The organism is Ramlibacter aurantiacus (assembly GCF_016722895.1).
Taxonomy (GTDB): domain Bacteria; phylum Pseudomonadota; class Gammaproteobacteria; order Burkholderiales; family Burkholderiaceae_C; genus Ramlibacter; species Ramlibacter aurantiacus.
In genome coordinates, this window is the sequence record NZ_JAEQNA010000008.1 from 167,326 (window position 1) to 223,738 (window position 56,413).

Here is a 56,413-nt window from a genome sequence, read left to right on the forward strand (position 1 = left end):
TCCTCCGCCACGATGACCACAGTGCGCTTGCCGGTGTAGATCAGAGCTTCACTCGGCACGAGCACGGCCTTTTCCCGGCGCGGATCCGAAAACTTCATGGACACGAACATGCCGGGAACCAGCTGCCCCCGCGGGTTCGGCAACTCCACGCGTGCCCTGATCGTGCGCGTGGCCGCGTCCACGCTGGGCAGCAGCGTCTGTACCCGCCCTTCGAAATCCGAGCCCGGTGCAGCCGGGGTCTGGGCGACCACGCGCGTGCCGGGCCGCACCAACGCGGCCTGGCTCTCCGGGACCTCGGCGTTCGCCCACACGGAGCCGAACCCGTTGATCCTGAACAGGGTGGTGCCCGCCATGACGGCCATGCCCTCACGCAGACCGATTTCCGTCACCAGGCCGCTGATCGGAGCAGTCACCGCAATCCGCGCGTCCGGGCGGCCCGTCTCATCGACCCGGCGAATCTGCTCTTCGCTCATTCCCGCCTGGCGCATCCTCGCGCGGGCGCCATCCAGCAGCCCGGCGAGATCTGTCCCTTGCATCCGGCGCACCGCGAGGAACTCCTCCTGAACGGCCACCCAGTCGGGGACGTACAGCTCCGCCAGCTTCTGCCCCTTGGCGACGCGGTCGAGCGTGGCGCGGACGTGAAGCCGCTCGACGAAGCCTGCAGCGCGGGACTGGACCACCGCCTGGTCGCGTTCGTTGAAAGCGATGTTCCCGACGGCGGTCACCTCCGCCGCGGCATGACCTTCGGTGACCTGGGCGATGCGGATGCCCAGGTTCTGCTGGATGCGCGAGCTCACCGTCACCTTGCCCTGGTCCGTGTCGCCATCGGCATAGACCGGCACCAGCATCATGTCCATGAAAGGGGATTTGCCGGGCTTGTCGAACTTGTTCCCCGGCACCATCGGGTCGTGGTAGTACAGGACCTTGCGGCCGGTGCCGGGGTCCACGTCCCCGGCCTTGATTCCCGCCGCAACGTGGCGGCGGGTGGCTTCCTCGCCTTCGGCGATCGTCTGGGGGACTGCTTGCGGTGCAGGGCTCTGGGTGGGCGGCCCGGCAGCCTGCCGTGCCGCCTGAGACAGCTCGGCGGCTGGCGCTGCAGCGGCCGACCGGGCGGCTCCCTCGCGTTCGCCGAGCCAATAAAGGCCGTAGCCACCGGCGCCCAGCGCGACGGCAAATGCTGCCGTGAAGATGATGTGCTTGCTGTTCATGCAGACGTGTCCTTCAGCGCGAAGCCAGGGTCGGGTCGGGAGCGAGGTATCGAAGCTGGGCCCAGACACGGGAGGCTTCCGCTTCCAGCGAGAGGATTTGCATGCGGGCATCCAGCTCGTCGCGGCGGGCGCCCAGCACGGCTTCCAGGCTGCCCCGGCCCGCGCGGTACGTCGCGAGGGCGGCTTCGGTGCGGTTGCGCGTTTGCGGCAGCAGGTCGATCGTGAGCCTTTCGACCCGCAGCCTGCCGTTGGTCCACTCGTTGAGCCATTGGCGCGCAACGGCCTCCTCTGCTCTGAGGGCCTCTTCGTACGCGGCCTCGGCCTGGCGCAGCAGCGCCTGCTTGGCCGCAATCTCCCGGTTCTGCCGATTTGCCCGGTCAAGCTGGAGCGGGATGGAGACGCCGACGGAGACCATGTCCGAATAGCGCGAGCCGCGCTGGCTGTACATGAGCTCCACGCTCCAGTCGGCACGGGTATTGGCCTGTGCCTGACGAACTTCGATCTCGGCGGCCTGCACTTGCGCATCGAGCAGGCGCAAGCGCGGCTGGCCTCGCCAACGCTGCGCCGAAAGAACCTGTTCGACCACAGCGTCGCGCCAGTCGAGCACCGGCGTCGCTGCGGCTCGGGCGGCAGCCTCAGGACCGATCCAGCGGGCCAGCGAAACGTTCGCGTTCTGGCGCAGGCGCTCGGCGCGGCGCACCGTGTCCTGCAGGTCGACTATGGCGGCTCGTGCCGTGAATACGTCCGCCTGATTGCCGCGCCCAGCTCGGAACGCGACCTCCGCCCCCTGCACCTGCAACTGGGCTTCATCCAGCTGTGCCCGAAGCAGATCCAGCGTCTGGTCGGTATACCCGCGTTCGATCCAGGCCAAAGCCGTCTCGCGCTGGATGTCCGCAACGGACATCAGCCGCTCGGCCTGAATGCGCGCGCCTTCCCGCAGAACGCGCTCGGCCCGGAGCTTGCGCTTGTCGGAGCGCGTGAGCTCCTGCATCACCCCTATGCGACGCATCGTCATGAAGTCCCTGGAGAGGCTGAACCGCTCCGGGCCGCTGAGGGGCACGTTGTCGACCCCGGCTCGCAGCACGGGGTCTGGCAATTGGGCGGCAGTTACTGCCATCTCGCGGGTCGCCTCCGCGGCAGCGTCATGTGCCGCTAGTGACTGCGAGCGCGATAGAGCAATCTGCTGCGCCTCGGGCAGGGTGAGTTGCTGTGCCCCAGCATGAGCCGCCACCATCAAGGCGAGTGCGGCTGCGCCCAAGCCGCGGAAAAAGAAAAACATGAGAGACCTCCGGGACCGGAAAGGACGCCGGGCAGAGCCGAAGGGGCCCTTGCACGGCAGCTAGGGTCGCCAGGAGATCAGGTTCGCAGGCAGCAGTGCTGAAGGGCGATCGAAGGCGCCGAGGATCGCCGCAAAAGATTTGGCTGAGGCCCGCTCCGCTCAGTCCGCTCTGCGGGAGCCAGCTCGACCGTCAGGGCGTCAGACAACTCCCGCACATCCTGGGGCGCGGCTGGCTGGTAGCTGTCTGCCGTCTGCGAGCCCGACTGGCAGTGGGCGTGGCACAACTCGCGGTCCTGCTCGTCGCTCGAGCTCATCGTGACCGTGCAGTCAGTGGCAGTGGCAGTGGCAGTGGCAGCTGAAGCATCGACCGAGGTCGCGGCTTGCTGGCAGAAATAGCCAGCGAGCACGCCCTGGGCGAACAGCAGCATGCACAGCGAGAAAATCACTGTGAAGATGCGGTATCGGCGGCCTGGCTTCATGGCGGCGCGATTGTAGGGTATCCAAGATTCGGGCCCGCCGAGGTGCGAGCACCCATTGGCGTAGGTCGGGTTCCGGAACTTGCATCGGGCAGCGCCAGTGGACACTGCGTTGTGGCAATGTCTGGCCTCGCGCCCCGCGCAAGCAACCCTGCAACCGGGGCGATTGGCGAAAGAGATTGACCTTGCCATCGTGGGAAGGTGGACGCTATGCGATGACATTCCATCGTCGAGTTGAGAGAAGTGCCATGGAAACTACTTTGCTTGCCACACCTGAATCGGACACGATCGTCGACTGGACCCTCCCGATCGAAGGCATGACCTGTGCCTCGTGCGTGGCTCGGGTCGAGAAATCGCTCTCCGCCGTTCCCGGCGTCGAGGATGTCGCCGTGAACCTCGCCACGGAGGTTGCGACCGTACGCGCCGAGCGCAGCATCTCCGTCGAGACGCTGCGCTCGGCTGTCGAGCGTGCCGGCTACACGGTCACGGAAGAGGCCTTCAGCTTCGGCATCGAGGGAATGACGTGCGCATCGTGCGTGTCCCGAGTCGAAAAGGCACTGAAGAAGGTTCCTGGCGTGCTCTCCGCTGAGGTCAACCTGGCTACAGAAAGAGCCGACCTGAAGCTGGCCCCCGGAGCCGACCGTACGGCACTTGCCGCGGCTGTGGAGAAGGCGGGCTACACGACGCGCTCCCAACTGGCGCCAGGAGAGGATGTCCGGGTGCCGCACGGGTCGATGAACGATTGGTGGCCCGTCGCTGTGTCCGCCGTGCTCTCGCTGCCTCTGGTGATTCCCATGGGCGGTGGACTGTTTGGTCTGGATTGGGCACTGCCTGCCTGGTGGCAGCTCATCCTGGCTACGCCGGTCCAGTTCTGGCTGGGTGCTCGCTTCTACCGCTCCGCATGGAAGGCCATCAAAGCTCGGGCCGGCAACATGGACCTGCTGGTCGCCATTGGCACCAGCGCCGCCTACGGGCTGAGTCTGTACCTGATGTACCGGGGCGGCGCCCATGCGGCGCAGCACCTGTACTTCGAAGCGTCGGCCATCATCATCACCCTGGTGCTCCTCGGAAAATGGCTCGAGACCCGGGCCAAGCGGCAGACCACCGAGGCGATCCGTGCCCTCAACGCGCTGCGGCCGGAGACTGCACGCGTGCGCAGGAATGGGCAAGAGCAGGAGGTTCCTGCAAGCCAGGTGGCCAAGGGAGATCTGGTGGTTGTGCGACCAGGTGAACGGATGCCGGTCGATGGCATCGTCGTGGAGGGCGCCAGCCAGGTGGATGAGTCGCTGATCACCGGGGAGAGCCTGCCCGTGGCGAAATACGAAGGCGACAAGGTGACTGGCGGCTCCGTGAACGCAGAGGGCCTGCTCGTGGTTCGCACCACAGCAGTCGGCACCGAATCCACGCTGGCACGGATCGTAAGACTGGTGGAGTCGGCGCAGGCGAAAAAGGCCCCGATCCAGCGGCTCGTGGACAAGGTCAGCGAGGTCTTTGTCCCCATCGTGATCGTCATTGCGCTGGTTACCGTGGTTGGGTGGGGACTTGCCACTGGCAACTGGGAAGCAGCGATCCTCAACGCGGTGGCCGTGCTCGTGATTGCGTGCCCCTGCGCGCTTGGCCTCGCCACGCCCACCGCGATCATGGCGGGAACGGGCGTTGCCGCCCGGCACGGCATCCTGATCAAGGATGCGGAGGCCTTGGAGGTAGCCCACAAGGTACGAGCGGTGGCCTTCGACAAAACCGGCACGCTCACCGAGGGCAAGCCTGAGCTTGTCGCAGCCGAGGCCTTGGACGGCGACCGTGCTGGCTTCCTAACGGCTGCCGCCGCTATCCAGCGCGGCAGCGAGCACCCGCTCGCGCGGGCGGTCGTCGATGCGGCTGCGCGGGAGGGCGTCCCCGAAGCCGGCGCTTCTCAGGTACGTGCCGCAGCGGGGCGCGGAATGGCTGCCCTCGTGGAAGGGCGCGAGCTCAGGCTGGGTAGTGGCCGCTGGATGCAGGAGCTCGGCGTGGACGTCGCGGCCATGGCGCAGCGGGCCCGTGAACTCGAGTCGGCCGGCAAGACCGTGTCCTGGCTTGCAGACGTCACCGACGGACCGACGCTTCAAGGGCTGCTGGCTTTCGGGGATACGGTCAAGGCGACCGCAGCGCTCGCTATCCGCAGCCTGCATGCGCAGGGTGTCGCATCAGTTCTGGTGACGGGCGACAACCGCGGCAGTGCGCAGGCTGTTGCGGGGGAACTCGGCATCGACGAAATCAGGGCGGAAGTTCTGCCTGAAGACAAGGCGCGGATCATCGGCGAACTGAAGCAGGACGGCAGGACCGTGGCGATGGTGGGTGACGGCATCAACGATGCTCCCGCCCTGGCCGCCGCCGACGTGGGCATCGCTATGGCGACGGGCACCGAAGTGGCGATGCACGCGGCAGGGGTGACCCTCATGCGCGGCAACCCCGCGCTGGTCGCGGACGCGATCGACATCTCGCGGCGCACCTACAGTAAGATTCGCCAGAACCTCTTTTGGGCCTTCATCTACAACGTGGTGGGGATTCCGCTCGCGGCATTCGGCTTTCTCAGTCCCATGCTTGCCGGTGCTGCGATGGCCTTCAGCAGCGTGAGCGTGGTGGCCAACGCACTGACCCTGCGGCGCTGGAAGGGAACGAACACGTGAGGAACACAACCGGGTCGCGGCACCTGTGGCTGGCCGCGCTCGCCGCGCTCCTGGCGTTGGCAGCCGCCCGGCGTATCCGGCTCCGCGGCAACACGCGCAGCGACCCACCCTCGCCTCCTGCGTATTCTTCCCATGACCTGATGAGCGAAGATGTAGCGCCGGACGGCACAGCTCTGGAGCGGTATGCCGGGTAGCCTCCAGCAGTGAGCAGATCTAGCCCTCCAGCTTGTTCCGCCTCCAGCGCCGTTTCCTCACGAACCCCTGCAGTACTCACCATGACCAACGAAGCACCGCAATCTCGCGCCGTGGGTGTAGATCTGAACACCGCGAGCGAACAGGTACTGTCGAGTGCGCTGGGGCTTGACTCCGACATGATCCAGCAGCTCGTGCACGCTCGTCCGCTGCGAAGCTGGGATGATGTGGCGCGCCTGGCTGGCTTCACTGCGCCGAAGCTACGAGACCTGCAGCACGCCGGCGCGCGCATCGGCGGACCGGACGGGGGAGGCGATCGGCCTGGTCGGGAACACGCCTAGCGTGCCTGACCAGCTGCCCTGCAGCGCCGTCATCATCTGCCGCGCTCCAAGACCGCGCCCTTCTGCCGACGCTCGGCGGGCCCCGGTGCCTGCCCCAGGTTGCGTGCGCTGTCTGCGAGTGCCAGATGGCTGAACGCTTGCGGAAAGTTGCCCAGCTGGCGCTTGGCTACCGGGTCGTACTCCTCGGCCAGAAGACCAACGTCATTGCGCAGCGACAGCAGATGCTCGAACAGCTCGCGCGCTTGTGCTTGTCTGCCCTGCAGGACGAGGTTGTCAACGAACCAGAAGCTGCACGCCAGAAAGGCGCCTTCGCCTGGTGGTAGCCCATCGCTCGCCTCGGCGGAGTCGTAGCGCAGCACGAGGCCGTCCCGCAGCAGCCGGTGTTCAATGGCTGCGACCGTTCCCTGTATGCGGGGATCCGATGCCGGCAGGAAGCCCACCACCGGCAACAGCAGCAGGCTGGCGTCCAGATGCGACGAGCCATAGGACTGGGTAAAGCTGCCCAGCCGGGCGTCGAAGGCCTTTTCACAAATGTCTCGGTGGATACGATCGCGCAAGGAAGTCCACTCACTCGCGGGTCCGGGAAGCCCGAATTGCTGTGCGCTGCGTACCGCACGATCGAGAGCCACCCAAGCCATGACCTTGGAGAAGGTGAAGTGCCGCCTTTCGCCGCGGGTCTCCCAGATCCCCTCGTCCGGCTGGTCCCAAACGGTCGTGAGGTGTCGCACCAGAGCTTGCTCCAGATCCCAGCCCACCTGCGGATCGCCGCCAAGATGTGCGCATCGAGCCTGATAGAGAGCATCGAGCACTTCGCCGAACACGTCCACCTGAAGCTGGCTATAGGCTGCGTTTCCGACCCGCACCGGCCGCGCACCTTGGTACCCCGGCAGCCAGGGCACTTCCCACTCGGTCAAGCGCCGCTCGCCCGCAAGGCCGTACATGATCTGCGCCTTCGCAGGGTTCCCCGCAACCGCACGAAGCAGCCACTGCCGCCATGCAAACGCTTCGTCCCTGTAGCCAGAATCCATCAAGGACAGCAGCGTGAACGTTGCATCTCGCAGCCAGCAATAGCGGTAGTCCCAATTACGCGTCCCGCCGTGCCGCTCGGGCAGCGAGGTTGTCGCGGCCGCAACAATGCCGCCGGTTGGCGCATAGGTCAGCGCCTTCAGGGTGATGTGTGAACGTAGTACAGCCTCGTGCCAGTTTCCCGTGTGGGTGCATCGGGCCGACCAGTCGCGCCAGAACTGGCGGGTCTCGCAGAGCGCCTGGGCAGCGTCAGCTCCGCGGGGCTCCTCCTGGTGCGAGGGGACGTACGACAGCGCAAAAGAGAAGTGGTCTCCCGCATGCACCGTAAACTCCGCGCGCGTGCGGGAGTCTTCCCCGCGCAGTGCGACCGGTGAGCGCAGCACGACCATGTCAGGTCCGGCAACTGCGCGGATGCCATCCCCCTGCTCCAAACGCGTAACCCAGGGAATGACGCTCCCATAGTCGAAGCGAAACGCCAGGTCCATCGTCATCGGAACATCCCCGGCCAAACCGCGCACAGTTCGGATGAGGTGCGGCGACGAATCGCGTACCGGCATGAAGTCCGTGACGAGCACCCTGCCATGCGCCGTCTCCCAATCGGTTTGGAGCACGACCGAGCCGTCCTCATAGCGTCGACGAGAGCGGGCCTGCGGATCGGCCGGGGCCAGCAGCCAACGACCATGCTCTGGACTTCCGAGCAGCGCTGCGAAACACGCTGCCGAATCGAAACGTGGCCAGCACAGCCAATCGATGGATCCGTTCTTTCCGACGAGGGCCGCACTCTCGCAATCACCAATGAGCGCGTAGTCTTCGATTTTCAAACTCATGGTCAGCCGTTATCCTTAATGCTAAGACCGCTCCCACCGGTCACTCAACGCTGTTTGCCCTTGCAAGTGGAGATATCCGCGAGGCGACACGGCTGCTCCCGGTCAGATTACAAATCGGTCCCAGCTGGCGTAGTGCTCCTTGCTGCGGCGCCCGCGGGGAAGGCTTAGACTGATGACGGCAAGACCCAGCACGACACTGGCCAGCTTTCCGCTGCTGGAAGCACCGTCCATCAGCCAAGGCGACAAGAGCAGCCAGCCGCCGAGTAAAACGTTCACAAACCGCAGCGCCCGAGCAACCTCAGCTGTTGCGATGATGGCCACTGTGATGACAAGCGCTCCGACGACATGATCGCTGTTGGCCATCGCGCCCTCGTTGCCGAACAGCACCCGGGTCAACATCAGCACGGCGCCAAGGGCGACCACGACCGCCAGTGTCCACGGGAGCGTGACCCCTCGCGCCAAGTCGCGCCAGGCAGCGCCGGGCTGACCCAGCCAGTCCTCGTTGTCCTCCCGCCCGCCCTCCACGGCGCCTCCTTTGAAGAAGATCCTGAGCAAAGGCTTTCCGCGGCAGCGCGCCCAGTACAGGTACTGCCCCATCGCAATGACCTCGTCGATCGCGAATGGGATCATGACGAGCATCGCGAGCCCGGCGATCAAGGCTGGCGTGCTCCATGTGCCGATCACAATAGGCTGAATGATGATGAAGTAAACGCTGATCACACCCAGCGGGATCACCAAGATGCCGAAGAAGGTGACCATCCAGGGCATGGTGCGCCAGCGATTACGCGTTCCCATGACGGCCATCAAGATCTCCAACATGTAGCTCACCGCTCCAAGGCCGGCATCCGGGATGGGCCAGGCACGCGAGACTTCGGACGTGATGATCTCCTCGGTGCCGTTGCGTGGGTCCTGCAGGCTGCCTGCGAAGAACGGCTCCCACGCTTGATCGATGTGGCCCAGCTGATAAGCGGTAAGCATGCGCGAGATGAGCAGCCCGATGAGCCCCATGACGGCGATGGGAAGCCGTTGCGCGCCGGTCGATGGACAGTAGCTCCAGCCTGGGGGAACCGCCTTCGGGTCCATCATGCCCTCCATGCTCATGCCGGGCATCATCGGCACCAGAACGGAGAAGGCGATCACCAGCGAGCCGACGAGCAGGTCGTTCTGGTATTGCGCGGCACTCGGGCTCCAGAAAAAAAGTGGCGCGAACAGCAGCCAGATACCAATGAACGCGACGGCCCACTGAGCAAACCAGGCGTGTCGCCTGGAGAGAGAAAGCGCGCCGAAGACCGCGATCAAAAGACCACTGAGGATGTCGCTCACCGCGAGGGCTTGGGCACGCCATTCAGGGGCGGGCAGCTGCCGCTCGGCGGTGATCGCAAGTATCTGTTCAGAAGCGCTGACGTTCGCTGTGTCGTACACGAAGGGACTGGCCGCCAGCCATAAGCCCAGTCCAATGTTCGCAAAGTGCGCCCAACGGGTACGGGCAGCATCGACGCTCATCATCTGCATGTGATCGTGTCCGGAATGCTGGCCACCCCCGGTGTCGCCACCAGGCCTGTGATGCTCATGCCCTTCGTGACCCGTGAGCTCTGCTTCACTCTGCTCATGTCCATGTCCACGCCCTTTCCCGTGGCCATCGCTCTCGTTCGAATCAGGCTTGCGGCGCTGCCCATACCATGCGACCAGCGACGGGTTCAGCTTGTTTGCCTTGTACCAGGCCGACGGGTCTGCCCTGAGCGCTGCAATCATCTTGGGCAGCGTTTCCCTAAGCGAGCGCTCCGGCTCCCAGCCGAGCAGCTGCCGTGCTCTCGAAATATCGAGCACGTAGTGGTCGTTGGCTTCGTCGACCATCCAGGGCTTGATCGCACTGTCGCTGCCAACGACTTCGTTCTGCAGCCAGCTACCGGCCCGGGCGAGCGGCTGAGGGATCCGCAGCGTTCGCCAGCCCTCGCCGTGGAGGGCCTCCCCGACGATGTCCTGTATTTCTGCATAGCCGAGGGCTTCGGGCTCACCAACCAGCAACGCGGACTCGGCCGGCAAGGATCTGCGGCGCTCGATCAGGCGGACAACGGCTGCGGCGAGGTCATCGACATGAAGAAATGACTGCCCGGCGCACAGCATTCCAGGATAAAAGTGGGAGATGAGTCGGTGCTCGTAGATGCGCGCAATCTGCTCTGCGATGAATGGCGAGTGCCCAATATCGTCATAGACTCCCGCGATCCGCAGCAGCACCAGCGGCACCCGGCCGTGCCGTTGCCGAGCCACCTCTTCCGCACTTGCCTTCGACTCCGGATATGCCCAAGCTGGTTCGATAGCGGAAGACTCATTGATCCGGATCTCGGGCCGGTCGCTCGGCTTATGTACGAGCATCGTGCTGGCATAGATGAACTGCTCAACTTCGAGCGCCTGCAGTTGATCGATGAGCCTTTGGGTCCCCTCCACGTTGACCTTGTCGTACAAGGGGTTGGGCTCGCCGGAGGTGTCGTAGTACGCAGCCAGGTGAACGACCGCTGCGATGCGCCTACCGAAGCGCTGAGAAACCTGAGTAACCGCCGAGTGAACGGCCTCGTCGGACACCAGATCAAACGCAACGGCGTGAGCGGGCTCAGGAGGATCTGGTGGCCCTGGTCGGTCAAATGCCACGACGGTGTACGCGCTCGCAAGTTTCTGCACCAATGCTGCGCCTATGAACCCGGTTGCCCCCGTAAGGATGACGATGGGTTTCTTTTCTTCTTGATCCATGATCACTCACTTCGGTGTGGGTACTCGAGGGCCCGCAGTCGGTGCGCGGCAGGCAGGTGCCTTATGCACCAACAACCCATCGCCTGCGGGTTGCTGCTACGCCATGGCGGCCATCTTCCGGCACTCGTCGGCGCACCGCCGGCAAGCCTGTGCACAGGCTTGGCAGTGATCCATGCTGTGCTTGGCGCACTCATCTCCGCAGACTTGGCAAATCTCGGCACAGGCACTGCACACAGTCTTCGAGTTTTCGCTCGCGCGACTCATCACGGCAGCGGCGAGCTCGCAAATTTGCGCGCAGTCGATGTCAAGCGCGACGCAGCGCGCCATCATCCTCACATCTTGCTCTTGCAAGCAGGAGGCCGCACAGTGGTTGCACGCTTCCGCGCAGTCATAGCAGGCAGCTATACAGCTGGTGAAGTTCTGGTGTGGCATGAGATTGCTAAATCAAAGTTCGTTTCGAACGCCTTGCGGCAACGTGTTCTCCTCCAACGGCGCAAATCTGCACCGCTCCCTGCGGGGTACGGCGGCATCGATGCCCTCCCCTTCCTTTTTTTTTGCAAGCCTTCCATCTGGTTCGCGTGGTGATTGACAGAATCGGCAAACTGCGAGAGTGAGAGCACCGGCGGGTCGTCGGCAACCTTCAGTCATCGCCACGCTCCGCGCAGGAGAGTCACAGAATCAATTTAGGGGGACGAAGTGGACTGGGACGTAGGACACCACTGATTCAGGTTTTCGTTACGCCGCCAGCCGTGCGGCCGCTGCCTCGATGCCCGCGATCCCACCGCCACTCAGTACTCACTTGAAGCGGGCTAACTAATGGCCGAGGAGACACGCCGAGGATCGTCGAGGCCGATTCTTCCTGAGTGAAGTTTTCGGAACTCAAATGGACACGAACGCGAGAGGCAGACCAAATGCGTTTTGCTATCAAATTTGTAATCTGAATGCAATGAAGGTGACGCAGCCTGGATGATATTTGGAGTGGCAGAACCCTACTCCAACCCGTGTTGATAGCCGACCCCGGGCGCTGTTAGACGCTGACTCCGAACTCGGTGGTGTTTCCATAATCTTTTGGCTTCCGGATCGCAGCACACCCCGCGTCCGGCAACTTGAACGTTAAGGAACCCGAACATGAAAACTCCGCTTTACACCAAACACCTTCTAGCGGTGGCCGCGGCCTTTGCCTTCGTGGGAACTGTCAGTGCTCAAGGCGTACCGGCTCGCCCGGCCGCCAATCCCGCCTTGGGAGTCGGGCAAGAGAGCGTGCAGCACACACCAATGGGCGAAACTGGAACCCCCCACGGGCACCCTGAAGCAGCGCAGGTCGGCTCCCCTGCACAGCGCGGCGAGGCAGCGTACGACCGAACCACCCGTAGCCAACAGAGCAACGTGATGGGCAGCCAACGCGGAACCGCCAACTCCGGCTCAAACGTTGGGCAGGAGAGCCCCCATCACACACCCATGGGCGAAACGGGAACGCCCCACGGGCACAGCAAGTAACATCCGACTGAAAAGCGGCAGGCGCACTGCGTCTGCCGCTTCAAATGCTCAGCACAGGTGCGCGCGCGCGTGTACTCGGCGCCTCAACACCGTTCCCCACACTTCTTCCAGGCGCTGTGTGCCGAAGAAGTTCGCAGTGCACACCGCTACGAAACGCCATCCCGGGCCCCGTCAACAACGGCCGCCACACCGTCGCAACCACCCTGCAACTACCTGACCCACTCGTCGGGTAAGTCCTCCCTGTGACAGGCCGCCTTCGCCCTTTCCGCATACTCCAGCCCTTCGACTGAGACTTGTCCACTCCACGGCGCTTGTCGCGCCAGATCATGAACAAAACCCCGACGCCAAGCGCCGCCCCTCCGGCCACCCAGGCCATCAAAAGGTTGAGCGTGTGCTCGGAAGCAGTGGATAGCTCGAACAGCGGGTGTATCACGCGCAGCCGCGTGCTTACTTCACCGGTTGCAGATCGGTGAGCGTGAACTTGCCACTCTCGTTCGCTGCTGTAAAGCGCACCTTGTCGCCAGTTTGTACCTTGTCCAGCAGGGATGAATCGCTGACGGTGAACACCATGGTCATAGGCGGCATGTCCAAGTTCTTGATGGCGCCGTGCTTGAGGGTGATCTTCTTGTTTTCCCTGTCAATCTTGCGCACCTCGCCTTCCGTCATCTCCGCAGCCGCAGCCGCAGCCGGGCCCGGCGACGAGCCGGGTTGCGCACCGGTGGGCGACTGCGACTGGGCGTGCGCGCCCAGGGACAGAGCACCGGCGGCCGCAAGTGCGACGGTGACGAGGACGTGCTTAACTGCTTTCATGACTATTTCCTTTGTATGGCTGGTGAATTGTGGCGTGCCGTCCCTGGACAGCAGCATCACGCTGAAGGATCCTTGCGCCCTTTGTACAGAGCGCCATCTATGCCCGGAGATCCAACGGGCGTTCCCGGCACACTGCTAGGCCGAGTGTCTGCGGTCGCTCTTTGAGCAGGCGCACGATTTCGCGAGCTGACACATGGCCTTCGACGGCATAGCCGCCGATCAACGCCGTGTGGCACGAGCCGAACTTCTGGGCCACATTCAAGCTGGAAACCGTTCGCTTCCAGGTACTTGACCCACTCCGTGCAGCAGCCGCAGCTCGGATCCTTCCAAACCTCGGCCCCGCCACCGGCGCCTGCAATCACGGCTGCGGGTGCTGCAACGAGGAGCGCAAACCCAGCCGCTAGCACCAACTGCCCGGCCGCGCCAGGCGTCAGTGCTTGTGGCCTGTACCATGGCTGCTGCTCTTCGCGGCCTGGGCCACCACATTGATCTTGCCCACCATCCCGGCCTGGTAGTGGCCAGCGATCAGGCAGGCAAAGTCGAACTCGCCGGGCCGGTTGAAGTTCCAGACCAGCTCTCCGACTTTGCCGGGCGCCACATGGGCCATGTACGGCTCGTCGTGCTCCATCCCAGGATGTTTTGCCATCATCGCGGCGTGCTCGTCCAGCTCCTTCTTGGTGCCGATCACCATCTCGTGCATGATCTTCCCGGCGTTCTTGAGGACGAACTGGACCGTCTCCCCCTGCTTGACTTCGATGCGATCCGGACTAAACCGCATGTTATCGGTCATGGAAATTTCGATCGTGCGGTTCGCCGCCTTTGCGTCGCCAGCAATGCCCCAGGCCTTCTGTTCCTTCTTTGCCGCGGCAGCCGCATCCTTCTTGCCGTGGGTCTCGCCTTCGTGCGCATAGGCGCCAAGGGAAGCGCCGATCAGCGCAGCCGCTACGGTGGCGTTAAGTTTTTTCATGTCCGAGTCCTTTCATGGGTGGTTGAGGGTGAACTGATCGCTTTCAGTGCCCGGCGTGCCCGGCCGAAGGTTTGCGCACCTTGACTTGCACGTCCTGCGTCCGCTTGGCCTGCCGAGGCATCGAGTTCTGGCCGGCATCCGCTGCGCGCGCAGCGGCCGGCAGCTGCCCTGTGAACTCGTAAGCCACAGTCCCCTGCGGGTGCTTGAACCAGCCCGGGTTCCCGTAGTCGCCCGGCTGCTGGTCGGCGCGCACCTTCACGACGGTAAACATACCGCCCATCTCAACGGAGCCGAACGGACCCTCTCCCGCCATCATCGGGATGGTGTTGTCAGGCAGCGGCATTTCCATCTCAGTCATGTCGGCCATGCCTCGCTCCCCCATCACCATGTAATCTGGCACCACATCGGTGATCTGCTTGGCGATCCCTCGGTGATCCACGCCGATCATGGTCGGCACATCGTGGCCCATCGCATTCATGGTGTGATGGCTCTTGTGGCAATGAAAGGCCCAGTCGCCTTCCTCATCGGCGAGAAACTCAATCTGTCGCATCTGGCCCACCGCCACATCCGTGGTCACCTCATGCCATCGCGTACTCTTGGATGTGGGGCCGCCATCGGTGCCCGTGACAATGAACTCATGCCCATGCAAGTGAATGGGATGGTTGGTCATTGTCAGATTGCCAAAGCGGATGCGGACCTTGTCGTCCTTGCGCACGTTCATCGAGTCGATGCCGGGGAAGATGCGGCTGTTGAACGTCCACAGATTGAAATCCAGCATCGTCATGATCTTGGGCGTGTACGCGCCCGGATCAATGTCATAGGCGTTCAACAGGAACACGAAGTCCCGGTCGACAGGATCGATGAGCGGATGGCGATCTTTCGGGTGCGTGATCCAGAATCCCATCATTCCCATGGCCATCTGCACCATCTCGTCGGCATGCGGGTGGTACATGAAGGTTCCAGGCCGTCGGGCCTCGAACTCATAGACAAACGTCTTGCCCGAAGGAATCGCTGGCTGGGTCAGACCTGCCACACCGTCCATTCCGTTGGGCAGACGCTGGCCGTGCCAGTGGATGCTGGTGTGCTCGGGCAATTTGTTCGTCACGAAGATGCGCACCCGATCGCCCTCGACCACCTCAATGGTCGGGCCGGGCGACTGGCCGTTGTACCCCCACAGGTGCGCCTTGAACCCTGGGGCCATCTCGCGCACCACAGGTTCAGCCACGAGGTGAAACTCCTTCACCCCGTTGTTCATGCGCCATGGAAGCGTCCAGCCGTTAAGCGTGACGACAGGGTTGTAGGGGCGGCCCGTGTTCGGTGTCAGCGGCGCCATCGTGTCCGGCCGGGTCTGAATGACCGGCTCGGGTACCGCGGCCATGGCCACCTTGCTGACCGAAGCAGCGGCGACAGCACCCGTGATGGCGCCGGCGCTGGTCAGGAAATTACGTCTGCTCGTCATGATCTGTTCTGTCCTTGCTCGTGTACGTTCAGAGTTGGCTCAATGGCCTGCTTCAGCGCCTCCGGCTGGTGCGCCGGCCGAGACAGCTGTGGCTCCCACTGCGAGGGGTTTGCCGATGAGAGAGGATGCAAGTCCAGCGTCCGCCAGCCAGAACTGCTGCTGCGCATTGATCGCCTGCATGACGCTGGTCACCTGCTCGCGCGTGTCAGCCAGCAGCTCAAACACTCCGATGAACATGCCGTTGTAGCGAAGTACGTTTTCGTCAGAGATCGTCTTGCGCAGCGGCACGATCTCGTCGCGGTAGTGCCGCGCCACGTCATAGGCAGTTCGATACGCTGAGTAAGACTCGCGTAGCTGCGACGAGGCCGAGCGCGCCACGGCCTCATATCGGTTTGCGGCCGCCAGGGACTGCGCGTTCATCGCGGCGCGCTGTGCACCGCCCCAATCAAAAAGCGGCAGGCGGATCGCTAACTCAAAGCCACTCGCATTGGCACGCTCATCACCGTCAAAGACGGTGTCGCGGCGCACTCCAGCCTCCGTATCGAAAAGGCTGTTGACCAGATTTAATCCTTGCGCCCTCCCGGCCACCTCCAGTTGTTGGCGGGCCAGCTGCACGTCCAGGCGCTGCTGCGTGGCCGCAGCAGTGACGTCTACTGTGGCCCGCGCTTGCTTGGGGAGGTCCGGAAGGCGCTCCGGCAGCTTGAGCTGCGCGGCTTGGCCGGCGTCAAGCCCGAGCAGGCGCACCAGTTCCTCGCGCGCTGCCGTGGCCGCGTGATTGGCTGCGGCAAGCTGGGCAACGGCATCGGCATAGAACGCCTGCTGCCTCGCCCGCTGCAGGCGGGTGAAATTCCCCACCTGCTGCAGCCGCCGAGCCAACTCGGCGCCGGCCTCCGCTGACTTGTTGACCTGTTGGGCGTAGGTAAGCTGCTGCTGGGCGGCGACGGCCCGAACCCAGCCTTGCCGGACTTGGCTTACCTGATCAACAACGGCAGCACTCAACTGCGTCTTGGCCTGGGCCGTCTGGCTACGAGAAATCACCTGGCGCTGTGGAAGGGTAATCAGGTCCAACAGGCCAAACGACAGCAATCGCCCGATCTCCAGCTCGCTGCCAAGGCGCACGCGCTCGAACGTAAAGACCGGGTTAGCAATCCGGCCGAACTGGTTCGCCGCGGCCAAATCTGCCCAGCTTTGAGCAATCAATGCTTGCATCGCGGGACTGTTTGCCAAGGCAAGCTGAACCGCTTCGTCCACACCTAAAGGTGTTGCCAGCAGCTGCTCGCTCAGGCGTTGGCGCGACTGGCGCTGTTCGTCGGTGCGGCTGAGCTCGAGCTTGCCTTGCGTAAAGGTCGGAACTGCTTGGTTCGTCTCCTGGACGGCCTGCTCAATGTTCAGGGATGCGCAGCCCGCCAGGACAAAAGCTGCCGCAGCCACGGCTGTGAGTCGGAAAATTCTTGTTTTCATCGTCAGTTCGTCTTCTCGTCTTTATTGCTTGCCGTGGCCGGCGTGCGGGTTCGCAGCGCCGGAAGCCCCCCGGCTGCCTTCCGGCTGTGCAGGTGACTGACGTCCGTCCTGGCGCGGCGCAGCGCCCTGGCTTTGTTGACCATCTGCTTGCTGCGCCTCCTTTGCATAGGCGCGCCAGCCGCCGATCTGGCCGACGGTGTCATTGGCGTCCTTCCAGTTCACGATCTTCTCGTCCGTGAAAGGCTGGTAGCCCTCCAGAGCGGACCGGTACGTCAGCGCGCCCGAGGAGCTGGTGCCCGCCGCCGCAGCTTCGCTGGTCGCGTGGTGAGGAGAAGGTGCGGGTTGTGAAGGTGCGGGTTGTGCTAGTGCAGCCAAGCTCGCCGTAGCGGCTAACGCTGCGACGTGGCTGCGGAGGAAGAAAGGAACAGGCATAAGGTTCTCGCAAAGAATCGAACAGATATCCCCGCCGGAGCACTCGCCTCGTGGCCGAGGAGCGGACCGGCGCGCGCAGTGGCAGCAGTTCAGTCGCGAGGGGGCTTGTCCGGAACTTGGACGGGAACTCCGTTGATGCGGACGACGGGCTCGGCTGCGGGCAGAGTCAGCTGTGCTCCCGCCAAAGCCAGAGCTTCCGTCAGGCTAAGCCCCACAGCGTGACCGCAGGCGACACACGCGCCACACTCGTGGGCTGCACCGGTCAGATGAGCAGTCAGCCCGATCGACTGGGGCTCCTCGCCGCCCATAGCAGCGGCGCCATGGTCGTGATGAGCGTGTTTATGCCCGTCGATTCCGAAACAGCCCGGCGCGCCACCGCTTGAAAAGACTGCAGCTTTCGCTGGCCCGGCCAGCCCCAGCGAGGGGATGGCAGCAATCAGTAAGCAAGCTAGCAAGAGGCGAAGGCGCACCATGGCTGATTTAGTTATTTATGCGAGGTGGACCGAGTAGCTGTCGGGGCTAATGATGAATTTACTGCTGGGCAGTTTACGTGGACGGTGCGTTCAGAAGGACTACAACCAGATTACGATTTTGTAATCTGGTTGGCGCTGCGGCAGTCTTGTCTGATGCTTAGTTGATGTACTGCTCGCGCATCGCTCGCCGCTCGGACTCACTCAGCGCGGGCGAAGCACCCATCGTGCTCGGCGCAGTGGCATTGAAGGCATCGTTATGGACGCGCCGCCCGTCTCGACGAACATACTCGTGCTGGTGTGGCACATAGCCTGCGTCTCCGCCCACCACACGGCCGCCATCGACCGTTATCGGATTGGCACGAAATTCCTGCAGTTGGGCTTGCACTTGTGCACGCGTTCGGCTGCTTTGGACCGGGTGCGTTTCAAACCCGACTTCACCACCAACCCATGTGGCGCCACTGTTGGCGAAAGCAATGGGCGATGCCAGCGCGGCGAAAGCGATCACGACGGCAGATTTGCGGATGGACATGTTTAACTCCTCTGATGTTGGCAGTGGGCCCATGCAGACCCCTGCACGGGCGTGATGCATTCGCTGCAACACGGAGGCCAATGTAGGCTCGCGGTGGGGTCCGCGAACTGACATGAGGGTTACCAATACGCAAGGAAGGGGGCTGCAGGGAAAAGCATTGGACGTGTGAAATGCGACGCCAGGCTGAAAAGAGCCGATGAACATGGGCCTGTCCAGGAGCAGCGGCTCCTCACCACCGCTCACCCGCTGCTGTGGGCAGTTCCTGCGGCAGCAGTCATCAGACTTCGCCTGTAGCAGTTCCACGAACATGCTGCGCGCGCGTGTCACTTCTTGCAGGAAACGTCAGTTCAAACGTTGTTGTACGCGTGCTGGAGTCGCTGCGCGCGCGTACATTGCCGCCGTGCGCCTCCATGATGGAACGCACGATTGCGAGGCCAAGTCCGGTACCACCGGACAGTCGTGCGCGCGACGAATCGATGCGGTAAAAGCGATCGAAAATGCGCTCCAGGTGATCAATCGCGATGTGGCCACCGACGTTGGAAACTCTCAAATTGCTGCTGCGCGGGCCCCCTTCCACTGCAACATGAATAGTAGTTCCGGGGTCGGCGTGCCGCACTGCGTTCGAGAGCACGTTGGTGATCGCGCGCTGCACGAGCATTAAGTCCGCGTGAACGGCGCCGTGCCCGTCCACATCTACCTTCACGCCCTTTTCTTCTGCGACCACGGAAAGATATTCGGCAATATGGGTGGCTTCATGATGCAAGTCCACATGCTGGCACTGCAGCACGCCTTCCCCCTGCTCCGCTTGCGCAATGAGCAGCATGTCCGAAATCAGCCTGGACAGCCGCTCCAGTTCTTCGATATCCCCCTCCAAAACTTCCCTGAGCTGCGCCGGTGATCGCTCCCGCGACAACGCCACTTGGTTTCGTCCCAGAAGGGTAGCGATGGGGGTGCGCAACTCATGCGCGAGGTCCGCTGAAAACTCCTGGAGCCGACGGTAGCCGCCGTCGATGCGCTCCAGCATTCCATTAAATTCTCGAGCCAGCGCACTCAGCTCTCCCGGAAGCCCTGATTCAGAAACGCGTCGGTTAAGCGACCTAGCTCCTATCGATGCTGCCATGCGTTGGAACCGCCGCAGTGGTGCTAGCGCCGTCCTGGCGATGATCCAGGCGCCAAGCGCGACAACCGCGAGCAGCAAAGGCGCACCCAGCAGGCTCGCACGGAGAAAGCCGGCGAGAAGCCGTGTATCGTGCCGCCGATCAAGGGAAATGTAGTAGCGGACGCGACTACCATCGGCAAGTTGAAAAGTCCCGCGCAGTGACTCGAGGGCCTGTCCGGAACCACTGCGCCAGGCGTGAGACGCGTCGTCCGTGCTCGCGGAGTCAAGCTCCGAAATCGACTCTGAAGCTGCAGGCGAAAAGGTTCCGAGGAGCGCTCCTGTCGCATCGTCTACCAGCGCGAGGTGGAGGTCGTCGTGCCCGATCAGGACATCGTTGAAGCGATGCTTGCTGGCTGGAAGATCCGCTGCGGAACCAGTCTCGGACAGCAGGTGGACGACCAACTCTCGCTTTCCTGCAAGTTCAACAGCTGATCGCGCATCGAGCTGCCTTCCAAGAGCCCAGTACCCCACGACCATCCCAACACCCGTGATAAGTAGCCCAAACAGGGCGCTCGCCACCGCGATACGGGTGGCGAGCGAAGCACGGGGCAGCTCCGCTCGATTCAAACGCGTCGCTCCAACACATAGCCGACGCCGCGAACTGTGTGGATCAGCTTCTCAGGAAAGGGATCATCAATTTTTGCCCTCAGCCTGCGAACCGCGACCTCGACCACGTTAGTGTCCGAGTCAAAGTGAATATCCCACACAAGCGATGCGATCTGTGTTCTCGAAAGCACCTGGCCGGTCTTCTGAGCGAGAAGCGAAAGCAGCGCAAACTCCTTCGCTGAAAGGTCTATCCGCTGCCCTCCTCGGGTGGCGCGGTGCCGGACGGGGTCGATTTCGAGTTCGCCCACACGTACGACGGGATCGCCGGGAACCGCTTGATTGCGTTTGAGCAGTGCTCGAACACGTGCAAGAAGCTCAGGAAACTGAAAGGGCTTCACGAGGTAGTCGTCCGCCCCCAGTTCGAAGCCGCGTACCTTGTCGTCGATCCGGTCTCTGGCGGTCAGCATGAGGACGGGGACCTGCTTGCCAGTGCGCAGCGCTGACAGAACGGCGAACCCATCTATGCCCGGGAGCATCACGTCTAGAACAACCAGATCATGGTCACCGCTGGCCGCGGCGTGCAAGCCATCGACGCCATTGGCCGCCACCTCAACGAGATACCCGCTTTCGGCAAGACCCTGCCGCAGGTATTCGGCTGCTTTTGGCTCGTCCTCGATGACCAGAATCTTCACTTGCGCTCCTCCATTGCTCGGCCAGACGGACCGGCTAAGCGATGCTAGCGCGCGACGGATAACAGAACGGTAATCCGCGGGTCGAGGTAGGGCTTGCGGGTTGGCTCCACTTGGTGCCGCCCATGCGAAGCGATTGGCAAGGTCGAACGCCACAGACGATACGGGTTGTTCTCCGGCTCACCCCAGCGCTTCGCTGACCCTAAGATGAAGCGATTGCGGCTCCGTCTGGGATCCAGCTGAAGCATGACAGACCCTGATCAAAATCCAGAGGTAACGACCGGTTTTGTGCTGGACATTGCCTGCATCAGAAAATACCCGAAAAGCGATCTAGTGCAACGCGGAAGGGAGCACAGCGTAGCCTGCGCACTGATGGGGCACTGTGTCGAAAGCGGTTATGCCCTGGTTCAACCCGACGGATCGATCACGCTTCTCGATTCCGCGGCCACGCCGCTCGTAGTCAAAGCTCTGGTGAACGCCCCACACGGCTCAGGGGTTCTTTTGGAGGTCTCTCGCGAGCGCGATGGTGAAGACATGAAGACGGTGAGCGTCACCGTGGTGGGAGGCCCGCAGTAGAAGTGCAGCGCACCGAGCGCCTGGCAGAAGCCGGCATCGCACCGCCTGTGGGCAGCAGGGGCAACTCCTATGACAACGCCTTGGCCGAGACCACCAATGGCCGCTACAAGGCCGAATTGATCCGCCGCCGTGCGCCGTAGAAAACAAAGGAATCGGTGGAGCAGGCGACCCCCGCCGCGCGCGGGCAAGAGCACAGCAACACAGTCGCAACGGCGTATCCGATGCGGCGGTTCAGATAATGAGCGCTGCTTCGGCTTTTCGCCTGGTGACTAGACCAGGCAAGACCTTTCCGCCACCGTAAATCCATCGGCTGAGCTCCTGCGCTGACGCACCCCAGTCTCTTTGGTTGATCCGTCGGCGCAGAGTCGAGGTCTGAAGCCGGCCCGCGCCAAGGTTAAAAGTGAAGTCCACGATGGCTGCGAGCCGCCCTGACGACTCGCTCGCCAGCACAGGACAGTACCGCAGGGTCGCGTTGAGCGCCGTCAGCAGGTCCGTGGCCAAGTACCGCTCGGCTTCATCTTTGGAGATTGGGGGATGCTGCGGGTCACACAGTCGACCGTAGCCAATCGTCCAGTAGCCGGCCGGGCAGATGTACGGGTGCGCCCGGGTCGCATCGTGCTTCGGCACGCGGTGGAAGCCCTCGAAGCGCTTGGCCAGATCGACGGCGGCAGGGGGGACGGCTATCACGGCCGCACCCGATCAAACACTCGTCCAAGGAACCAGAAGTTCAGCACCCCGGCCCACAATGCCTGATCAGCGTCAGTCCAAGCGTGCAGAACTGCTGCTCCCCAGCCAGCGCCAGCTGCCATCGCTGCAGCAAACGCCGCCATCTTGGCCGCGCAGTACAATGCCATGAACCAGTAGGTGATCACCGGGCGGACACTGATGGACAGCGCATCGGCCCAACGCACTCGGGACGACTGGCCCTGAGCCGCGACCGCCTCCCGCAGCGTCTCAATGGCACCTACGTTCCACGCCGCATCGGCACCAGCTCCCATCTCCGACATGCGCTGGGCGCCGCGCAGCTTCTCGAACTCCAGCGCCTTGTCCTGCATGGCGAGTTCGTGCCCGCGTTCGCCCTTGCGATCCAGCCACTTAAGGAGTTCGGGCGCCAAGCGGAAGGCTCCGCCCAGAAGGCCCCCCAGGAGGGTTTCGATCATTGACCACCTCCCAGCAGCTTGAGCTTGATGGCGGCGCCTACCAGGAGGGCGGCCAAGACCCCGGTGGTGATGACCTTGACGGTCGTTTGCCAAGCGGTGCGGCGCGCATCGCGCCAGGCATCGAGCAAGTCGCGCAGCTCGCGGATGTCGCGCGCCGCATGGCCGTTTTCCAGCCCGAGATGTGCGAGGACACGCTCGGCGCCACGGGCGGCAGCGCGGTCGAGCAGTTCGTCGAAGTCCTCCTTGCGCAGCAGGAGCATGTTCTCCACGAGCGCAGGCTTGTGATCAGATTCAGTCATGGGTGGTCTCCAGAAATGCGAAACCCGCCCGATGCGTGAGCAAGGGGCGGGTCTCAAGGGGTAAATGGTGGAATCAGGCAACGCTTCAGATTTCGATCAGCTCCACGGTCAGGGCAGGCGCCACGCCTTCAATGGTCTCGTTCCGTACGAAAACGGTCTGGCCGAGGACAGCATTACCCCGCGCCCTGATGCGGCCGCCGCCTGGCAACTGCACGGTGACCATGCCGGCTCCGACTTCGAGCACGGTCCCCGCCTGCAGCGGCGGGTTCGGAATCAACTGGCGGAACTGCTGGTAAAGGTTATGCATGGCCTTGCACTCCCAGGGTCTGCCAGACCTCCGGCATCCCGGCCTCGACCTGGGTCGAGCGCACAAGTCCGCGGCGCGTCACGCTTCCATCCAGATACTCAACGAAGGCGCCGGGCTCGATGATTCCGGTCTCATCCAGCACCGGCAGCCGCAGGCTCACTTCGAACTGAGGCCCCGTGTCAGCCAGCACGGCCAGGCCACGCTGCCGCGCGGCGGCCGCCTCGGTGATAAGAGCATCGACCACCATCGGCGCCAGGACGTCACCGGCGGTGCCTGCGCGCGTCACCTGCCCCAGCACGCCCACATCCTGTCCGGAGACGAAGACGCGGTTGTAGGTGGGTTTTTCGATCCAGCGCAGCGACTCACGGGCGACGGCGTCGACCGGCAGCACGTAGTCGGGAGTGACGGTATTCCACTGCCAGGGCGCAGTCGGGTATCGGTGACGCACTCGAAGCTCCTTGGCCGATGCATGGGGCAGGAGGTAGCCACCGGCGGCTCCCGCAATACTCGCCAGAGCTTCGATCCAGGTGCCCTGCCGCGAGAAGGCGCCTGCAGGGACATTCCAGTCGATGAGGCCCCAATCGACTGTCCAGCCGAGCGGGATGCCATTGAGCGTCAGCACGTCGTCCATCAACTGGCGCGCGGTGCGGCCCTGCGCGTTCGAGAAGGTCATGACCGGGGCATAGGGCGCAGCCAGGACGGCGTTATGCCCCCGGCCAGAGATTCGGATGCTGGCTTCACCAAAAGTGCGCTCCCTGCTGATGTTCTCGGCGAGCACCCGGAACTCGGTGCCGTTGACCAGCGCCCGAAGTTCCACCGGACCGTTCACGGGCTCCACCAGCGCCTGCGCGGCGGCCGGCAGCGATGCGTTGAAGCCCCAGGTCCAGCTGTCTGCATCGAGGCTCAGAGACAAGTTAAGTGCGGGTACCGGCGCGTCGTCGGGCACGCGGTAGAGCCGGATGATGTTGACCACGATGTAGACCCTCCGGACAGAGATGACGGCCGGTACCTTCTCCGGGTTTGCGGAGTCGTACAGGTCGCCAAAGAGGATGTTTGTGCCGCGAAACCCGAAGGGGAACTGGAAGAGGAGATTGGCCGGCCCGATGAAGACAGGCGGCTCGATGGGCGTGGGCTTGCCGATGACCGGCCCCGGCGTGGAGCCAATCGGAGGCGGCGCCGCGCCTTGAAACTGGCCCTGCCAGCCCTTGGGCAGCGGCATCGCCGGCTGGAAATCGGTGCCATAGATCTTCCGCAGACTCTGTGCCACCTGGTGGCGTGCGTCGCGCCGGGCAAACTTCTGGCGATCACCGTCCTGATGGCGGAACTCGCCGCCAGACCCCCCGTTCGTGCCGGTCTGAAACGACGCGGTACGGTCCTTCCACATGCGGGTGCTGACGTGGTGGCTGGTCGCGCGGTTCAGGTGTGCGCGCGAGGCACCCTTGAAGCGCCCGACACGCTCGACTGGGGTGCGGTCCATCGTATTCGGCATGCGCACCGCCGTGCCCACCGTGCGGTCATTGGCCTGGTCCCACCCGGCCGCCCAGCCGGCCGGCAGCGAGTCCGTGTCCTGCTCGAGTTGGGTAATGCCCGCACCTGCGGCCATAGTCACGTGCCATTCGTGCGTGGTCTCGCCCACGGTCGGCCGCTGCGTGTTCGTGAGGTACTGCACCTCGGCCAGCATCTGCAGGCCAGGCATCCTGCCCACGACGCGTACGTTGATGACTTCGGCGATCTCAGCTTGAAGCGTGAGCGCCGGCATCTTGCCGGTGATGGCGAGGTCGAAGGTGCCGCTGTCTGGGCCCGTGCCTTCCCCAAAGAGCAGATTCGCGTTGTTCGCCTGCCTCGTGTCAAAGACGAGTTCACCCGGCGCGAGCGCGGAGCCCGGTGCGGCATCAGCAGTCGGCGCGCCGAAAGTGAGGCTCGGATCCCGCTTCTGCGGATCCTGGAACAGGATGTCGCTCACGGCGACTCCTTAGCCGAGGATGGCCGAGACGATACGTGCTTGGCCACCTGCGTACAGTTGCGCCTTCGCAAGCTGCACCTCCCACGGCCCTTCGCCCTCCCCGGCATCCGCGTCGAAGCACGTCTCGCCATTGCCATCCACGAAGCGCGCCCACGTTGCAACACCCGTGTTGGCGATCAGGCCGTTAACCTCTTGCGTGAGGGTGAGTAGCCCGTTCGCGACGACACCTGCCGGCTTCGTGAGGGGAATCTCCACCAGCATTGCGCTCGTCGGAACGCCGCTCGCCTGTGCCGGCCGCTCGCCACCGTACACGCGGACAGCCGGATTGCCGGTACCTCGGTTCAGATCGTCAAGCGAACCCTGCAGGCGTGCTTCGTTGTGCCGCTGCGTAATGGTGATCATGGGTAGGGAGTCGGCTTGAGGCTGTCGGCGATCACGGCGCGGTAGGCACCCGTGTGGTCGTAGCTGACGACGGTGTATAGCCGCTCGGGGTTGACTTGGTCGAAGACATAGTTGCCCGCCCCGTCGCTCCAGGCGGTGCGTAGCACGCGCTGGCTCGCCTGATCGATGAGCACCACCTTCCGCACGACAGGCGCGTTCACCGGCGACGCCTTCTCCTTGACCGTGCCGGTGATGCGGCCGCCTTGCTTCAGGGTGCTTTCGGGGTCGTCGCCCAGCTTTCGCTCCAGCCCACGGACGGTGGCGAATCCCGTGCGCTCGATGCCGGGGTGCAGCAGCATCAGTGGATCCGAATCGTGAATGCCGATGTTGACGGTGGGCAGGTCGCTGCCCAGGCCTCCCTTGACGCCGTGGATGCGCAGCACGCACCCATAGCCGAAGATCCCGGGCCGAAAGCTCGCGCCATCCCAGCGCCACTCCTCCATCACAGAAACGTCGTCCGCGCTGATTCGTACGTGCGCGAGCCGCACCGGGTCCGCGAACGCGGCGTGCCGCTTCACATCGATACGGAGTCGCTTGCGAACACCGACGCCCACCCAGTCAGCCGGGAACTCCTTGCCGTGGATGCTGTTGTACTCGCTCCCGCCGCCGCTCCAGGTGGAGCGTTGCCAAAAGTGCCAGCCGTCTCGCTTGTTGACCGCGTACCGGTAGCCCTCGTAGCCGCTCCCCGTCTTCAGCCAAAAGCCAAAGTGCCACGCGTCAGTCGACTTGGAAATCAGCTCGACCTCGTACTCAAACCAGAAGTCGGTTGACATCTCGGCTTGCAGCATCTCCCAGTAACTCTGGGTTGTATTGAACGTGAGGTCGACCGCCTCGGCCGAGGCGTTGTGCGTGATGGACGAAATGCTCCCCCCGCCGGCAGCTTGGGCGAAGCCGGTGGGAATGCCCGCCACGAACGATTCGTCAATCGGGTAGGCCATCGCTTACCGCGCCCACGGTCCCGTGATGTCGATCGCGAAGCCGCCTGTGCTGCCGGGCTCGCTTCCGTGCTGCATCGTCAGGTACACGAACTTCTTGCCCGCGTTGCCGGTCACGCTGTCGATGATTTGCCGGTGCGTGTACGGCCGGTAGGCGTGCGCCCAGAACAGGCCCGGCATGAAGCCGCGCAGGTTGCTGCCGAACTCCTCCTTCATGTAGCACGGATGGAGCACCAGCGACGCGTCCGGCCCATTCGGGAAGGGGATGTCACCACTGGCGCCCGAATACTGGTACCCGTTGTTCACGTTCAGCGGGCAGAAGCCGAACTTGGTGTAGTTGCCGATGCCGGTCCAGTTGCGCATGATGCCCTTGCCCTGAAAGTCGAGGCTGTAGTTAGGCCGCGCAAAGTCGTTCATGTAGCTGTGGCTGGACCCTGCGGTGTGCCACCAGTCATGCGCGATGATGAAACCATTGAACGGGTCGCCCGCCTTGAAACTGGTGAACTCGCCGGCCGCGTAGAACGTCGAGTAGTCCCCCCAGGCATGGTTGATGCGGATGAAAAAGCCCCGGTCATCCCCGACGAGGTCCCACGAACGATTGCCGCTGCCGCCCTGTGTCTCGCCACTGCCGAGCCAGTTGTAGCGCCACTTCCACCAGCCGTGCACACCGCCCGAGCCGCCGACTTTGTTCCCAAGCTCGTTCTGGTCGGGGACGTTCGGGTCATAGGGGGCGATGGCCGCGCCGGGCGCATAGGTGTCGATGTCCGTCATTCCGGACGCGATTGAGACGCGCGCGAACTTTGCCCAACTGGTGTCGTAGGCGTTCGGCGGCAGGCTGTCGTTGATGCGGATGAAAGGGCGCGATCCCGCAAGGTTCGGGCTGCGGTAGGCGCGCTTGTTCATGCCGGTGAAGCCGATTTCAAACCCGAGCGGCGCGGCCTTGCAGGTAATCGCGGCTCCGGTCGCAGGTGTGGCCGGAGTGCCAGTGACCTTGAACCTGGCGCTGTTCGTGTCCGTCCAGATGACGCGGTGCTGGCCGTTGTAGTCGGCCTGGTCGCAGCCAGCCACCTGGATGATCTGCTCGGGAACGAACCCATGGGCGGTGGCGAAGTTCACCGTCACCGTGTCGCCATCGCGCGTGACGCCCGCCACTGACTTCAAATTGAATCCGTTCACCAACACTGCATCGAGCAAGTCGGTGAGAGCGCCCCAGCTGTTGCCGAGGGTGGGCGCGCCGGTCATGGCGCTGTGCAGGTATTTGACTGTGGTCATGGCGTGTCAACGTCTCCGCGGACAAGAAGGGTGAATTGGTCGTCAGGCACCGTCTCGGGCCCCTGCTGGACGGTACGGACCACCCAGACGGGGAACATGGCGCCGACGGTGTTGAAGCGCAGCACGTTGCCGACCGCCCAGCCCGCCCCCCAGCCGAGCGGATCGACGCTGAAGTACGGCACGCCCGTGGCCGGATTGATCGGCGCGCAAACGGTCGTGGTGTTGCCGCTGGCAATCACGCCGACGTTCTCGCCGATGACATCGAAAGCCGTGGTGCCCGTGAAGCGGATCGCCCAGCGTTCGGTGATGGCGCCTCGGTTGCTCACGGCGATGGGGTACTGCGCCAGGTTGTAGGTCGCGGTAGCCGCGCCGCCCTTGATCGAGTCCTGCCAGGAGCCGTCCCAGCTTGCCTGGTCGAACGTCGTGCTGTTGCGCGCGAAGAGGTCACCCGTGATCAGCGCGCTCGACACAAAGCTGCCGGCTGGATACTGGTGGGTCAGGGCGCGCGTGAAAGCGATCTCTCCGTTGATCAAGGCCTCGCGCACAACCGCCATATCCTCGATGCGGTGCTCGATGGTGACAGGCTGGGCGTAGCCGCTGACGTTGCTGAAAGTGACCGTACCGGCCTCCAGGTCCGCCGTGTAGCCGGTGTTGATCACGGCGCCATCGCTGCCTACCACGCGGACACGCGACAGGCGCACCCGCGCGCAGTCAATCGTCTGGCCGTTAGCGACTGTGGCGGTGATCTTGCCCGTGTGGCCGACGACCGCGAACCCGCCCGCCCGGAAGATCGGCACCCGGCCGTCGGAAGGCAGGCGCACCGGATCAATCCCCAATAGGTCGGCATCCAGCGGGAGGTAGCTGAAGCTCACGGCGTTGTAGCGCAGCGAGTTCAGCATCACCAAATCGCTCGGGATGGTGGTCAGACCCGTGATCCCGAGGTGGCTCAGGTCGAGATTGCGCTCGGCCGGGCCATCGGGGTTCACGAAGTAGATCTCGACCAGACCGTACTCGTAGTCGATGCGTCCCTTCACCCGGGTGCCGTTGATCTTGCCGTCCACGCCGGCCGTCACGTTAAACGTGGTGCCATCCAGCATGATCCCCAGCACGGAAAAGCTGCCGGGCCGCAGCGGCGACGCAGCCGTGCGCAGAATCGACGTGCTGGCAGTGAACGGGGCTTCGACGCCCTGAGAAGGCGGCGAGATGACGCCGCGCCAGTCGCCGATGACCGGGGACTGGCCAGCGTTCCAGACGGACAGTTGCACCACGCCGAGCGCCGCCAAGACACTGCCAGCCGGCGTTCCGCCGCCAGTCGCAGGGCTGGGGCTATGCACCACCGTGTTGTCGGGCAGTTGCAGGTAACGCCAGTCTCCGACGGTGAACATGGCGCCCTTGAGCGTGTAGTTCGGCACCATGGCCGTGCGCAGGAAGTAGTTGTTGACCTGCACGCTGATGGAGTCGGTGCCGGCCTGTGTCGTCGAGAAGTAGGCGAACGCCGCCGTGTTGGCCGGGATGCAGGTGCGAAGGCGACTTCCGAGCTTGTTCCAGGACGTGACCCAGTACCCGGCGAGCGAACCGCCAACGGCCGGCTGGGCCGTGATGACGTAGCTGGGGCCGGCAATGTCCTCGGACAGGACTGTCAGGACCGAGTCGACGTTGATGATGCCGCTCGCGTAGTCCACGCTGCCGCAGTTCACCGCGTAGTTGTTGCCGGGGTCCTTGAACGACAGCACGCCCTGCCCGTTGTCCTTCACATGGACGGAGGTGCTCCGCGCGCTGAAGGTGAGCCGGCCCGGGTTGCTGCCCAAGCGCTCATAGTTGAAGGTGACGCTCAGGTAGAACGAGACGGACCCGGGCTCGATGTTCGTCTCGCCCAGAAACCCGTTCGACAGCGACACGCTCGCTGCGCTCCTTTGCGCCTTGCCATCGGCGTCAATCAGGAACATCGTGCCGGCAGGCGGCAGCACGTTCGGGCTGATGCGGAGCACGCCGTGCGAATAGTCCACCGTGCCCGTGGCGTCGCCCGTAAGGTTGCCGGCGCCGTCGTCGGTGGCTTGCTTGAGCCCGCCGTAGTCCCACTTGACAATCACGCCCCCGATGCCAATGGCCTTCTCGCCCTTCTCCTCGCTCACCTGACCGCTGGTGTTGATCGGAACGAATGCTCGGCCACCGCTTAGCAGCAAGGTGTTGCTCGCGGCAACCGTGGTGGCTTCGGAGAACGACTGCACGACTATGGCGCTGCCCACGTCCGGCAGTGCGCCGAGGGTGACGACCACCGACCCGGTGGTGTAGTTCACGGTGCCCACGCCGTAAGCCGAGTCGGCGCCGGCCAGCTTGCCCGAGCCGTCGTCACGCAGCACGTACCAGCGGCCCTGCGCAAGGTAGCTCACCGACATGGTGCGGCGAACCGGGATGTCCTCCATGACGAAGGCGTACGACTGGCTGCGTGACTCGGGCATCACCAGAATCGCGCGCTGGTCGGAGATCAGCTCGGGCACCGCGGCCGGCGTGAAGGTCACCGTGTGCGTTCCGGCGCCCGTGCCGAAGACGTTGGCTGCCAGGGTCAGGATGCCGTTGTCGTAATCGACCGTTCCCACCTCGGAGCCGGCGTTCATCAGTCGGCCGCCTTGGTCCGTGAGGGTGATGCCCGAGCGCGTGACGGCCAGCGAACCCGGACAGATCGGGCCACCCACGAACAGGCTCTGCGTGGTCGTGAAGCCCAGGTTGAGGGTCGTGGTGATCGACGCGCCCGTCGCCACCAGCGCGGCGCTCATGCCGTTGGCGCGGACGTCCGAGATCGGCGTCTCGGTCTGCGCACTGGGCACCAGTTGCGTGAAGACGCTGCTGGCCTTGACCGTGAAGTCGCCCAAGCTCGCGGGTTCAGTCAGCGGCACCACGCCGACATAGGTGCCGGCGTCCGCAACCACCGTGTCGCGGACCTTGGTGGCGGTGGCTGCGCGCGTGAAGCTGCGCGTGGGCGACGAGCCAGCGAAGTCGGTGCGCAGCGCGTCGCTGAGCTCGACGGTCACCACACCAGCGTTGTAGTCGGAGTTCGATTGCTGGTCGTAGAACTTGCGAGTGACGCTCGACACCTTGGTCGCGCGGACGTACTGGGTCTTGTCGTCGGACGCGCCCTCGTTTTCCACCAGAACCAGCGTTTGGCCGACGTTGGGCAGCTGCGCCTCGGGCCGCTGGAACAACTGGATGACACGCTGGCCCGCAATGTGGTTTTCCAGCAGGTACCCGCCCCACTCCGGGCCTTTGTTCAGGTAGGACTCGACACGCACCTGCGCTTGCGCGCGGGTGTCGAAGCCGGATTTGGTCGAGAAGAGGGTGACGCTGACTCGGGGATCTTCCGGTGGGTCCGCGACGATCACGTTGCCGCCGAAGTAGGTGTCGGTGTCGTCGGTCTGCACGCCCACGAAGGTCTTGCGCAGACTGACCCGGCCACCGGCCCGATCCAGCTCAGAAATGTCCGGGAAGATGGCGTTCGAGACGCCGTCGGCGATGGCGTTCCCGGTGGGCGCGCCGCCGCCTTCCGGAACGTCCGCCATCACGGCGGACTTGAGCAGCTTCACGTCGCCCGATTGAATGGGCATGGTTCAGATCTCCAGTAGACGCAGGGTGAGGCGGTAGAAGTCGCTGTCGGAATGAGCCGGGATGCCCAGGACCGGCTCGCACTCCACCGGCGCATCGCCGTGGCGGAAGGCGACGGTGAAAGTCCGACCGTCAGCCAGGGACAGAAGGAAGCGACCAGCGTTCGCCGCCAGCGGGACGGCGGCCCAGGCGCGCAGTCGCTCCACGCTGGCGCGCGTCACCCAGGCCATGTCGGGCGCGCCCACGAGCGTGATCGGGCGGCCCGCCTGGCGCACGGCTGACTGGATCAGCAGCGCTCCGGTGATCAGGTACGAGTTCGAGGCCACAGCCGGTGACCAGGCGTGCTCGTCAGCCCACAGCAGATCGTCGGGCAGCAGCAGGACCACCTCGTCGGCGAGGTTCTTCAGTTGCATGGGGAATGAGAAGCGCGAGAAAGGGGGGTGAGGAAGCGGCTCAAGCTGCCCTGGCGCGGGCGAGCTCTAGGATCTGCAGCAGGCGTGATTCGTCGCGCTGGTCGATCGTGGCCTGGATGCGGCGCTCGCCAGCGGCGAGCTCCACGCGCACCGTGCGAGAGGGCGTAGCAGCCTCGGTCGGCAGCACCGGTCGCGACAGCGCCGACGACGTCGGCGCCACCAGACCGCCCGTGGCGAACCCCTGCACCCGCTCGGCCAGCGCTCGTGCCGGCAGCGACAGGTTGTTGATTGCCGCGAAAAACCCGGCGCCGAAGCGGCTGACTGCATTCTTGTTCACCACGTACTCACCCGGCGTCAGCATGGCGGGGACGCTGTCCGACTTGGCGAGGCCGCCGGCGCGGAAGAACTGGCCCTGATTGCGCTCCATGTACTCAATCAGGTCGCGCTCCATGTCTTTGCCCATGAGGAGCGGCTGCGCCATGGCCTGACGCCAGGTCTGCTTGATTTGGTCGAGCTGCTGGCGTTCGTTGCCCGTGAGCGTCTTGCGGTGCAGCAAGGTGGCGAGGACCTGCCGGTCCTTGTGCGCCTGCTTGCCGTAGGTGTCCATGGTCCTCCAGCGCATGTCCAGACTCACGGCCGGGCCGTACTTCCATTGCAGCCACGCGGAATACTCGTCCAGGCCGCGCAGGCCCAGCTCGATCATCTTCTGGGCTTCGACTGCGTCGCGATTGCGTTTGACGCCGCCGCCGTCCTCCCCGCCACCACCGATCCGCGCCAAGACATCCTTGCGACCTGCACCGGAGATGACCGCGCCGCCACTGGCGAACTTGGCGATGCCGGAGGCGAGTTTGGCGAGCGTGCCACCGCCGTACTTGCGCACCGCCGCCTTGCGCAGCACGAACGCGCCCGCCTCCAGGGTGCGCGGCACCGTGTCGTGGTGACCGGAGCCGGGGACGGATCCCCCCGCCATGCGCGGGAACCCCGACGCGACAGGCCCGCCCGTTGCGAACCGGCGCACGCCGTGTCCGACCAGGCCGCCCGTGGCATTCGCCTCCACCCTGCGCACCGTGATCGTATGGGTGCTGGCGGTGTTCAGGCCGTTCAAGCTCTGAATCTCGCTGCGCACAGAATCCACGTTGCTGCTCGCCACGTGCTGTGACTCGGTGCGGATTCGATCCAGCGCCCGGATCTGACCCTCGACATTGGTGATCGCGGCTTGCGCCTTCTCTGTGGACACCTTCAGTTCCATCTGCGAGGTCTCCACGGCGTAGGCCTTGAGCTTGTCCAGCGCCGCTTTCGCGCGGGAAACGTCGGCGTCGACCGGCAGCGTCTTGCCGTCCTTTAGGAGCTGCTCGTACTGCTGCAGGTCCTTGCGGGCATGCTCCAGATCGGCCTTGATCACCAGCAGTCGTTCCTTCTCGGCGAGCGCCTTGTCCAGATCGCCGATGGCCTGCTGGAAGCGCGTGGTGTCGGCGTCCAGCGTGAGCTTCAGCCCATCCTTCAACTTGGCCGTGATCTGGTCGATCTGGGTTTCAGTCTGCGCCAGGGTCTGCTTGATCTCATCGCGCGCTGCGACCGCGGACTGCGCCGCCTTCTGGTGCGCCGCGCCTTGCGCATCGAGCGTCTTGTTGAGGATCTCCTGTGATTCGCGGATGCGCTGGATGGCCTGATTGACCCCGTCCTTGCCCTGCGCGACCTGGGCATCGGCATCGCGGGTCTTCTGTGCGAGATCGGCGCGCAGCTGGTCAGCCTGTCGCATCAGCGTCTCGGCCTGGCCGTATTCCTGCTTGCGGTAGGCCTCACGCGCCTGCGCTTCGAGCTGCGCCGCCTGGGATGCGCCCTGCTCGGAGGCCTTGCGGGCATCTTCGGCGCGCTTGGCCTCGGTGGTTTGGCTGCTGGCGACCTGCGCGGCCAGGTCCATGGCTTTCTGAGCGAGCTGCCGGGCCTGTTCGAACTCTCCCTGGGCCAGTGCCGTGCGGGCTTTCTCCTGGTACTCGGTAATCTGGCGCTTGCGATCTTCCGTCGCCTCATGCTCCGAGAGGCCCGCGCGGCGGATCTCTCGGATGCGCTCTTCAGTGGAAAGCGACAGCTGGCGCTTTTCTTCCTCAATGCGCTTGACCTCCGACAGGTGCCGGTTGGCCTCGGCGTTCAAGGCATCGATGTGCTGCCGGTATTCGCCCAAAGCCTGCGTGAGCGTCTGGCGCTTGGTGGCGAGGATGTCATTTTCGACGCGCTGGACGTTCGCACGGCGCTCGTCTTCAGTCGTGCCCTGGCGCCGCGCGGCCTCGAGCCTAGCCTTGGATTCGTCGTCCACCAGCTTGAGCGTCTCGGTCGATACCTGCCGGCGCAGGGCGGTCTGCTGCGTCAGAGCATCGGTCAGCAACTGCGTGGATTTCGCGATCAACGCCGCCTCCGACTGCTTGGACAGGTCGAGCGCGGTCTGCTCCTGCTGGTACCGGGCCTTTACGGCCTCGATCTGGCGCTGCAGGCTGGCTTCCGCGACCGCGGTGAGGCCCTTGTAGGCCTCGGCCATCTTGCCCGCGGCATCGGTGACGGTCTGGTTCGCCTTGCCGACCGCCTGCTCCACGTCCCCCAGGCGCGATTTCAGCTTCTCCAGGGCCGCGTGCACGGCCTCGATGCCGCGGCCGACCGCTTCCTGCGTGCCCTGGCGCACCGCTTCCAGGCGCCTGGCGATCTCCTCGGCCGCGGACGCCGCGGTATTCATCGCACCTTGGGCCGCGCCAGCGCCCTGATTGGCCTGCGCATACATCTGCGCGAAGATCTGGTTCATCTCCGCTAAGCGCGCCTGATGCCGCTGGGTAGCCGCGGCAATCGTGTCCGAGGTGAAGACGGCCGCGAACACCTCCCAGCGGTAGCGCAATTGCTCCACGGCTTTCACCAGCACCTCCACCATGAAGATGCCGGCCTTGCGCACGATCTCGAACTTCTCTGTGAGCCAGGTGCCGATCTCCCAGCCAACCAGGAACGAGCCCAGGACGGCAAAGGCGGTCTTCAGCACGCCAAGGCTGGCCACGGCCGCCGACACAGAGAGATTGGCCCTCGCCCACGCCGCAGAGGTGGCGTTGGCCGCGGTCACGGCCGCTGCGCCTGCGGTCTGCCAGGCGGTGATGAGCGCAGGAATCAGCCGGTAGATCAGCACCGCGAGGCCCACTTCCGCGATGCGCTTGAGCCATTGCATCACCGTGTCGAGGTTCTGCGCGAGCCAGGTGAGGGCTTGCGAGAGCTTTTGGGTGATGCCGGTCGATTCGTCGAGGCGACTCACCCACTGGCCGAAGGCGTTGCGCAGACGCTCGAAGGCCTGCGTGACGGTCTGCGGCAGCTGCGCATACTCGGTGGCGAGCCGGTCCTTCTGCGACATCAGCGCGTTGACCACCACGTCGGCGGTGAGCCGGCCCTCTTCCGCCAGCTTGCGAAGCCGTCCGATCGGCACGTTCAGGCCATCGGCGAGCGCCCGGGCAAGGCGTGGGCTGTTCTCCACGACCGAGTTGAACTCCTCGCCCCGCAGAACGCCCGAAGAGAGGGCCTGACCGAACTGCAGCAACGCGGATTGCGCTTCGCCGGCCGAAGCTCCCGACAGACGCAGCGCCTGCGAGATGCTCTCGGTGATGGACAGGGCTTCCTGCTGCTCTCCCCCCAGCATCCGCACGGCTTGCTGCAGCTTGCCGTACAGCGTGGCCGTCTCCTGGATCGGCACGCCGATGCGCTGGGCGATGTCGAACAGTTCCTTTTGCGCCGTCGTGTATTCCTGTTGGCCGGCGGTCGCCAGTTTCAGGCGCGCGGACATCATGTTCCAGGCGTCGGCGACCTGCACGATCTGCTGCACCTTGCCGGCCGCCCAGCTGATCGACAGGAACGCCAGCAGCTGGGTCTTGGCGGTGACGACCTGATCGCCGAAAGCGGACATGCCGGCCTTGACTTCGGCCATCCCGGCGGCGGCCTTGGCGCCAGCCGTTTTTGCGCTACTGGAGAGCTCGCCCAGGCTGCGCTCGGCGGAGGTGATGGCGCGCTTGAGCCCCTCGTCGGCCCCTTCTAGGGCGACCAGGACAGAGATGCGTTTGGACATTCAGGCAGTGAACGGTTAAAGTCTGACCTGTTTAGTCAGAATTAAGGGGGACTTGATGCACACGTGGCAAATGCAGGCCGCCAAGGCGCGGTTTTCGGATCTGGTGCAGCGCGCCCGCCAAGAAGGGCCGCAGGAGATCACCGTGCACGGCCGCCCGGTGGCGGTGGTGCTTTCACGCGAAATGTTCGATCGGCTCAGCGGCGGCGACCTGTCGCTGGTGGACTTCATGCAGCGCTCCCCGCTGCATGACCTCGAAGACATCGAGTTGGAGCGGGATCGCAGCCCCGGACGCGAGATCGAGCTTTGAGTCGTTGATGAGCTATCTGGTTGACACCAATGTCCTATCCGAACTTCGCCGCCGGCAGCCCGACGCGGGCGTGGTCGCTTGGATGGAGCAGCGCCCGCGCCAGTCGCTGTACTTGAGCGTGCTCACCCTCGGCGAGATTCGCAAAGGCATCGAGCAACTGAAAGACCCGCGGCGCCGGCAGTCGCTGATCGACTGGCTGGAAGTCGAGTTGCCGCATTACTTCGTGGGCCGGCTGCTGGGCGTCGATGCACTGACCGCTGACCGTTGGGGGTACCTGATGGCCAGCGCCGGGCGGCCCTTGCCAGCCATCGATGGCTTGCTGGCGGCCACGGCGCTGCAACATCAGCTCACGCTGGTCACGCGAAACACGCGGGACTTCGAGGGGCTGGGTTTGGCCTTGATCAACCCGTGGGAAGTCTGAGCGGAATCAGAGCCGCTCCAGTTGCTTCTGAACCGCCGACGCGAGCCGTGGGATGCGGCCAGCCACCAAACGCGTGACGTCCAGCCGCTTCTTCAGCACGACGCGCGGCACCAGCACCGCAATCGGCACGTCGGCGCCGCGCTTGATGCGCTTGACGCCTTCGGCCTTGCGGTAGCGCCGCTTAAATCCGGCCAGCGGCCGATCGTGCTCCTGGATGTTCTCCGCCATCAGCACGACGTTCCCCTTGGCGTTCTTCACGAAGTAAGCGTTTCCGCCGCGCATGAGCTCAGCGACCTGTGCCTTAAATCGCTTGCGGCCCACCCGCCCGTGCAGTGGGATCAGCATCCGCCCACCGATCTGGCCACCCGACTCGTGCACGCCAGACCACGGGATGCGTGATCCGACATAGAGCGCAGGCAGCCGCTTCGTGTCCTTGGCCAGCACCTTGGCGGTGAAGCCTTTCAGGAAGGACTTCTTGGCGACCGCCATCTTGCCCGCCACATGGGCACGCACCTCCTGCTTGATCTCCGCGGCCTCGCTGGCCATCGCCCGCGCCACGGCCTTGTGGACCTTCTCGCGGAACTCGCCACCCCAGCGGCGCAGTTGCGCGCGGGCCGCGGCACTGTCGATGCGGATGGAGATCTTCATCGTGCTTGGGCCCGGACGGCAAGCCGATCGAGTGCCTGATCCAGGTTGCGGGCCTCGCCGCGGGTGCCGATCGCAAGCAACGACAGCAGACGTGCGTCGCGCGCAGCGTCGGATCGCTCGCAGGCGGCAAGGAAGCCGCGGAATTGCCCAAGCGTGTAGCCGAGGATGTCCGGCAGCCCATGGCCGTGGTCGATCAGGCGTTGGACGGCGTCGAACCAGTGGCCGCCTCTGGTGTCGGCGCGAGCTGCTTGGCCTGCGCGAACAGGCCGTCCAGCCGCGGGAGCACCGTCCGGGTAAAAAAATCCGCATTCACCTCGATCACTTTGGCCGCCAGCAGGATGGCTTCGTCGGCGGCGAGTTCATCGACCCAAGCTCGTGGCCTGCCCGCCGCAATGCCGATCGCCGTCAGGAGATCCTCGCCGTGATCACCGAACAGCAGCAGCCAGTCGATCTCGCCGCGCGTCAGGTGCGCCATCGCTGGCGACACGGCGCGCAGGAAGGCGGGCATCTGGCCGACCTTCAGGGGCTTGATGGACAAGGCTTCGCCGCCGAGCGTCAACTCGACGCCCTGCGGAATCAGCGTCTCCAGATCACTCATCCCTCGCCCCCACGTCACAGTTGAACGATGCGGCCGAACTGGCCCAGCACCGCGTCGAAAGGCTTGCTGGCATCGGCCAGGAGCGAGCCTTCCATTTCGAACTTGTTGTACTCGTCCGAGATGAAGGAGATCTCCTTGAGCGGATCGAACGCCACGCGGTACAGCTCCACCAGCACCTTGGCGTTGCCCTGGGCGGTGTTCAGGCCCTCCAGGCGCAGGTAGCGCTCGGGAAGCGGCTGCGTGAAGATGCCGATCTCGGTGGCGGCGCCATAGCCGTAGCTGGCCTTGAATGGCAGCACGTAAGGCACCACCGGCTCGCCGCCATCGTCCAGTCGCAGGAACTGCAGCGCGCCAAAGTCGAGGTCCGCGGTGTAGTCGACACCGGCCACCAGGGTGGCGGGCGTGGCGCTGCTGTCCTTGACGACCAGGCTCGAGACCTTCGGGTGGGCGAAGAAGTAACGGTCGCCCACCACCGGCGTGGCGCCGCCCACCGGCTCGTCGGTTACGGTGCCCGGAACGGCGGTGACGTGGTTGCCGTAGAGAGCCAGCGCTAGGTTCTCCTTTGTGAACTCCTCCAGTGTGAGGTTCACGGTCGCGGATTTCTGCTTGACCATCCGGTGATCCAGCGTGCGCTGGCCGGTCTGGCTCTCGTAGTGCTCCAGCACGTCGGTCTTCAAAGCGAGCTTGAGCTCGGCCACGTTGCCGGGCGAGCGCACCTCGATCGGCGCTCCGGCGGTATCGCGTTTGCCGAGAAAGACGCGGCCCTGGAAACTGGCATAGGTGCTCATGGATTGGGTTCCTTAGGTTGGATCTGCGCCACGCGATGCGGCGGGGTTCCTGATCGGGTGGGTGGCAGCGCATGGGCGCTGCCGATGGACACCAGCCATCTCGCGAGGTCGGCATCGACTTCGATGCGCTCGCCAGGCCGGCGCAGCCGGCCCGCGTGGGTGTGCGGCCGGGTGAGCAGGAGGTGTGTTTTCACGGGTCAGCCTGGCGCAGCGAGGTCGGCAGCGAGGGTGCGGTAGGTGATGCAGTAGCGCGCCGGGATCGCGGCGGCGATGGCATCGGCGTCCTCCACGTCCCACTCGCACTCGACTTCCTTGATCCCGAGCGCCAGACCACCGAGGTTCACGTCGGCCATCAGCGCCGCGTGCGCGGATGTGAGTAGCTGGTCGGCTTCGGTCTCCGGGGCCGCTGGAGCGATGGCGCGGGCCAGTGCGGTGATGCGCAGCGTCAGTTCGCGCGTGACCCGTCCATTGGCGCGCTCGGTGATTGCTTCTGACTCTGGGAACACTACCAGCGCCGGGCACTGCTCACGGCTGATCGCCACCGTGGGCGAGCGGTGCAGCGTGGCGCCCATGCCCTCGGCGCTCGGGCGCAGCGCCGCCACCACCGCCAGCAGGATCTGCTCGCGAACTGAGTTGCCGGCCATGAGTTACAGGCGGGTGAGCTTGGCGCGCATCTCCGAGCCGTCGCCAATCGCCCGGATCTCGCGCACCTGGAACGTCACGCCGTCGATCTCCACATTCTCGCGCACCGACAGCACCCTGAAGCCGGTGTCTGGATAGGACATCACGTACTCTGTGCTGGCGGTCAGGCCGTCGAAGGCCGTGCCGTCCGCCGCGCCGAAGCCCACCAGCTGGCTCTGCGCTGGCGCTCCGCTCGATGGGCGCCAGGTGCACTGCTTCAGGAATCCCGCGTTTGCGGCGGCCTCGTAGAACTGGTCCAAGAAGCCCATGACTCAACTCACGGTGAGCTTGACCAGGACGCCGGGACGGTGGCACATCGGCAGCGGATTGCTCTGGGTATGCAACTCCGTTCCGCGCTCGAACTTGCGTGGCGCCTGTTTGGCATAAAGGGGCTGCCCGAGCGTATTGACGGTCTCATTGAAATCTGCGGGCGCGAAATAGCTGGCGAAAGTGTCGATCGTTCCCAGCGGGAAGGCGTGGGCCTCACCTGGGGCGATGAAGCGCTGCACATCGCCGTTCAGATTGGTAGCCTGCCCGCGGTACTCCTCGAACACAATCCCGCCGAACGCGAAGCCGGTGCGCACATCGTCGCGAAGCATGGCGCCCTGCGCATAGTTCTCGTAGGCCTTTTCGACTTTGGCGTGCCCGACGAGCTTGGCGAAGAAGTCGGGCGAGCACAGACACCGCACGCCGGTCATGAACTCGCCGCGAAGGTTTTCTTCAATATGGGCCGTCACCTCGGTGCACTTGCTGCGCACGTTCGTGCTCTCGGTAGTCAACTGGAAGTTCACCACCCCCGGCGTGATGTTGAAGACCGAGTACAGGTTGTGCAGCACCGATCCATCAGCATCCAGGATCACGCCCTTCAAGGCGCCCATGCGCAGGTGCTCCAGCGTGATCGCGTGCTTGTTTCGCATCGACTCCAGGTGCATTGCCATCACGCTGGCAACGGTTTCCATCTCGCTTTCCGAGCCGAACGACCGCACGCCCTGCACCTCCTCAGGCAACACCACGTCTTCCAGCGGCACATGAGGAATCACGAACGAGTGCAGCTTGCGCTTGTCTCGGGCGTTGACCGTGGAGGGGCTCCCCACGGGGAGGGTGGGCAGCAAGTTCAGAGTGCCGTTGCGCTCCTCGATCACCACCGAGCGAGTTCGCACCGGACGGGCCGGAAACAGGTTCAGTGCCTCCAGGCGCCCATACCGGTTGGGCAGCAGATTGATGGCCGCCGTGAGGGAGGCCATCCCGAAGGCGGGATTGTCGAACGGGTTGTTGAACGCCATAGAGTTTCTTCCTCGTGTGATCGGTGGGTCAGGCGCCGACGCGCACCAGGATGCCCAGGGACTTGAGCTGCGCGATGGCTGTTAGCCGCTCGGCCTGCGCGATGCCAGCGGGCCAGCTCAGGGCGTGGTCGGCGACGATCGCGTGGCGCGCGATGATGAGACCGTCGGTGCGGTCTGCCAGATCGGCTTCGACCGGCTGCATCAGCACGCCGGCAGCGTATTGGCTGCCGTCGGTGGCGGACGGGTCGATTTGCTTGAGCTTTCCGGTGGCGGTGACCATGCCGAGCACGGCACCCAATGGCAGCGTCTGGCCGGCAGCGATGGTGACCTGGTCGCGCGAATACAGGTTGGGCGCCTCGTACTTGAGGAGGTCGCCCAGGTTCAGGGCTTCGTTGATGACGGGCATGACAGGCTCCGCTTAGGTGTTGGAGGCGCCCAGGCGGCTCTTCACGGCCTGGATCAGGGGGTTGTTGGGGGAGGCAGGGTTGGCCGCAGCCAGAGAGCTCTTGGCCGGCGCGTTCGGATCGATGCGGCTCACGATCTCCGGCGAGCTGTCGGCTTGGGCCGCGAGCAAGTGACTGCGCACCTTTGCCGGCGGCATCTTGGCTTCCAGGAAGCCTGCGACCAGATCGGAGCGGCCGGCGAGTGCGCAGGTCTGGGCGATTTCGACCGCATCGGCGACGCTGAAGGTTTCTGCCGCAGCGGTGGTGGTTGAGCTGGCATGGGCCGGCGTCGGTTGGAACTGACCGGGGGCTGCGTCCGCAACAAGCGGCGCCGGTGCGCCGGCCTCGGCGTGAGCATTCATGGGGTGGTCCTTCTGGAGCGTGAGTGAAGTGCCCGAGCCACTGGCAAGCAGGATCGGGCGCGAGGAAATGGATGCGTGCAGCCGCGCCAGCGCTTCGTCGAAGCTGCCCACCGCGTCGGCCAGACCCGCGGACACAGCGTCCTGGGCGAAGTAGAGGCCGGCCTGGGTCGCGACCACAGCATCGGCGCGCAGGCCGCGGTGCCTGGCCACGGTCTCAACGAAGAGGCCATAGACCCGGTCTACCTCGGCCTGCAAGAAGGCCTGGGCTTCGCCGGTGATCGGCTGGTGCGGGTTCAGGTCGTTCTTGCGATCGCCGGCAAAGACCGCCGTGTAGCGGACCCCGTCCTGCGCATCCTTCGCCGACTGGTCGATGTGCATCGCGATCACGCCGATGGAGCCGACGCCGCCGGTGCGCGAGACGAACATGCGGGAGGCGCCGGAGGCCAGCGCATACGCTGCCGAGAACGCCATGTCGTTGGCCACGGCCCAGACCGGCTTCTGGCCAGCGGCCGATCGGATGCGATCGGCCAGGTCGAACACGCCGCCGGACTCCCCGCCCGGGCTGTCGATGTCCAGCAGGATCGCGGCAGCGTTGGGGTTGGCCAGCGCCGCGTCCAGCTGGCTCGCGATTGCGGCATAGCTGGCCAGCCCCGATTCGGCTTCCAGGCCGACGGTCCGGCGCACGAGCGTCCCGTGAATCGGGATGACGGCGATCTTGTCGTTGGCGCTCGCGGTGCTGGCGGAAGGCCGTTGCGGTGGCGCGAAAGCGCCTGGCGCGGCCATATCTGTGACGCCCACCCGCGGCCCCAGCACGGACAGGATGACATCGAGTTTTGGGCGATGGATCAGAAGCGGCGCACCGAACAGGCGCGCCGCCACGTGCGGCAACAGGGTCATGGTTTCTTTCAGGCGGTCGAATCGAGCTCGCCGGGATTTGCAGTTGGTTCGGAGCTGTCGCCGGATCTGGAGGTGCGGCGCGGATCGGAGTCAAAAATCAGGCCCAACGCATCGGCGCGGGCGTTGTCGGCGGCGATCTCGCGGTCGACGTCCTCGGCGTCGTAGCCGTTGGCGGAAATCGCTTCCGAGCGACTCATCACGCCGGCGCGGATCGCCGTCAGCATGGCCTTGAACTCCTTTTGCGGATCGACCCACTGCCAGCCCTGGGGAATCCACTTCACCTGGAGGTACTGCCGGCGGCGCGCGGCACTGCCACGCGCGAACCCGGGCGCCTCGATCGCGCCGGCGAGCACCGCCTGCTTCATCCAGGCGGCCCAGACCGGCCGGCACAGCTGATGGACCAGCACCGAGTGCTGGATCACTTCGCAGCGGCGCCGGAACTCCAGGAGGCCGGCGCGGATCGACGAGTAGTTCACGCCCGTCAGATCGCCCGTGAGTTGCTCGTAGGTGATGCCGAGCGCCGCGGCCACGGCCCGGAACTGCGTGCGCAGGAATTCGGCGTAGGAGCCGCCCACGTCGGCCGGGTCGGAGAACTTGATGTCTTCGCCCGGCTCCAGGATCTGCATAGTCCCGGGCTCCAGGCCCGCGAGCGCTGCGCCAGTGGCGTCGGCCGCGCCCTCCCCCATCAGGTTGTCCTCCGGGTTCTGGCGGGTGACGAAGCCGGCGAACATGGCGGCGGTTTTCTTGCGCACCAGTTCGGCGTCGTCGTATTGGTCCAACTCGTTGAGCTTGACCAGCGCTCGGGACAGCCAGGGCTCGCCGCGGATCTGGCCGGGACGCAGCACCCGGTAGAGGTGAATGATCTCCCGGGCGTCGACCCGCACCGTCTCCAAACCACCCTGGCCGGACATCGGCGCCAGGCGACCATCGTCTGGGTGCGACCGGTACAGGTGGTAGGCCACACGGCGGCCGAGCGCGTCAAACTCTATGCCGGAGCGCACGGCATTGCCGGACTCCAGATCGGTGTTCAGGTGCATCGGCAGGTGCTCGGGCTCGAGCACCTGCAACTGCAATGGGACCACCAGGCCATCCTCCGGCCGGCGCGGCCGCAGCCGGATCAGGCACTCACCGCCTTCGAGCATCGCCCGGCAGGCGAGCGCCTGCAGGCCATAGAAGTCGGTCTGGCCGGCTGCATCGGCTTCTTCCGTCCAGTCGCGCCACAGCGCCTGGACCTCAGTCTTGAAGCGTTCGTCGCTGGACAGGCTTTGCGGTTTGATGCCGGTGCCCACCGCGTTGGCGACGAAGGCTTCGATGCCGGCCTGTGCCCACGCGTTGCGTCGCACCAGGTCCCGGCTCTTGCTGCGCAGCTCCGTGTTGGTCGCCAGCAGCGCGGCCACCGCGCCGGGATTGCCGGGCGTCCAGGCGAGCGAGCGGCGACCGCGGCCAGCCGCCTCATGGACCAGAGGCTGCCCAAACAGGCTGCGCAGTTTGGAGGTCCAGGACATTAGAACCCTTTGGAGGTTGTCAGCCGGATCTGGCGCTTAGGAATCGCGCCCGTCTGGCGGGCGAGTTCGGCTTCGACCGTTCGGATGGCAGACTGCAGCTCGTCGACGGAGCGGTACTCCACCGTCTTGTCCCCAAAGCTCACGCGCCGCTCGCCAGTGGCCAGTGCGCGCTTGAGCGCATCGAGCTGCGCGGTGGTGTAGGGCATCTCGTGTCCTGTTCTTTCATCGGGTAAGCCAGGGGCTCTTGATCACGCGCCGTCCGGGCGTGCGGGTCCCAGAAGCAGCAAGGCCACCGGGGTCGGTGGCCTTGCCTGGTTCGAGCGCCTGAATCGGTGGTGGGGGCTGTGGCTGTCGATCGAGGCCGAGTTGTCGTTCCAGCTCGCGCCAGTGGCGCTCCTCGAAACGATCCAGGCCTGCAGCCGAAGCGGCAGCGCGGGCGTAGACGTAGCAGTCCAGCGCCTCATTGCGCTCGCGCATCTTTTGCCACTCGCGGATGGCAAAGCCATTGCGGTCACGGCGGGTGATCAGCTGCTCGGCGCACAGCTGCTGGATGTACTCCGCATCGATCCTGGGCAGGTGAACGAATCCGGCCGGATACGTGGTCGTGATGCCGTCCTCGGCGACGTCGGCTGCCTTGCGTAGGTTGTTGTAGAACTCCAGCTTGGCGATGCCGACTGCGACCGAGAACACTTTGATGCCCCGGCGCAGCTTCTTGCCGCCTTGCGTGACATCCACGGCAGTGGGAGTGCCGATCAGCGCCGCACCACGCGCCGCGCCCTTGACCGGCATCACACGCGGATCGCGGCAGGCACGCACGAAGCTGTAAGCCTCCTGGGTGGCGAAGCCAGTGTCCAGGGCGAAACGGGCCAGTGGCAGCGCCGCTCCGCACTCGTGGGTCCAGGTCTCGGCCAGCATCTCAGCCAGGCGCTTCCAGACTGCGTCGCGCGCGGTGTCGCCCATCAGCACCCGGTGTTCCACCAGCCACGATTCCTTGCCGCGGCCGAAGGCCCAGACTGACGCCTCGAGGCGATCCTTCTGCACGTCGGCGCCGCCCACCAGGAGCAGGCCGCCGCTGGGAACGGTGCCGATCCGGTAGTCCTCCCGGCGTTCGACCAGCCGCTGCCAATCCGGCGCTTCCCCCTCCTCGACCCAGGTCTCACCCAATTCGGTGTTCTTGAAGGTCTTGATCGCAGCCGCGGATCCGGACTCCTTGTTCACCGCGCTTTCCCACGCCGCGGCCGTGTCACGCCAGCTGCGCCAGCCGACCGGGCTGTACAGGGACGACAGGTGAAAGCCCGCCGTCCTCGTCGTGCCTTTGCCGGCTGTATCTGGCGCCATGGCCCGCCACTCGCCCTGCTCCAGCATCCAGGTCTTGTGGTGCTCGGCAATCGGCACCTCGCAGGATTCACAGATGTAGGCCGCGGTATCGGGCGCCCCCTTGGCCCAGCGCAGCTGCTCGAAGCGCAGCCACTGCCGGTGGTCGCAGTGCGGACAGGGTACGAAGTAGCGGCGCTGGTCCGATGACTCGTACTCTCGCTCAATGGCGCTCGCCCCCGAGATCGTTGGCGTCGAGACAATGAAAATCTTTCGGCGCGCGAAGGTGCGCGTGCGCGCCTCGGCCAGCGAGATGGCGTCGCCTTCGCCCTCCACATCCAGTGGGTAGCCGTCGACCTCGTCCAGGAACAGGTAACGCACCGGCATCGAGCGCAGGCCCACCGCGCTGTTGGCGCCGGTCATGACCAGCACCCCGCCGCGGAATTCCTTGGCCAGAATGGTGTTGCCCGAGTCACGTGAGCGCGCCGGGGCGATCAGCTCGGTGAGGGCCGCGGACTCCTCGATCAGCGGGTCGATGCGCTGCTTGGAGTTGCGCTTGGCCATGTCCACCGTTGGCCAGACCGCCATCATCGGTCCCGGAGCGTGGTGGATCACATAACCGATCCAGTTCGATCCCATTTCGGTGTTGTGGGTCGGGATCCATCCCTTTCCACACAGAAACAGGTGCTTGGGCGAATCCACTGCGATACAGCGCACCGGCACCGAGTCGACCGGGCGAATCGCGACGATGGCGCGCCTGCGACTCTTCCACGGCCGTCCGTGGGCGATCGATGTCATGCGATCGACCTTGCGCCCCAGCCGGAACATCGGCTCTTCCCGGTACGCGGTCCAGGACACCCGCCACGCCTCACCACTGGTTGAGTCCCTGCCATTGATGCGCGTGCGCTTGGGCGGGCTCTGGTACACCGCCGGCTTATAGCCGAGGCTGCGCAGCAACTCGACCATCGCATCCACCAGCCGTTTGTCGCTGTTCCCAAATTCGCAGCGCGATCCGTCCGGGGTGATGCTGCCGTCGCTGTCCATCAACCCGCGCACCAGATCGAGACGCTGTGCGCGCCCTGCCCGCATGTACGCCGCCGGCACGTGCTTGTTGCAAAGCAGGTCCAGCTTCCGGAGCATGGTGGTGAACCAGGACGAGCCGCAGCCCGCCGCCGCAACGCCATCGTCGTCGATCACCCGGAACGTCGGATCGATGACGACGTTGGCACACCGGCCTTTACGCCACGTCGGGAGGCGAAACAGCGCCTGAACGCCGCAGTCGGCCAGATGCTGCACGATTTCGGTGTCGTCTTCATGAACGCTCACGTGGTTCATCCACGCGGATCCATCCCCCAGCCACAGTCCCAGCAGATAAGGGTGGATCGGCAAGTGTCGGTCCGGCAGCTCAATCGGCGTGGTGACATCGATCGAGTAGCGCCAGCGCTTGCCGTTGTCAAAGCGCTCCCGGCCCAGCATCTCAGCCGTTGTGACCACGCGCTCCTTCAGGCCGGCATGACTGAACTCCCGAACCGGCCAGCGGTGCTGCGCATCCGCCACCACGCGTTCGCCATCTTCGAACTCAAGCTCGTAGCAGGCGCGGTCGTACAGCACCTCTGACATACCGAGCACCTGCACCGGCCAGCCGTCTGGGTCAAACACGTAGTCGCCCGTGGCAACTTCGCCCATGGTCGTCCAGCCCTGTGGCGTCGGTATCGGCGTCGACAAAGCCAACGGGGCGCCCAGCTGCGCCGCTTTCATGAACACCACCCGCTCGACCGGCGAGGTGGGCGACAGGCAATCCATGATCGCCTTCAGGTAAGGCGTGCGGCTGGTGCGCCAGCGGCCCGGCTCGGCAGACGCCTTGCTGGAAAGCATGCGGTGCCGGTCCGACCATTCGGACACTGTGAGCAGCGGATCCGGCGTCAGCCCTTCGCGCCAGGCGCGCTCGATCTCGGCCGCGCCTTCGTAGTGTTCGATGATGTTCGCCTCCGGCATCAATCCACTCGCGGGCGCAGCTCGCCCAACTCCTGTAGGTGCTCCCGCACTGCGGCCTCCAGGGCCACGTGCATGGCGTGCGCGTCGCAGCCGAGCGTGGCGGCCAGCTGCGCGGAGATCCGCGCCGGCCAGTTCAACCAGGCATCGCGCTCGGTGCGCGCCAGCTTGAAAACATGGGCGATCGCCTGCGGCCGGTCGACCAGCTCCCCCTTCAGGCGCGCCAGCCGCACCTTGTTGGTCTGGGCCTTGACGACTTCGTTGACCGTGCGGGCCTGTAGCAGCGAAGTGCCGCCACTGGGCGGCGTCGGCGCGTCTGCGCCAGCCTCCGGCACCGCGACCTTGACCGCTTGCTTACGGGTGCCCGCCCGCGGTGTGTCGGTGTTACGTGCCCATTCGACGTCGGCCCGGTCCGGGTCGATGGAGCCGTCCGCCTCGGGCGTGATCCGACCTGCGCGAATCGCCTTGTGCACGGCGGTGTCGGTGACCCCGCGGTGACGTGCGTAGGCGCGGATCGAGATTCCCATGGGTGGTTTCAATCATTTTTTCGGTACCCGGCAGGGGTTGGAGTCCGCCGTAGGCCACACCTGATGGGGGCCGGCGGGAATCAAGCAAAAACGCTTGGCTCGCCTGGAGAACAGCGCGTTCATCACGTCACTCGATCAACAACCGAAAGGACCAACGATGAACACCACGTCCCCCGACATGCTGGCCACCAAGCTGGCGGAAGCGGCGCTGACGGTGCTGGTGCGCACCTGCCGTCAGGAGGTGACCGCGGCCAGCCGCGACGAGCTCGAAGCAGCCTGCGCCGCGATGCGCGCCAAGAGCCGCGCTGTGATGGGGCAACTGCTGGACGACGCGCGCGCCGCGCCCTGGGTGGCGGAAGCCGCCTTCCACGCCGCCGCCCTGGATCTCGCGCAGGCCGGAATCGCCGCGTTGCGCAAGCGCTGAAGCGAAGCCGCGAAGCCAAGCAGAAAGCGCTTGGCTCCATCGCCGAACAGCGCGTTCATCACGTCACCCGATCAACCACCCGAAAGGACAGCAAATGAGCACCACCCAACTGACCCCGGCCCAGCACGCGATCCTGGCCTACGCCCTCGAACACACGGAGGGCAAGATCGAATGGTTCCCCGACAACATCAAGGGCGGCGCCCGCAAGAAGGTGCTCGAAGGCTTGGTCAACCGCGTCCTGATCACCGCATCCGGCTCGGGCTGGTTGGTGGCCGCCGAAGGCTACGACGCGATGGGGCGCGCCCGTCCCGCTCCCGCTCCCGCTCCCGCTCCCGCTCCCGCGCCTGCGCCTGCGCCTGTGCCCCTTCCGGCAGACCCCGAGATCGAAGCCGCTGTTACGGCAGCCGAAGCCGAGTGGGCGAAGGACAAGGCGCCCGACCAGGTGCAGGCGAAGCCGCGCACCCGCGAGAACAGCAAGCAAGCCAGCATCATCGAAATGCTCAAGAGGCCCGAGGGCGCAACGATTGCCCAGATCGTCCAACTCACTGGATGGCAGACGCACACGGTGCGCGGCACCTTTGCCGGCGCCTTCAAGAAAAAACTCGGGCTGACCATCGTGTCGGAGAAGGCCAAAGGCGAAGAGCGTGTCTACCGGATCGCCTAATCCGAAAAATGATCGAGAAAGAAGCCAACACCGCTTGGCTTCTCCATCGAACAGCGCGTCACTACCGATGTCGCAACGATCAACCTCCAGGGAGCCCGAGATGACCACCATAAAACCCATCCCCGCCACCCAGAACGAAGGCTGGGGTTTCTGGGGCACGATGAACGAGCAGGCCAGCGCAGCATGGCCCGTGGCGATGGCCGCCGTCTCGGATGCCACGGGCCAGCCCCTTGAGTCGGTGCGGATTTTCCTGGACAGCCGCTACGGTCGCCACTTCGCGAACGACGTCCTCAATCAGCAGGACGCCGGCGCCGGTCTCGCCGACGCGATCAACGCCACCACCCAGCGATGGATGGCCTGGAAAATCGGACGCCTGACGACCCGGGACTACGGCATCCCCCGCGGCCTGCCCTATCTGACGGGCTTTGTGATTCACTGCGTGATCGCGGAAGAATCGCTCTGCGACTGATCGTCGAAGGCCACGCCGTCCGATTCCCGGATGGCCTGCTTGCCGGTCCAGTCCTGCCAACGGCGCACGATCACATCGACGTACTTAGGGTCGAGCTCCATCAGGCGCGCGAGCCTTCCCGACTTTTCGGCGGCGATCAGCGTGGTGCCCGAACCGCCGAACGGGTCCATGACCACGTTGCCCGGGCGGGTCGAATTGCGGATGGCGCGCTCTACCAGTTCCACAGGCTTCATCGTCGGGTGCAGATCGTTCTTGTGCGGCTTCTTGATTTGCCAGACGTCGCTCTGGTCCCGATCGCCACACCAGTGGCGCGTCGCACCTTCGGGCCACCCGTATAGGATCGGCTCGTACTGGCGCTGGTAGTCGGCGCGTCCCAGCGTGAAGGTGTTCTTCGCCCAGACGATGAACGTCGACCAGTGGCCGCCGGCGGCGCGAAAGGCAGCTTGCAGAACATCTAACTCGCTGGAGGACATCGCCACGTAGATCCCGCCGCGACAGGATGCGATCGTCGGGGTCAGCGCTGCCAGCAAAAAGTCATAGAAGCCATCGCCCAGGTTATCGTTCAGGATCGCACGGTCCTTGCCGCGCATCTTGTCCTTGGCGCTGTTGGCGTAGTTCACGTTGTACGGCGGATCGCTGAACACCATGTCGGCCGATTCACCCTGCAGCAGCTGCTCATAGCTCTGGGCTATGGTGGCGTCACCACACAGCAGGCGATGACTCCCTAGCACCCATACATCACCGGGGCGGGAGATCGGTGTCTCGGTCACCTCGGGCACGGCGTCGTCGTCGGACTGGCCTTCGGCGTCGGCTTCATCGCCCGCCATCAGTTCTGCCAGCGCGTCGGCGTCGAAGCCGGTGAGCGAGAGATCGAAGTCGTCGTCCTGGAGGGACGCAAGCTCGATGCGCAGCATGGCCTCGTCCCAGCCTGCGTTCTCCGCGATGCGGTTGTCGGCGATCACCAGAGCGCGCCGCTGCGTCGGGCTCAGGTGGTCCAGCACCACCACGGGCACTTTCTCCATGCCGAGCTTTTGGGCGGCAGCGAGCCGACCATGGCCAGCGACGATGATGCCGTCGCTGCCCGCCAGAATTGGGTTGGTGAAACCGAACTCCGCGATCGAGGCGGCGATCTGCGCCACCTGATCACTTGAGTGGGTACGAGCGTTTCTTGCGTACGGCAGCAGTTTTGCCGTGGGCCACTGCTCGATCTTGTCGGCGAGCCAGGAGGCACTCATTGCGCAACCTCCGCTGCGGCCAGTCGCTCGGAGGCGACCGCATCGAAGCTCTTGCCGTTTGAAAGCAGCGTGACCGGCACACCGGGAAAGTTCTGCTGGAAGCGCTTGATGGCGACGTCGACATACTCGGGCGCGATCTCCACGGACCGGCAGTGGCGACCCGTGCGCTGCGCGGCGAGCATGGAGGTTCCTGATCCACCGAAGGGTTCAAACACGATGTCGCCGGGATTCGAGTACGCCTCCAGGATGAGTTCCGGCAGCGCCACCGGGAACACTGCAGGGTGGTCGATGCCCTGGCCGATCTTTCCCTTGTGTCGCATCACGCGGATGACCGAGTCGGGGATCCGGTGGTCCTGCGTTGGCTGGCCGGCATGCGTCCAGCCGCCCACTTCACCGTCCTTGCTGCGCATCGCCGTCGACGAGCCATCGGCGCGCAGATGCGATTCCTGGCCGGCGTGCTTGCACGGCACGATCTTGTTCGGTTTGCGGCTGGCGCGATTGAAGTGAAAGACGAACTCGAAGCTGGGTGCAAAACGACCCGCCCAGTCGCCGGGCATGCCCGGCCCCTGGTCCCAGACGTACCAGGCAAAACGCCGCCAGCCCTGCGTGCGCATCCACGACAGCCAGCCGTCCCAATACGGAACCACTTCGTTGTTGCGGTGAATCAACCCTAGGTTGACCAGCACCTGGCCATCCTCTGCCATCGGCACACGCGCGAACACGCCGCGCATCAGGCCATCCCAATCGGCGACGCCGCCGCTGGTGTAATCGCGCTGGTTGCCGTAAGGCGGCGAGGTGAAACACAGGGCGGCCTTTTCGCCTTGCATCAGCGTCGCGACCACGCTCGGATCGTTGGCGTCGCCGCAGATCAACCGGTGGGGGCCGAGCGCCCAGACGTCGCCCACGCAAGACACCGGCGCAGGCGGTACGTCCGGCACGTCGTCTGCGGCATCGGACTCATCGTTCTGTTCCTGTTCCTGGTCCTGCTCGGTGCTGTCGCCCTCGCCCGACATCTGTCCAATCACCAGGGCTTCGATCTCGGCGTCCTCGAAGCCGGTCAGCGTGAGGTCGTATCCGGCTCCGTGTAGCTCCGCCAGCTCGAGCGCCAGCAGTTCATCGTCCCACCCGGCATCCAGCGCCAGGCGGTTGTCGGAGATGACGTAGGCGCGCTTTTGCGACGGCGACAGGTGCGCGAGTTCGATCACCGGCACCTCTGCGACACCCAGCTTGCGCGCAGCGGCGAGCCGCCCGTGGCCAGCGATGACGCCGTTGTCGCCGTCCACCAGCACCGGATTCGTCCAGCCGTACTCGACGATGCTGGCGGCAATCTTGGCCACCTGCGCGTCGGTGTGCGTCCGCGGATTTCGGGCGTAGGGGATCAGCGCGTCGATCTGGCGGTACTCGACGTTCAGCATGTTCAGAATCGAGTCCTCAAACAAGGCGCAGCCCGCACAGGATGCAACCTGTGTCGTGCCGCGAAGATCGGAAGTAGAAACGCCTCCGCGAGGGGAGGCGTCGGGCCAGCAATGCGATCGCTGGCGGGGCTAGAAAGGACATGGCTGCAAACCTGCAAACCCCGCAAACCTCGGTTTGCAGTCGGACGCTAGGCGAATGCTGCGCTCGTCCCCCCCGCATTGCGAAATGCGGAGGAAGGACCCCTTTTTCCTGTGGGGGTCGGCGCCCACTGCGCTCACCGCTGTCCTGACCGTGCCGGAATATTACGGCAGAACACCCCGATTTGTTGCACGCCGCGGAGTGCGTCTGCTCCGCTCTCTCGCGCACCAACAGCGACTGCGCCGACCAATCGCGCACAAATCCGCCGAATCACTCGCCGCGAGCGTGCCGCCACGTCATCGACGGGTACTGACGGATTCGACGGGTCATGTCGAATCCTCCCATGAGGTGTGCGCGCGTCACGCGCGCGTAAGAGACTTACGACGTAATCCGTCGAATCCGTCAGTACGCCGTGCCGGCGTGCTCGCCGTTCCAGCCCGCCGCCAGGTGAAGATGCCGCGGCACAGCCCCTGTCGCCGCCTCTCCGCCGACGCGGTCTGACGCATCGGACGTGAAATAACGTTACTCCTCTTTATGTGCGCACGCGCGCACGTGTAGCAACTTAACGTTGTGAAAAGTCGGCTGCGTCAGACTGCGCCAGGAAATCGAGGTGTTCGTCTTCGAAAGTCTCGGTGGCCGTTACACGGACGCTGGAACGCGCGGTGATGGTAGGGTGCTTAAGGGTAAAGCCGTCTTTCAGATTCCGGGATTCCTTGCAGCAATAAGAACTTCGCGCAGATACGGGGCACAAGATCAAGGGGAGTATCGGGTCCGTTGCCTTCGATCGCTGGACGCTGCATGAGATTCAGGAAGCCGTAGAGGCGATCAAGTATCCCGACCTGAACCTGCCGGCAGTCTCCCCGCATGCCGACGAGGGCACAGCCCACACCCTCCAGAGGCCCGAGGAGCGCGTGAAGAGCCCACGTCAAGGCCACCCTCACCCGACCGTCTGCGAGCGCCTGCAGCGGCCTCTGAAGGGCCTTACCTGTCACGGTGACAAGTTCCCGATGCCACAGAAGTTGTGGGAGGAATAACGTGGCTCCAGACTGGCGGCGTTCACTGGCCGATACACTCGGCCCGCACCCCATCAGCGGGGAATCACATCATGGCCTCGCGCTAAAGGTTTCGCTGAAGGACACCGCGGCCAGGACATGTAGCATTCCCCCGACGGCGGTGCCGAAACACGATGCCAAGGCGGCCTTCGGTTCGGCCGCCCGCGATCGTGCGGGCGACGACGTAGGCGATGCCGTGACCCGGCGTGACGGCGAGAACAATCGCGTCCGCCTCAATCCTGGTTCCGAGTCGCGGCCATCGCAACAGACAGGGCTGTATCGCCCCGCTCCTGCAGTGCGTCCACCGCACCGTCCAAGTCGCGCGGCTCGCGGTTCTGGCCCAGCTTCCTCTTGCCTTCCAGACGTGTGATGTCGACTTCGATGCCGACGATCATCTTCAGCATGGCGTCCAGGTAGTCAGCGGGCGCGTCCCCCATCTTCCACGGCCGCGGCTGCGCCGATTCGTGCCGCCGCGTCAGGCGTGCCACGACGCCGCGGACGAACTTCTCGTCGTCGATGATCCTCAGCCTTCCGTGGACGTGGACCACCTCATAGTTCCACGTCGGCACATGCCGATGCGTCTCGTGCTTGCTCGGGTACCAGTTCGGTGAAATGCAGCCCTGCGGTCCGCGGAAGATCACCATGACCTCGGCGCCATCGCGCACATTGGTCCACATCGGGTTGGCACGCGCGACGTGGCCCTGCAGCACCCCATGCGCGCCCCGGGCGGGGTCTAACATGAATGGGATGTGGTTCGCGTCGAGGCCTTGGTCGGTGAGCGTGACGATCGCCCCCAAGGGGTGCTCTTGCACGATGCGGTGGAGATGAGCGGCACGCTCCTCGACAAAGTCTGCGGGTCGGTACATGTTGGGGGCTGGCTCCGGGTAGTTCTTAGTATCGAGAACCCGTGGCATGATGGAAATAGCCAGTTTTCGTCGTTTTCGATGTGCCAGTTTCCCGCCTTTCACCATGAGCGATGACGCCCGGCGCGGCCGGGGCCGCGCGCTGTACGAGGAAATCCGGGCGCGGGTGCTCGATGGCACGCATGCGGCCGGTACGGCCTTGCCATCGACCCGGGCCCTGGCGGCCGAACGGGGACTGTCGCGCACGACTGTGAGCGCGGTCTACGACCAGCTGGCGGCGGACGGCTTCATTGAGACCCGCGCCGGCGCGGCAAGCCGAGTTGCCGAGGGCGTTCGCCCACGCAGCATGGCGTCTGCGCGACCCGAGCGCAGCACGGCCGAGGGAGCTCCCGCGCTGAACTCCCGGCGGCTGTCGGCGGACCGCGGGATTGCCGAAGCAGCGTACAGCCTCGAGTGCACGCTCGCCCTGCGCGGTGGGTCCGACCCAGATGCCGGCCATCGCCACCACCGGCTGCAGTTGCAGCTGCGGCGGCACGAAGGGCGCGGGAGGTGCGTTCACGAGCGCCACGACCAGCGAGAGTTCCTCGGGCGCCTCGCGCGTGAGCCGCTCGTAATGCGCGAGCACCTGGGGTGCCTGGGAGGCTGGGTACATCACGAAGCCGGCGTACATCGGCGGGACCTGATGCAGGCGGAAGGTGAACCTGGTCACCACGCCGAAGTTGCCTCCCCCGCCGCGCAGCGCCCAGAACAGCTCGGTGTTCTGGTGCTCGTTCGCCACGCAGATGCTGCCGTCGGCCAGCACGACCTCGGCGTCGATGAGGTTGTCGCAGGCCAGCCCGTACTTGCGTGACAGCCAGCCGATGCCGCCGCCAAGCGTGAGGCCGGCCACGCCGGTGTGCGAGATCTCGCCCCCGGGAGATGCCAGGCCATGCGCCTGCGTGGCAGCGTCGTACTCACGCAGCAGCACGCCGGGCTCGACGGTTGCGAGCCGCCGCGCCGGATCGACGGCCACCGACTTCATCGGCGACAGGTCGATCATCAGTCCGCCTTCGCAGACGGACCAGCCGGGGATGCTGTGGCCGCCGCCCTTGACGGCGAGCAGCAGTCCATTGGCGGCGGCGAAGCGAACGGCCGAGGCGATCTCGGCTGAGGTTGCGCAGCGAACGATGAACCCGGGTCGTCGGTCGATGGCGCCGTTCCAGACCGATCGGGCCTGGTCGTAGCCATGATCGCCAGGGCGCAGCACCTGGCCGAGCAATCCCGGGACCGGGCCGATGGAGGGGTTGAGAGCTGTTGTCGTGGTCATGCGCCGGGATGGTCGACGCGCGGTGGCGGCCCCGCCATCCCTGGCCTCGGGGATTCTGTGCGGGCGCCCCCTTCGGCAGAATGTCCGCCATGGCCAACAAGCACCTTGCCATCGACCGCGCGATGCGCGGTGTGCTCGACGTGTGCCGGCACGTCACCACCCCCGCCAGCCTGTTCGTGGGCGTGCATGAGGCACTCGAAAAATACGTGCCGGTGGACCGCTGGTGCGCGATGACGCTGGATCCGGCCACCTCGCTGCCCACCGGCGGCGTGCACGAGAACGGGTTCAGCGCCGCTGGCGGCGAGCGCGTGCTGCGACTGGAGTACGGCGGCCAGCCCGACGTGAACGCCCTGGCCGACCTGGCCCGCAGCAAGGCGCACGTGAATACGCTGGCTGCCGCCACGCGCGGACAGGTGGAGGCCAGCGCGCGCTTTCGCGAGGTGATCGAGCCGGAAGGCTTGCGCCACGAACTGCGGGCCGTCTTTCGCGACCAGCACGGCGCCTGGGCGGCCATGGTGCTGCTGCGCGCGCCCGACCGCGAGGACTTCAGCCCGCCCGAGGTCGAGCTGCTGGCTGCGATCAACGAGCCGCTCACGCGGACGCTGCGCCGGTTGCTGCTCCTGGCCGAAATGCAAGCGCGCGCTGAGCCTGGCGCTCCAGGCCTGATCCTGCTGGAGCCCTCCACCTCGATCGAAGCCGCGGGGGAATGGGAGGTGCGTCACGCCAGCTCCACGGCGCGGCAGTGGCTGGAACAGATCGACGACAGCTCGACCGGGCCGCTGCCCTACGCCCTCTATTCGCTGGCCATGTGCGCCGCTCGCGAAGGTCATGCGGCCACGCGCATCCGCTCCCGCTCAGGCCACTGGCTCACGGCGCATGCGGAAGCGGACCTTGCCGCGTGTTCCAGCATCTCGATCATCTTGCAGCCCAGCCGTCCGCACGAGATCGCGCAGATCCTCGCCGGTGCTTACGGCCTCACTGCGCGCGAGGCCGAGGTGGCGCGCCTGGTGGCGGCCGGCTGTACCAACGAGGAGATCGCCAGGCTGCTGTTCGTGAGCGGGCTGGTTCATGTAGCTCACGTTACAGAAGCGGCGGGCCGCCGCTTGACTCTTAGGCGGAGAGGAAGGAATTCATGCGCCGCCACAGATCCACGATCAGCGCCACAAGCTATGTGAAATGTGTTCCGCCGATGCGTCCAAACGGGTCAGCCGCCATTTAATTAGGTGCTTAAGTTCCTGGCGCAAGCCCCGC

At 65.0% G+C, this 56,413-nt stretch carries 52 protein-coding genes and 3 pseudogenes (1 of these 55 cut by a window edge); 12 read left to right on the forward strand and 43 right to left on the reverse strand.

Annotated features, from left to right (window positions below; genetic code table 11):
- The 3 genes from JI739_RS19540 to JI739_RS19550 form a co-directional block, all read right to left on the reverse strand.
- Nucleotides 1-1,208, reverse strand: the 5' portion of a protein-coding gene (locus JI739_RS19540; RefSeq protein WP_201685613.1) for an efflux RND transporter periplasmic adaptor subunit. Its footprint begins 490 nt before the window's first position; only the first 1,208 of its 1,698 coding nucleotides appear in the window; it begins with the start codon at nt 1,206-1,208; the stop codon falls past the left edge of the window.
- Nucleotides 1,209-1,221: 13 nt separating this feature from the next.
- Nucleotides 1,222-2,487: a TolC family protein gene (locus JI739_RS19545; RefSeq protein ID WP_201685614.1), complete on the reverse strand. Its 1,266-nt coding sequence runs from the start codon at nt 2,485-2,487 to the stop codon at nt 1,222-1,224.
- Between the two features lie 77 nt (nt 2,488-2,564).
- The gene (locus tag JI739_RS19550; protein WP_201685615.1) at nt 2,565-2,966 is read right to left on the reverse strand and encodes a hypothetical protein; all 402 of its coding nucleotides are present in this window, start codon (nt 2,964-2,966) and stop codon (nt 2,565-2,567) included.
- A gap of 245 nt (nt 2,967-3,211) precedes the next feature.
- On the opposite strand from JI739_RS19550, the gene JI739_RS19555 reads away from it, so the two are divergent.
- Complete coding sequence (locus JI739_RS19555; RefSeq protein ID WP_201685616.1) at nt 3,212-5,629, forward strand: heavy metal translocating P-type ATPase; 2,418 nt, start codon at nt 3,212-3,214, stop codon at nt 5,627-5,629.
- A gap of 275 nt (nt 5,630-5,904) precedes the next feature.
- On the forward strand, nt 5,905-6,162 hold the full coding sequence (locus tag JI739_RS19560) for a type II secretion system protein GspK (protein ID WP_201685617.1): 258 nt from the start codon (nt 5,905-5,907) through the stop codon (nt 6,160-6,162).
- A gap of 32 nt (nt 6,163-6,194) precedes the next feature.
- Here the strand turns inward: JI739_RS19560 and JI739_RS19565 are convergent, their stop codons facing one another.
- Entirely contained in the window at nt 6,195-8,015 is a 1,821-nt protein-coding gene (locus JI739_RS19565; RefSeq protein WP_201685618.1) for a glycoside hydrolase family 15 protein, read from the reverse strand.
- A 102-nt stretch (nt 8,016-8,117) separates the two neighbouring features.
- Entirely contained in the window at nt 8,118-10,760 is a 2,643-nt protein-coding gene (locus tag JI739_RS19570; RefSeq protein WP_201685619.1) for an NAD-dependent epimerase/dehydratase family protein, read from the reverse strand.
- Nucleotides 10,761-10,823: 63 nt separating this feature from the next.
- On the opposite strand from JI739_RS19570, the gene JI739_RS24940 reads away from it, so the two are divergent.
- Nucleotides 10,824-11,345, forward strand: coding sequence for a hypothetical protein (locus JI739_RS24940; RefSeq protein WP_435531621.1), 522 nt, complete (start codon nt 10,824-10,826; stop codon nt 11,343-11,345).
- Between the two features lie 1,359 nt (nt 11,346-12,704).
- Here the strand turns inward: JI739_RS24940 and JI739_RS19580 are convergent.
- The 9 genes from JI739_RS19580 to JI739_RS19620 form a co-directional block, all read right to left on the reverse strand.
- Nucleotides 12,705-13,124 (reverse strand): copper-binding protein, encoded by a 420-nt coding sequence (locus JI739_RS19580; RefSeq protein ID WP_354003767.1) that lies wholly within the window; start codon nt 13,122-13,124, stop codon nt 12,705-12,707.
- 40 nt (nt 13,125-13,164) lie between these two features.
- Entirely contained in the window at nt 13,165-13,413 is a 249-nt protein-coding gene (locus JI739_RS24885) for a DUF411 domain-containing protein (protein WP_354003768.1), read from the reverse strand.
- Between the two features lie 84 nt (nt 13,414-13,497).
- Entirely contained in the window at nt 13,498-14,034 is a 537-nt protein-coding gene (locus tag JI739_RS19590; protein ID WP_201685621.1) for a cupredoxin domain-containing protein, read from the reverse strand.
- A gap of 43 nt (nt 14,035-14,077) precedes the next feature.
- Nucleotides 14,078-15,493 (reverse strand): multicopper oxidase family protein, encoded by a 1,416-nt coding sequence (locus tag JI739_RS19595; RefSeq protein WP_201685622.1) that lies wholly within the window; start codon nt 15,491-15,493, stop codon nt 14,078-14,080.
- Between the two features lie 39 nt (nt 15,494-15,532).
- The gene (locus JI739_RS19600; RefSeq protein WP_201685623.1) at nt 15,533-16,954 is read right to left on the reverse strand and encodes a TolC family protein; all 1,422 of its coding nucleotides are present in this window, start codon (nt 16,952-16,954) and stop codon (nt 15,533-15,535) included.
- Between the two features lie 21 nt (nt 16,955-16,975).
- On the reverse strand, nt 16,976-17,176 hold the full coding sequence (locus JI739_RS19605) for a hypothetical protein (RefSeq protein WP_201685624.1): 201 nt from the start codon (nt 17,174-17,176) through the stop codon (nt 16,976-16,978).
- 840 nt (nt 17,177-18,016) lie between these two features.
- A complete protein-coding gene (locus tag JI739_RS19610) occupies nt 18,017-18,388 on the reverse strand; it encodes a DUF4148 domain-containing protein (RefSeq protein ID WP_201685625.1) in 372 nt (123 codons plus the stop codon).
- Nucleotides 18,389-18,665: 277 nt separating this feature from the next.
- Entirely contained in the window at nt 18,666-20,114 is a 1,449-nt protein-coding gene (locus JI739_RS19615; RefSeq protein ID WP_236589890.1) for a heavy metal sensor histidine kinase, read from the reverse strand.
- A complete protein-coding gene (locus JI739_RS19620; RefSeq protein ID WP_201685626.1) occupies nt 20,111-20,785 on the reverse strand; it encodes a heavy metal response regulator transcription factor in 675 nt (224 codons plus the stop codon). The genes JI739_RS19615 and JI739_RS19620 overlap by 4 nt, the downstream gene beginning before the upstream one ends.
- 243 nt (nt 20,786-21,028) lie before the next feature.
- Here JI739_RS19620 and JI739_RS19625 point away from each other — a divergent pair, with 243 nt between their 5' ends.
- Nucleotides 21,029-21,358 carry a hypothetical protein gene (locus JI739_RS19625; RefSeq protein WP_201685627.1) on the forward strand — a complete coding sequence of 110 codons (330 nt, stop codon included), beginning with the start codon at nt 21,029-21,031 and terminating at the stop codon, nt 21,356-21,358.
- An 11-nt stretch (nt 21,359-21,369) separates the two neighbouring features.
- Nucleotides 21,370-21,495, forward strand: a pseudogene (locus JI739_RS19630) (IS3 family transposase); the annotation flags it as partial.
- Nucleotides 21,496-21,589: 94 nt separating this feature from the next.
- Here the strand turns inward: JI739_RS19630 and JI739_RS19635 are convergent.
- The 11 genes from JI739_RS19635 to JI739_RS19685 all read right to left on the reverse strand — a co-directional run bounded on the left by JI739_RS19635 (nt 21,590) and on the right by JI739_RS19685 (nt 35,829).
- Nucleotides 21,590-22,045: a lysozyme gene (locus JI739_RS19635; RefSeq protein WP_201685628.1), complete on the reverse strand. Its 456-nt coding sequence runs from the start codon at nt 22,043-22,045 to the stop codon at nt 21,590-21,592.
- Entirely contained in the window at nt 22,042-22,518 is a 477-nt protein-coding gene (locus JI739_RS19640; RefSeq protein WP_201685629.1) for a hypothetical protein, read from the reverse strand. The genes JI739_RS19635 and JI739_RS19640 overlap by 4 nt, the downstream gene beginning before the upstream one ends.
- Entirely contained in the window at nt 22,515-22,817 is a 303-nt protein-coding gene (locus JI739_RS19645; protein ID WP_201685630.1) for a DUF6127 family protein, read from the reverse strand. Before JI739_RS19645 ends, JI739_RS19640 begins: the two co-directional genes overlap by 4 nt.
- An 85-nt stretch (nt 22,818-22,902) precedes the next feature.
- Nucleotides 22,903-23,124: a hypothetical protein gene (locus tag JI739_RS19650; protein ID WP_201685631.1), complete on the reverse strand. Its 222-nt coding sequence runs from the start codon at nt 23,122-23,124 to the stop codon at nt 22,903-22,905.
- Nucleotides 23,117-25,087, reverse strand: a complete 1,971-nt coding sequence (locus tag JI739_RS19655) for a hypothetical protein (protein WP_201685632.1) — start codon at nt 25,085-25,087, stop codon at nt 23,117-23,119. Before JI739_RS19655 ends, JI739_RS19650 begins: the two co-directional genes overlap by 8 nt.
- Before the next feature lie 9 nt (nt 25,088-25,096).
- Nucleotides 25,097-25,489, reverse strand: a complete 393-nt coding sequence (locus JI739_RS19660) for a hypothetical protein (RefSeq protein ID WP_201685633.1) — start codon at nt 25,487-25,489, stop codon at nt 25,097-25,099.
- Complete coding sequence (locus tag JI739_RS19665) at nt 25,486-26,466, reverse strand: carboxypeptidase-like regulatory domain-containing protein (RefSeq protein ID WP_201685634.1); 981 nt, start codon at nt 26,464-26,466, stop codon at nt 25,486-25,488. The genes JI739_RS19660 and JI739_RS19665 overlap by 4 nt, the downstream gene beginning before the upstream one ends.
- A gap of 3 nt (nt 26,467-26,469) precedes the next feature.
- On the reverse strand, nt 26,470-27,735 hold the full coding sequence (locus JI739_RS19670) for a hypothetical protein (protein ID WP_201685635.1): 1,266 nt from the start codon (nt 27,733-27,735) through the stop codon (nt 26,470-26,472).
- On the reverse strand, nt 27,732-31,334 hold the full coding sequence (locus JI739_RS19675; RefSeq protein ID WP_201685636.1) for a hypothetical protein: 3,603 nt from the start codon (nt 31,332-31,334) through the stop codon (nt 27,732-27,734). Before JI739_RS19675 ends, JI739_RS19670 begins: the two co-directional genes overlap by 4 nt.
- A gap of 3 nt (nt 31,335-31,337) precedes the next feature.
- On the reverse strand, nt 31,338-31,745 hold the full coding sequence (locus tag JI739_RS19680) for a hypothetical protein (protein WP_201685637.1): 408 nt from the start codon (nt 31,743-31,745) through the stop codon (nt 31,338-31,340).
- Between the two features lie 40 nt (nt 31,746-31,785).
- A complete protein-coding gene (locus JI739_RS19685; protein ID WP_201685638.1) occupies nt 31,786-35,829 on the reverse strand; it encodes a tape measure protein in 4,044 nt (1,347 codons plus the stop codon).
- A gap of 55 nt (nt 35,830-35,884) precedes the next feature.
- Here JI739_RS19685 and JI739_RS19690 point away from each other — a divergent pair, with 55 nt between their 5' ends.
- Both JI739_RS19690 and JI739_RS19695 read left to right on the forward strand, forming a co-directional pair.
- Entirely contained in the window at nt 35,885-36,136 is a 252-nt protein-coding gene (locus JI739_RS19690) for a type II toxin-antitoxin system Phd/YefM family antitoxin (RefSeq protein ID WP_201685639.1), read from the forward strand.
- Between the two features lie 7 nt (nt 36,137-36,143).
- Nucleotides 36,144-36,557, forward strand: a complete 414-nt coding sequence (locus JI739_RS19695; RefSeq protein WP_201685640.1) for a type II toxin-antitoxin system VapC family toxin — start codon at nt 36,144-36,146, stop codon at nt 36,555-36,557.
- Between the two features lie 6 nt (nt 36,558-36,563).
- Here the strand turns inward: JI739_RS19695 and JI739_RS19700 are convergent, their stop codons facing one another.
- From JI739_RS19700 to JI739_RS24595, 13 genes are all read right to left on the reverse strand, one after another.
- Complete coding sequence (locus JI739_RS19700) at nt 36,564-37,205, reverse strand: DUF6441 family protein (RefSeq protein WP_201685641.1); 642 nt, start codon at nt 37,203-37,205, stop codon at nt 36,564-36,566.
- A gap of 193 nt (nt 37,206-37,398) precedes the next feature.
- On the reverse strand, nt 37,399-37,803 hold the full coding sequence (locus tag JI739_RS19705) for a DUF6631 family protein (RefSeq protein WP_201685642.1): 405 nt from the start codon (nt 37,801-37,803) through the stop codon (nt 37,399-37,401).
- A 14-nt stretch (nt 37,804-37,817) separates the two neighbouring features.
- Nucleotides 37,818-38,591: a phage tail tube protein gene (locus JI739_RS19710; protein ID WP_201685643.1), complete on the reverse strand. Its 774-nt coding sequence runs from the start codon at nt 38,589-38,591 to the stop codon at nt 37,818-37,820.
- Nucleotides 38,588-38,785 (reverse strand): DUF7210 family protein, encoded by a 198-nt coding sequence (locus JI739_RS19715; RefSeq protein WP_201685644.1) that lies wholly within the window; start codon nt 38,783-38,785, stop codon nt 38,588-38,590. The genes JI739_RS19710 and JI739_RS19715 overlap by 4 nt, the downstream gene beginning before the upstream one ends.
- 3 nt (nt 38,786-38,788) lie before the next feature.
- Entirely contained in the window at nt 38,789-39,235 is a 447-nt protein-coding gene (locus JI739_RS19720) for a hypothetical protein (RefSeq protein WP_201685645.1), read from the reverse strand.
- Nucleotides 39,236-39,238: 3 nt separating this feature from the next.
- Nucleotides 39,239-39,541, reverse strand: a complete 303-nt coding sequence (locus JI739_RS19725) for a hypothetical protein (protein ID WP_201685646.1) — start codon at nt 39,539-39,541, stop codon at nt 39,239-39,241.
- Nucleotides 39,542-39,544: 3 nt separating this feature from the next.
- A complete protein-coding gene (locus tag JI739_RS19730; RefSeq protein WP_201685647.1) occupies nt 39,545-40,555 on the reverse strand; it encodes a major capsid protein in 1,011 nt (336 codons plus the stop codon).
- Between the two features lie 28 nt (nt 40,556-40,583).
- A complete protein-coding gene (locus JI739_RS19735; protein WP_201685648.1) occupies nt 40,584-40,961 on the reverse strand; it encodes a head decoration protein in 378 nt (125 codons plus the stop codon).
- Between the two features lie 12 nt (nt 40,962-40,973).
- Entirely contained in the window at nt 40,974-42,257 is a 1,284-nt protein-coding gene (locus JI739_RS19740; protein WP_201685649.1) for a S49 family peptidase, read from the reverse strand.
- Nucleotides 42,258-42,265: 8 nt separating this feature from the next.
- Nucleotides 42,266-43,762 (reverse strand): phage portal protein, encoded by a 1,497-nt coding sequence (locus tag JI739_RS19745; protein ID WP_201685650.1) that lies wholly within the window; start codon nt 43,760-43,762, stop codon nt 42,266-42,268.
- Nucleotides 43,762-43,968 carry a phage head-tail joining protein gene (locus tag JI739_RS19750; RefSeq protein ID WP_201685651.1) on the reverse strand — a complete coding sequence of 69 codons (207 nt, stop codon included), beginning with the start codon at nt 43,966-43,968 and terminating at the stop codon, nt 43,762-43,764. The genes JI739_RS19745 and JI739_RS19750 overlap by 1 nt, the downstream gene beginning before the upstream one ends.
- A 16-nt stretch (nt 43,969-43,984) precedes the next feature.
- The gene (locus JI739_RS19755) at nt 43,985-47,071 is read right to left on the reverse strand and encodes a terminase gpA endonuclease subunit (protein WP_236589891.1); all 3,087 of its coding nucleotides are present in this window, start codon (nt 47,069-47,071) and stop codon (nt 43,985-43,987) included.
- A complete protein-coding gene (locus tag JI739_RS24595; protein ID WP_236589892.1) occupies nt 47,071-47,595 on the reverse strand; it encodes an elements of external origin in 525 nt (174 codons plus the stop codon). Before JI739_RS24595 ends, JI739_RS19755 begins: the two co-directional genes overlap by 1 nt.
- A 157-nt stretch (nt 47,596-47,752) precedes the next feature.
- On the opposite strand from JI739_RS24595, the gene JI739_RS19760 reads away from it, so the two are divergent.
- The 3 genes from JI739_RS19760 (at nt 47,753) to JI739_RS19770 (ending at nt 49,152) form a co-directional block, all read left to right on the forward strand.
- Nucleotides 47,753-48,019: a hypothetical protein gene (locus tag JI739_RS19760; protein ID WP_201685652.1), complete on the forward strand. Its 267-nt coding sequence runs from the start codon at nt 47,753-47,755 to the stop codon at nt 48,017-48,019.
- 94 nt (nt 48,020-48,113) lie between these two features.
- The gene (locus JI739_RS19765) at nt 48,114-48,683 is read left to right on the forward strand and encodes a DUF3489 domain-containing protein (RefSeq protein ID WP_201685653.1); all 570 of its coding nucleotides are present in this window, start codon (nt 48,114-48,116) and stop codon (nt 48,681-48,683) included.
- A 100-nt stretch (nt 48,684-48,783) separates the two neighbouring features.
- A complete protein-coding gene (locus JI739_RS19770) occupies nt 48,784-49,152 on the forward strand; it encodes a hypothetical protein (RefSeq protein ID WP_201685654.1) in 369 nt (122 codons plus the stop codon).
- Here the strand turns inward: JI739_RS19770 and JI739_RS19775 are convergent.
- The 4 genes and pseudogenes from JI739_RS19775 to JI739_RS19785 form a co-directional block, all read right to left on the reverse strand.
- Nucleotides 49,116-50,387 carry a site-specific DNA-methyltransferase gene (locus tag JI739_RS19775; RefSeq protein WP_201685655.1) on the reverse strand — a complete coding sequence of 424 codons (1,272 nt, stop codon included), beginning with the start codon at nt 50,385-50,387 and terminating at the stop codon, nt 49,116-49,118. The two genes, JI739_RS19770 and JI739_RS19775, sit on opposite strands and share 37 nt — an antisense overlap.
- Nucleotides 50,384-51,808, reverse strand: a complete 1,425-nt coding sequence (locus JI739_RS19780) for a site-specific DNA-methyltransferase (protein WP_201685711.1) — start codon at nt 51,806-51,808, stop codon at nt 50,384-50,386. The genes JI739_RS19775 and JI739_RS19780 overlap by 4 nt, the downstream gene beginning before the upstream one ends.
- A gap of 1,272 nt (nt 51,809-53,080) precedes the next feature.
- Nucleotides 53,081-53,231 (reverse strand): annotated as a pseudogene (locus JI739_RS24890) (LysE family translocator); the annotation flags it as partial.
- A complete protein-coding gene (locus JI739_RS19785; RefSeq protein ID WP_201685656.1) occupies nt 53,227-53,859 on the reverse strand; it encodes an FMN-binding negative transcriptional regulator in 633 nt (210 codons plus the stop codon). The gene JI739_RS19785 and the pseudogene JI739_RS24890, both read right to left, overlap by 5 nt.
- A 103-nt stretch (nt 53,860-53,962) precedes the next feature.
- Here JI739_RS19785 and JI739_RS24600 point away from each other — a divergent pair, with 103 nt between their 5' ends.
- A complete protein-coding gene (locus JI739_RS24600) occupies nt 53,963-54,706 on the forward strand; it encodes a GntR family transcriptional regulator (protein WP_236589914.1) in 744 nt (247 codons plus the stop codon).
- On the opposite strand, the pseudogene JI739_RS24605 reads toward JI739_RS24600, so the two are convergent.
- Nucleotides 54,644-55,162: pseudogene (locus JI739_RS24605) on the reverse strand (FAD-binding oxidoreductase); the annotation flags it as partial. The gene JI739_RS24600 and the pseudogene JI739_RS24605 sit on opposite strands and share 63 nt — an antisense overlap.
- Nucleotides 55,163-55,251: 89 nt before the next feature.
- Between JI739_RS24605 and JI739_RS19795 the strand changes: the two are divergent.
- Entirely contained in the window at nt 55,252-56,337 is a 1,086-nt protein-coding gene (locus tag JI739_RS19795) for a helix-turn-helix transcriptional regulator (RefSeq protein WP_201685657.1), read from the forward strand.
- The last annotated feature ends 76 nt before the right edge of the window (nt 56,338-56,413 follow it).

Excerpts from the sequence above, each read along its gene's own strand:
- JI739_RS19545 (WP_201685614.1), bottom strand. The coding sequence starts at position 2,487 with ATGTTTTTCTTTTTCCGCGGCTTGGGCGCAGCCGCACTCGCCTTGATG.
- JI739_RS19550 (WP_201685615.1), bottom strand. The coding sequence starts at position 2,966 with ATGAAGCCAGGCCGCCGATACCGCATCTTCACAGTGATTTTCTCGCTG.
- JI739_RS19555 (WP_201685616.1), top strand. The coding sequence starts at position 3,212 with ATGGAAACTACTTTGCTTGCCACACCTGAATCGGACACGATCGTCGAC.
- JI739_RS19560 (WP_201685617.1), top strand. The coding sequence starts at position 5,905 with ATGACCAACGAAGCACCGCAATCTCGCGCCGTGGGTGTAGATCTGAAC.
- JI739_RS19565 (WP_201685618.1), bottom strand. The coding sequence starts at position 8,015 with ATGAGTTTGAAAATCGAAGACTACGCGCTCATTGGTGATTGCGAGAGT.
- JI739_RS19570 (WP_201685619.1), bottom strand. The coding sequence starts at position 10,760 with ATGGATCAAGAAGAAAAGAAACCCATCGTCATCCTTACGGGGGCAACC.
- JI739_RS24940 (WP_435531621.1), top strand. The coding sequence starts at position 10,824 with ATGCACCAACAACCCATCGCCTGCGGGTTGCTGCTACGCCATGGCGGC.
- JI739_RS19580 (WP_354003767.1), bottom strand. The coding sequence starts at position 13,124 with ATGCTGCTGTCCAGGGACGGCACGCCACAATTCACCAGCCATACAAAG.
- JI739_RS19590 (WP_201685621.1), bottom strand. The coding sequence starts at position 14,034 with ATGAAAAAACTTAACGCCACCGTAGCGGCTGCGCTGATCGGCGCTTCC.
- JI739_RS19595 (WP_201685622.1), bottom strand. The coding sequence starts at position 15,493 with ATGACGAGCAGACGTAATTTCCTGACCAGCGCCGGCGCCATCACGGGT.
- JI739_RS19600 (WP_201685623.1), bottom strand. The coding sequence starts at position 16,954 with ATGAAAACAAGAATTTTCCGACTCACAGCCGTGGCTGCGGCAGCTTTT.
- JI739_RS19610 (WP_201685625.1), bottom strand. The coding sequence starts at position 18,388 with ATGTCCATCCGCAAATCTGCCGTCGTGATCGCTTTCGCCGCGCTGGCA.
- JI739_RS19625 (WP_201685627.1), top strand. The coding sequence starts at position 21,029 with ATGACAGACCCTGATCAAAATCCAGAGGTAACGACCGGTTTTGTGCTG.
- JI739_RS19640 (WP_201685629.1), bottom strand. The coding sequence starts at position 22,518 with ATGATCGAAACCCTCCTGGGGGGCCTTCTGGGCGGAGCCTTCCGCTTG.
- JI739_RS19645 (WP_201685630.1), bottom strand. The coding sequence starts at position 22,817 with ATGACTGAATCTGATCACAAGCCTGCGCTCGTGGAGAACATGCTCCTG.
- JI739_RS19650 (WP_201685631.1), bottom strand. The coding sequence starts at position 23,124 with ATGCATAACCTTTACCAGCAGTTCCGCCAGTTGATTCCGAACCCGCCG.
- JI739_RS19660 (WP_201685633.1), bottom strand. The coding sequence starts at position 25,489 with ATGATCACCATTACGCAGCGGCACAACGAAGCACGCCTGCAGGGTTCG.
- JI739_RS19665 (WP_201685634.1), bottom strand. The coding sequence starts at position 26,466 with ATGGCCTACCCGATTGACGAATCGTTCGTGGCGGGCATTCCCACCGGC.
- JI739_RS19670 (WP_201685635.1), bottom strand. The coding sequence starts at position 27,735 with ATGACCACAGTCAAATACCTGCACAGCGCCATGACCGGCGCGCCCACC.
- JI739_RS19675 (WP_201685636.1), bottom strand. The coding sequence starts at position 31,334 with ATGCCCATTCAATCGGGCGACGTGAAGCTGCTCAAGTCCGCCGTGATG.
- JI739_RS19680 (WP_201685637.1), bottom strand. The coding sequence starts at position 31,745 with ATGCAACTGAAGAACCTCGCCGACGAGGTGGTCCTGCTGCTGCCCGAC.
- JI739_RS19685 (WP_201685638.1), bottom strand. The coding sequence starts at position 35,829 with ATGTCCAAACGCATCTCTGTCCTGGTCGCCCTAGAAGGGGCCGACGAG.
- JI739_RS19690 (WP_201685639.1), top strand. The coding sequence starts at position 35,885 with ATGCACACGTGGCAAATGCAGGCCGCCAAGGCGCGGTTTTCGGATCTG.
- JI739_RS19695 (WP_201685640.1), top strand. The coding sequence starts at position 36,144 with ATGAGCTATCTGGTTGACACCAATGTCCTATCCGAACTTCGCCGCCGG.
- JI739_RS19700 (WP_201685641.1), bottom strand. The coding sequence starts at position 37,205 with ATGAAGATCTCCATCCGCATCGACAGTGCCGCGGCCCGCGCGCAACTG.
- JI739_RS19705 (WP_201685642.1), bottom strand. The coding sequence starts at position 37,803 with ATGAGTGATCTGGAGACGCTGATTCCGCAGGGCGTCGAGTTGACGCTC.
- JI739_RS19710 (WP_201685643.1), bottom strand. The coding sequence starts at position 38,591 with ATGAGCACCTATGCCAGTTTCCAGGGCCGCGTCTTTCTCGGCAAACGC.
- JI739_RS19720 (WP_201685645.1), bottom strand. The coding sequence starts at position 39,235 with ATGGCCGGCAACTCAGTTCGCGAGCAGATCCTGCTGGCGGTGGTGGCG.
- JI739_RS19725 (WP_201685646.1), bottom strand. The coding sequence starts at position 39,541 with ATGGGCTTCTTGGACCAGTTCTACGAGGCCGCCGCAAACGCGGGATTC.
- JI739_RS19730 (WP_201685647.1), bottom strand. The coding sequence starts at position 40,555 with ATGGCGTTCAACAACCCGTTCGACAATCCCGCCTTCGGGATGGCCTCC.
- JI739_RS19735 (WP_201685648.1), bottom strand. The coding sequence starts at position 40,961 with ATGCCCGTCATCAACGAAGCCCTGAACCTGGGCGACCTCCTCAAGTAC.
- JI739_RS19740 (WP_201685649.1), bottom strand. The coding sequence starts at position 42,257 with ATGACCCTGTTGCCGCACGTGGCGGCGCGCCTGTTCGGTGCGCCGCTT.
- JI739_RS19745 (WP_201685650.1), bottom strand. The coding sequence starts at position 43,762 with ATGTCCTGGACCTCCAAACTGCGCAGCCTGTTTGGGCAGCCTCTGGTC.
- JI739_RS19750 (WP_201685651.1), bottom strand. The coding sequence starts at position 43,968 with ATGCCCTACACCACCGCGCAGCTCGATGCGCTCAAGCGCGCACTGGCC.
- JI739_RS19755 (WP_236589891.1), bottom strand. The coding sequence starts at position 47,071 with ATGCCGGAGGCGAACATCATCGAACACTACGAAGGCGCGGCCGAGATC.
- JI739_RS24595 (WP_236589892.1), bottom strand. The coding sequence starts at position 47,595 with ATGGGAATCTCGATCCGCGCCTACGCACGTCACCGCGGGGTCACCGAC.
- JI739_RS19760 (WP_201685652.1), top strand. The coding sequence starts at position 47,753 with ATGAACACCACGTCCCCCGACATGCTGGCCACCAAGCTGGCGGAAGCG.
- JI739_RS19765 (WP_201685653.1), top strand. The coding sequence starts at position 48,114 with ATGAGCACCACCCAACTGACCCCGGCCCAGCACGCGATCCTGGCCTAC.
- JI739_RS19770 (WP_201685654.1), top strand. The coding sequence starts at position 48,784 with ATGACCACCATAAAACCCATCCCCGCCACCCAGAACGAAGGCTGGGGT.
- JI739_RS19775 (WP_201685655.1), bottom strand. The coding sequence starts at position 50,387 with ATGAGTGCCTCCTGGCTCGCCGACAAGATCGAGCAGTGGCCCACGGCA.
- JI739_RS19785 (WP_201685656.1), bottom strand. The coding sequence starts at position 53,859 with ATGTACCGACCCGCAGACTTTGTCGAGGAGCGTGCCGCTCATCTCCAC.
- JI739_RS24600 (WP_236589914.1), top strand. The coding sequence starts at position 53,963 with ATGAGCGATGACGCCCGGCGCGGCCGGGGCCGCGCGCTGTACGAGGAA.
- JI739_RS19795 (WP_201685657.1), top strand. The coding sequence starts at position 55,252 with ATGGCCAACAAGCACCTTGCCATCGACCGCGCGATGCGCGGTGTGCTC.